This window comes from Arthrobacter sp. NPDC093128 (assembly GCF_040683875.1).
Taxonomy (GTDB): domain Bacteria; phylum Actinomycetota; class Actinomycetes; order Actinomycetales; family Micrococcaceae; genus Arthrobacter.
In genome coordinates this window covers 230,687-288,357 of the sequence record NZ_JBFBEY010000002.1, presented here as the reverse complement: position 1 = coordinate 288,357, position 57,671 = coordinate 230,687, and the positions used below count along the sequence as shown (strand labels likewise).

36 protein-coding genes (2 of these 36 running past the window's edge) are annotated in these 57,671 nt (G+C 66.9%); 19 read left to right on the top strand and 17 right to left on the bottom strand.

Annotated elements, in window-relative coordinates; all coding sequences use genetic code 11:
• From AB0N24_RS03170 to AB0N24_RS03120, 11 genes are all read right to left on the bottom strand, one after another.
• On the bottom strand, positions 1 to 808 hold the 5' portion of the coding sequence (locus AB0N24_RS03170; RefSeq protein WP_364120305.1) for a protein phosphatase 2C domain-containing protein. Its footprint begins 188 nt before the window's first position; only the first 808 of its 996 coding nucleotides appear in the window; its start codon is at positions 806 to 808; its stop codon lies beyond the left edge, outside the window.
• Entirely contained in the window at positions 805 to 2,547 is a 1,743-nt protein-coding gene (locus AB0N24_RS03165; RefSeq protein ID WP_364120302.1) for an RDD family protein, read from the bottom strand. The genes AB0N24_RS03170 and AB0N24_RS03165 overlap by 4 nt, the downstream gene beginning before the upstream one ends.
• Entirely contained in the window at positions 2,544 to 5,081 is a 2,538-nt protein-coding gene (locus tag AB0N24_RS03160) for a transglutaminaseTgpA domain-containing protein (protein WP_364120300.1), read from the bottom strand. Before AB0N24_RS03160 ends, AB0N24_RS03165 begins: the two co-directional genes overlap by 4 nt.
• The gene (locus tag AB0N24_RS03155) at positions 5,078 to 6,409 is read right to left on the bottom strand and encodes a DUF58 domain-containing protein (RefSeq protein ID WP_364120297.1); all 1,332 of its coding nucleotides are present in this window, start codon (positions 6,407 to 6,409) and stop codon (positions 5,078 to 5,080) included. Before AB0N24_RS03155 ends, AB0N24_RS03160 begins: the two co-directional genes overlap by 4 nt.
• A 53-nt stretch (positions 6,410 to 6,462) precedes the next feature.
• Complete coding sequence (locus AB0N24_RS03150) at positions 6,463 to 7,434, bottom strand: MoxR family ATPase (protein WP_364120294.1); 972 nt, start codon at positions 7,432 to 7,434, stop codon at positions 6,463 to 6,465.
• A 78-nt stretch (positions 7,435 to 7,512) separates the two neighbouring features.
• Entirely contained in the window at positions 7,513 to 13,605 is a 6,093-nt protein-coding gene (locus tag AB0N24_RS03145; RefSeq protein ID WP_364120291.1) for an Ig-like domain-containing protein, read from the bottom strand.
• Positions 13,606 to 13,768: 163 nt separating this feature from the next.
• Positions 13,769 to 19,927, bottom strand: a complete 6,159-nt coding sequence (locus AB0N24_RS03140) for an Ig-like domain-containing protein (protein ID WP_364120288.1) — start codon at positions 19,925 to 19,927, stop codon at positions 13,769 to 13,771.
• Positions 19,928 to 20,073: 146 nt separating this feature from the next.
• Positions 20,074 to 21,468 (bottom strand): adenylate/guanylate cyclase domain-containing protein, encoded by a 1,395-nt coding sequence (locus AB0N24_RS03135; protein WP_364120285.1) that lies wholly within the window; start codon positions 21,466 to 21,468, stop codon positions 20,074 to 20,076.
• Positions 21,458 to 22,084: a PH domain-containing protein gene (locus AB0N24_RS03130; RefSeq protein ID WP_364120282.1), complete on the bottom strand. Its 627-nt coding sequence runs from the start codon at positions 22,082 to 22,084 to the stop codon at positions 21,458 to 21,460. Before AB0N24_RS03130 ends, AB0N24_RS03135 begins: the two co-directional genes overlap by 11 nt.
• The gene (locus tag AB0N24_RS03125) at positions 22,077 to 23,066 is read right to left on the bottom strand and encodes a biotin--[acetyl-CoA-carboxylase] ligase (RefSeq protein WP_364120280.1); all 990 of its coding nucleotides are present in this window, start codon (positions 23,064 to 23,066) and stop codon (positions 22,077 to 22,079) included. Before AB0N24_RS03125 ends, AB0N24_RS03130 begins: the two co-directional genes overlap by 8 nt.
• A gap of 50 nt (positions 23,067 to 23,116) precedes the next feature.
• Positions 23,117 to 24,007, bottom strand: coding sequence for an NAD(P)-dependent oxidoreductase (locus AB0N24_RS03120; protein ID WP_364120277.1), 891 nt, complete (start codon positions 24,005 to 24,007; stop codon positions 23,117 to 23,119).
• A gap of 206 nt (positions 24,008 to 24,213) precedes the next feature.
• Here AB0N24_RS03120 and AB0N24_RS03115 point away from each other — a divergent pair, with 206 nt between their 5' ends.
• The 4 genes from AB0N24_RS03115 (at position 24,214) to AB0N24_RS03100 (ending at position 29,538) form a co-directional block, all read left to right on the top strand.
• On the top strand, positions 24,214 to 25,797 hold the full coding sequence (locus tag AB0N24_RS03115; protein WP_364120275.1) for an acyl-CoA carboxylase subunit beta: 1,584 nt from the start codon (positions 24,214 to 24,216) through the stop codon (positions 25,795 to 25,797).
• 74 nt (positions 25,798 to 25,871) lie between these two features.
• Positions 25,872 to 26,060: an acyl-CoA carboxylase subunit epsilon gene (locus AB0N24_RS03110; RefSeq protein ID WP_364120642.1), complete on the top strand. Its 189-nt coding sequence runs from the start codon at positions 25,872 to 25,874 to the stop codon at positions 26,058 to 26,060.
• Between the two features lie 106 nt (positions 26,061 to 26,166).
• A complete protein-coding gene (locus tag AB0N24_RS03105) occupies positions 26,167 to 27,852 on the top strand; it encodes a DUF885 domain-containing protein (protein ID WP_364120273.1) in 1,686 nt (561 codons plus the stop codon).
• Between the two features lie 243 nt (positions 27,853 to 28,095).
• Positions 28,096 to 29,538 (top strand): dicarboxylate/amino acid:cation symporter, encoded by a 1,443-nt coding sequence (locus AB0N24_RS03100; RefSeq protein ID WP_364120271.1) that lies wholly within the window; start codon positions 28,096 to 28,098, stop codon positions 29,536 to 29,538.
• A 115-nt stretch (positions 29,539 to 29,653) separates the two neighbouring features.
• Here AB0N24_RS03100 and AB0N24_RS03095 read toward each other — a convergent pair whose 3' ends face one another.
• A complete protein-coding gene (locus AB0N24_RS03095; RefSeq protein WP_364120268.1) occupies positions 29,654 to 30,205 on the bottom strand; it encodes a hypothetical protein in 552 nt (183 codons plus the stop codon).
• Between the two features lie 183 nt (positions 30,206 to 30,388).
• Here AB0N24_RS03095 and AB0N24_RS03090 point away from each other — a divergent pair, with 183 nt between their 5' ends.
• On the top strand, positions 30,389 to 31,069 hold the full coding sequence (locus AB0N24_RS03090) for a TetR/AcrR family transcriptional regulator (protein WP_364120265.1): 681 nt from the start codon (positions 30,389 to 30,391) through the stop codon (positions 31,067 to 31,069).
• A 1-nt stretch (position 31,070) separates the two neighbouring features.
• Positions 31,071 to 33,614, top strand: coding sequence for an MMPL family transporter (locus AB0N24_RS03085; protein WP_364120262.1), 2,544 nt, complete (start codon positions 31,071 to 31,073; stop codon positions 33,612 to 33,614).
• An 80-nt stretch (positions 33,615 to 33,694) separates the two neighbouring features.
• Here AB0N24_RS03085 and AB0N24_RS03080 read toward each other — a convergent pair whose 3' ends face one another.
• Positions 33,695 to 35,113 carry an HNH endonuclease signature motif containing protein gene (locus AB0N24_RS03080; RefSeq protein ID WP_364120259.1) on the bottom strand — a complete coding sequence of 473 codons (1,419 nt, stop codon included), beginning with the start codon at positions 35,111 to 35,113 and terminating at the stop codon, positions 33,695 to 33,697.
• 396 nt (positions 35,114 to 35,509) lie between these two features.
• Here AB0N24_RS03080 and AB0N24_RS03075 point away from each other — a divergent pair, with 396 nt between their 5' ends.
• The 3 genes from AB0N24_RS03075 to AB0N24_RS03065 all read left to right on the top strand — a co-directional run bounded on the left by AB0N24_RS03075 (position 35,510) and on the right by AB0N24_RS03065 (position 39,002).
• A complete protein-coding gene (locus AB0N24_RS03075) occupies positions 35,510 to 36,199 on the top strand; it encodes a nucleoside triphosphate pyrophosphatase (RefSeq protein ID WP_364120256.1) in 690 nt (229 codons plus the stop codon).
• A 193-nt stretch (positions 36,200 to 36,392) separates the two neighbouring features.
• On the top strand, positions 36,393 to 38,177 hold the full coding sequence (locus AB0N24_RS03070; protein ID WP_364120638.1) for a biotin carboxylase N-terminal domain-containing protein: 1,785 nt from the start codon (positions 36,393 to 36,395) through the stop codon (positions 38,175 to 38,177).
• Between the two features lie 93 nt (positions 38,178 to 38,270).
• Complete coding sequence (locus tag AB0N24_RS03065) at positions 38,271 to 39,002, top strand: glutamine amidotransferase (RefSeq protein ID WP_364120253.1); 732 nt, start codon at positions 38,271 to 38,273, stop codon at positions 39,000 to 39,002.
• Positions 39,003 to 39,074: 72 nt separating this feature from the next.
• On the opposite strand, the gene AB0N24_RS03060 is transcribed toward AB0N24_RS03065, so the two are convergent.
• Positions 39,075 to 40,487, bottom strand: coding sequence for an MFS transporter (locus AB0N24_RS03060; RefSeq protein ID WP_364120251.1), 1,413 nt, complete (start codon positions 40,485 to 40,487; stop codon positions 39,075 to 39,077).
• Between the two features lie 269 nt (positions 40,488 to 40,756).
• Here AB0N24_RS03060 and AB0N24_RS03055 point away from each other — a divergent pair, with 269 nt between their 5' ends.
• From AB0N24_RS03055 to AB0N24_RS03035, 5 genes are all read left to right on the top strand, one after another.
• A complete protein-coding gene (locus AB0N24_RS03055; protein ID WP_364120248.1) occupies positions 40,757 to 42,232 on the top strand; it encodes an MFS transporter in 1,476 nt (491 codons plus the stop codon).
• Position 42,233: 1 nt separating this feature from the next.
• Positions 42,234 to 44,474: a molybdopterin oxidoreductase family protein gene (locus tag AB0N24_RS03050; RefSeq protein WP_364120245.1), complete on the top strand. Its 2,241-nt coding sequence runs from the start codon at positions 42,234 to 42,236 to the stop codon at positions 44,472 to 44,474.
• A complete protein-coding gene (locus AB0N24_RS03045) occupies positions 44,471 to 46,072 on the top strand; it encodes an FAD-dependent oxidoreductase (RefSeq protein ID WP_364120243.1) in 1,602 nt (533 codons plus the stop codon). The genes AB0N24_RS03050 and AB0N24_RS03045 overlap by 4 nt, the downstream gene beginning before the upstream one ends.
• 276 nt (positions 46,073 to 46,348) lie before the next feature.
• On the top strand, positions 46,349 to 46,828 hold the full coding sequence (locus AB0N24_RS03040) for a hypothetical protein (RefSeq protein WP_364120241.1): 480 nt from the start codon (positions 46,349 to 46,351) through the stop codon (positions 46,826 to 46,828).
• Between the two features lie 146 nt (positions 46,829 to 46,974).
• A complete protein-coding gene (locus tag AB0N24_RS03035; protein ID WP_364120239.1) occupies positions 46,975 to 47,634 on the top strand; it encodes a hypothetical protein in 660 nt (219 codons plus the stop codon).
• Here AB0N24_RS03035 and AB0N24_RS03030 read toward each other — a convergent pair.
• Positions 47,581 to 48,996, bottom strand: coding sequence for an NAD(P)H-quinone dehydrogenase (locus tag AB0N24_RS03030; protein ID WP_364120236.1), 1,416 nt, complete (start codon positions 48,994 to 48,996; stop codon positions 47,581 to 47,583). The genes AB0N24_RS03035 and AB0N24_RS03030 overlap by 54 nt on opposite strands.
• A gap of 95 nt (positions 48,997 to 49,091) precedes the next feature.
• On the opposite strand from AB0N24_RS03030, the gene AB0N24_RS03025 reads away from it, so the two are divergent.
• The gene (locus AB0N24_RS03025; protein WP_364120233.1) at positions 49,092 to 49,910 is read left to right on the top strand and encodes a purine-nucleoside phosphorylase; all 819 of its coding nucleotides are present in this window, start codon (positions 49,092 to 49,094) and stop codon (positions 49,908 to 49,910) included.
• On the opposite strand, the gene AB0N24_RS03020 is transcribed toward AB0N24_RS03025, so the two are convergent.
• Positions 49,911 to 50,399, bottom strand: coding sequence for an Rrf2 family transcriptional regulator (locus tag AB0N24_RS03020; RefSeq protein WP_364120230.1), 489 nt, complete (start codon positions 50,397 to 50,399; stop codon positions 49,911 to 49,913). It abuts the gene before it with no gap.
• A gap of 97 nt (positions 50,400 to 50,496) precedes the next feature.
• On the opposite strand from AB0N24_RS03020, the gene AB0N24_RS03015 reads away from it, so the two are divergent.
• The gene (locus tag AB0N24_RS03015; protein WP_364120227.1) at positions 50,497 to 52,239 is read left to right on the top strand and encodes a phospho-sugar mutase; all 1,743 of its coding nucleotides are present in this window, start codon (positions 50,497 to 50,499) and stop codon (positions 52,237 to 52,239) included.
• A gap of 15 nt (positions 52,240 to 52,254) precedes the next feature.
• On the opposite strand, the gene nirD is transcribed toward AB0N24_RS03015, so the two are convergent.
• Entirely contained in the window at positions 52,255 to 52,620 is a 366-nt protein-coding gene (nirD, locus tag AB0N24_RS03010; RefSeq protein WP_364120224.1) for a nitrite reductase small subunit NirD, read from the bottom strand.
• Between the two features lie 281 nt (positions 52,621 to 52,901).
• Here nirD and nirB point away from each other — a divergent pair, with 281 nt between their 5' ends.
• The 3 genes in view from nirB to AB0N24_RS02995 are tightly spaced (at most 19 nt apart) and all read left to right on the top strand, a layout consistent with a single transcriptional unit that may run on beyond the window.
• Positions 52,902 to 55,532 carry a nitrite reductase large subunit NirB gene (gene nirB / locus AB0N24_RS03005; RefSeq protein ID WP_364120221.1) on the top strand — a complete coding sequence of 877 codons (2,631 nt, stop codon included), beginning with the start codon at positions 52,902 to 52,904 and terminating at the stop codon, positions 55,530 to 55,532.
• Positions 55,533 to 55,534: 2 nt separating this feature from the next.
• Complete coding sequence (cobA, locus tag AB0N24_RS03000; protein WP_214952613.1) at positions 55,535 to 56,569, top strand: uroporphyrinogen-III C-methyltransferase; 1,035 nt, start codon at positions 55,535 to 55,537, stop codon at positions 56,567 to 56,569.
• A gap of 19 nt (positions 56,570 to 56,588) precedes the next feature.
• Positions 56,589 to 57,671: the 5' portion of a uroporphyrinogen-III synthase gene (locus AB0N24_RS02995; RefSeq protein WP_364120635.1), read on the top strand. 63 nt of this gene lie beyond the right edge of the window; 1,083 of the gene's 1,146 nt are visible here — the first part of the coding sequence; it begins with the start codon at positions 56,589 to 56,591; the stop codon falls past the right edge of the window.

Sequence of the window (57,671 nt, the reverse complement as noted above, 5' to 3'; positions counted from 1 at the left end):
CCGCCGGACGGGGCGCGGTGTCCGTTCCGGCGTCGTTCATGACATTCCTGGCATCCACGACGATCACGGTGACGTTGTCACGGCCGCCGCTGCGGAGTGCCGCCTGGATGAGGGCGTCCACGGCGTCCTGGGGGTGGCCCACCGTGCTCAGGATGCGGAACATGTGGTCGTCGGTGAGCTCGGCGTTAAGGCCGTCCGAGCAGACCATGATGCGGTCGCCTTCCTCGACGGGCAGCAGCCAGTAGTCGGCTTCTGTCTCGTCGCCGGTCCCCAGGGCGCGGGTCACGACGTGCCTGCGGGGATGGACTGCCGCCTGCTCCTTGGTGATTTCGCCCGCGTCGACAAGTTCCTGCACTTCGGAATGGTCAACGCTGACCTGCGCGAATTCGCCCTGGCTCAGCCGGTAGGTCCGCGAGTCGCCGATGTTCATGACCAGCCAGTACGGGACACCCATTTGTTCCACGACCACAACACCGGAGAGGGTGGTGCCGGCACGCGAGCCCGTGGCGGTGCGGATGCGTTCATCGGCACTGACCAGGTATTGCTGCACGACCTCGGCCGTGGCCGTCCGCTCCCCCGTGGCCAGCTGCGGCATCCCGGCGAGTGTCCGGACGCAGATTCCGCTGGCGATCTCGCCCGCTTCGTGGCCCCCCATGCCGTCCGCGACGGCGAACACCGGATCCGAGGCGATGAACGAATCCTCATTGAGTTCCCGGCGCAGGCCACGATCCGTGCCGTAGCCGCAGCTCAATAGAAGTCCGGGCTCCCGGCCCGTGTCAGAGGTGGCGGCTGCCGGCTGGGAATTCATGCCTGTCCTAGGTGGAAGGTGCGGTCACCGAAGTGCACGGTGGACCCTGGGCGTACAAAGGCGGGTTCCCCGGCCTGCAAAGCAGTACGGATGCCGTCCGGAGTGGTGACGGCGCTGCCGTTGGTGGAGTTGCGGTCGGTAACCCAGACGCCGCCGTTGTCCTCGAGCAGGTGCAGGTGGGTCTTGGAGATGGAACGGCCGGGGTCGGCGACGGCGAGCAGTTGCGAGATCTGTTCGCCCGGATGGCCGTTCGGATTCCGTCCGATAAGGACGGTTCGGTCAAGCTGGAAGTCGCGGCCGTCGTCCAGCCTGATGCGCAGCACAGCTACCGGGGCCGGCACGGTTTGCCCGCGCATCTGGGTCCGGTCGTGGTCGTCGTCCGGGTGGAAAGCCCACGCCGGAACGGTCGGCGCCTGCATGGTCGGGTCCTGCGTTGTCGGTGCCCGCGCCGTCAGATCCTGGGCCGGCAGTGGCTGCGCAGCCGGGCCCTGGACCTCCGGGTCCGGCAGCGGCCTGGTCTGGACCGGGGCGGGCCCGGCAGGCGCCGCCGGTGGAACAGGCGCAGCGGCGGCAGGGCCGGCCCACGGCTGGGGCGCTGCCGGAGGCTGCCACTGGTTCGGGTTCAGGGGTGCCTGCGGAAATGCCGCAGGAGAGTTGTTGCCCTGCACCGGCGCGCCCTGGGGGTTGATGACCTGGGCACTGGCGGGTGCTTGCGCCGGTGCTTGCGCAGGCAATCCTTGGGCCGGCCTGCTCGCCGCGCCCGCAATCGGTGAGGAAACCTGTTGCACGGGAGGGAGGTCCAGCGGGGCGAAGCTGTACGGCCCCTGGATTCCCCCGGTTGTTATGGGGTTGCGGCCGGCGCTGACGTCGAACACGAGGGTCTTGGCCGCAGTGTCGTGCCAGCCTTGGAGCCTGCCGTTCCTGTCCCAGGAGTTGGAAGCCACGACCACGAATGCCCAGGCAATGCCGAGCAGACCCAGGGGCGCAAGGATCCACAGGGCGGCTTCGAACCACTTGAAGACCACCACGAGCACCGCTGCGGCCACGGTCAGGAGGAGGCCTGCCCCGGTGATGAGGCCCCGCAGGAACACGGCTCCGCCGCCCGGGGCGTAGCCGTCCGGGTCCGTGCTGCGGATGCCCATGAGCCGGTTGCCGATGGTGTTGCCGGAGCGGCCTTCGATTCCGAGCTGCACCAGCATGTAGACCACGGTGATGCCAACGGCGATGCCGCCAAGCAGCACCAGCATCGCCGTGTCGTAAACGATGAAGCCGCCGCTCTGGGTGCGGGTGACCGTGGTGAACCCGATGGTCAGCATCACCACCAGCAACGCGGCCGGCCCCACCCAGTCGAGCACGGCGGCGCCCAGGCGTTTGCCGGGCGCCGCGGGAACCAAGTCCAGATTGCCACCCATTCCGGTACCTCCCCCTTGTACGTAGGCGCCTTGTACGTCGGCGCCTGGTGCCTGGGCTCCGTGCACCTGCGTCCCTCGTCCGTGGGCTGCTTGCCCGAAGGCGCCCGGTCCGGCGGCGTCCGCCCCCGCCTGTGCTACCGGGATACTACCGGGAATCGGGCTGCCATGCGCGGCGGCCCGCTCCATCAGCTCCCGCTGCGAGTGGTCGATGTTCCGGACGTTACGGGCGGCCCTGTTGGTCAGAGGGGCACCACAGGCCGGGCAGAACGTCGCTCCGGGACGTATCAGTTGCTGGCAGCGCTGGCAGCGCTCGGCGTCGTGCATCATGGTTCGTTGCGGTTCTCTCTCAAATCGCGCCGCAGCACGGTCTGTTCGTCGTCCGTCCCGGACGCGGCCGGGCCCGACGGTGCCGGACCGCCATCCACCCTACCCGCGGGGTCCGTTTTCGCCGGCCGGACAGGCCGGAGTCCCCTCAGTTTGAGTGCGGTCCTGCCGTCCGACAGGAGGGAACGCGGTGAGAAACGGGCAGCTTGCCGGCCCCAGAATCCCACCGTGGCGGTCATTTCCTTGAGCGAGCCGTCCACGATTGTCCAGTACTCCTGAACGTCCGCTTCGCTGGGCTGTCCGGACCCGAAAATGGAGGCATCGGCACGGTGCGCCAGCAGCGTGGTGGTGCCGGCCGTTCCCGGGAATGCCTCGCCAAGGACGACGGCGGACTCCCGGCGTGTTGCCCGGGTGTCCACGGCGGCGCCCATGTCCGTTGCGAGGCTGACTACTTCGTTCCAGCCGCCACCAACCCGTTCGGCCGGGTGTCCGTCGGAGAACCGGGCCTTGCGGCGCCTGCTCTTGAGCAGCGCGATGAGGAGCAGCGGCAACGCCAGGATCCCGATGGGGATCAGGGCAATACCGATTGCGGTGAGGATGGGTCCCCAGAACAGCCACGGGTTGTTCTTCTTCTGGTCAGCGTCAAGCGCGTCCGGGGAAGAGTCCGGGGGCAGGTCGGCCGGCTCCTGCGGCGGGGGCGGCGGCTGCAGGACCTGGGGTTTGGGCTTGGACTTGTTCTCCGGGTCCGGCGGGATCGGGACGTTGTCCTTGGGCGGTGTGGGGTCGAAGGACACCCAGCCGACACGGTCGAAGGCGACCTCCACCCAGGCGTGGACGTCCTTGCCGGTGATTTTCACTTCTCCGGCACCGTTTTCCGGGCTCTTCGGATCCGGGTAGAAGCCCATCACCACCCGTGACGGGATACCCAGGTGCCTGAGCATCAGGGACATTGCCACGGCGTACTGCTCATCGTCGCCCAGCATCTGCTTGGCGGTCAGGAGGCTGCGGATGCGCGCTGAACCGTGCCCGGACACGCTTGGCAGCTGACCGTCGTCGATCAGTCCGTTGCTGAAGGCCCCCTTCTTCTGGAAATGGGCCTCGATCTGCCGGACCCGGTCGATCGCCGTGGGAGCATCGGCAGACAAATCGTTGGCCTGTGAACCGACCACGGGCGGCACTTCCGAAGCGTCCGGGAGCGCCACTTTGGCGAAGTCGTACTGCGTCAGCTGGCCATGCTCAAGCTTGGCGGGGTCGGATACCTGGACGCTGTACGCATCGCCCTTCGCGAGGCCCTTGGTGGTGACCGCAGTGTCCGTCCCGGAGTTGAAGTACAGCCCCGACGCAGCACTGGAAGAGTCGCCGGTGAAACTGATTCCGGTGGTACGGCGGCCACCGGGCAGGAAGTACCCCTGGTAATCCTCGATGGTGATGTCCAGCGTGTAGTCGTTGCTGGGGACTATGCCGTCGGAGTCAGCAAGCGTGTTGAGGGACTTGGCATCCCCCACCTTGCTGAAGTTTCCTGAGCTGTCCGGGTCCATGTTGTAGTTGGTGCCGTTGAACGCGTCCAGCGCAGCAAGCCTGACCCGTCCGTCCCGGGGAAGGCCCTTGACGACGAACAGGTTGTCGTCCTTCTTGTCCTTGACGAAGTTGCGGAAGCTCGCCAGCGGGGTGATGTAGTCCTTCGGGTCGAACGGGGGGATGATCGTGTTGCGAAGGACCGTCCTGTCGTCGCTGGCAGTGACCAGCGGCGAGGCCACGGCCGTAATGGCGACGCAGGCAGCGATGACCCCGGCAGCGGATCCCAGCCGGCGGACCTTGGCGCGGCGGGCGGTGGCCGCGTCCGACTCCGGCCGGTTGACGGACACTTTGCGGGTGTCGCGGCGTCGGTGCGCGTCCCGGCGGAAGGTGGCCCAGGCCACGGCCACGACCGTCAGGGAGATGCCGCGCTCCACGTTGAGGAAGCCGGCGTTGGTGCTGAACGCGATACCGGTGACGAAGAGCACCAGGACGGGCAGGAGCGGCCAGTACGGGCTCTTCAGCCGCCATGTCATCAGCCCTGCGGCCAGCGCCGTGATGAGTGCGCTCAGGAACGGGACAATGAGCATCCCGCCGGCGGTTCCCACCGGGACGCCGACAGTGAGCATGTCCTTCCAGGAGAAGACGACGCCCAGCAGGAGGGTCCGCAGGGACTCCAGCGTGGGCACAAAACCGGCGATGGCAGCATCCGGCACGGCAAGCAGGGTGCCCAGAACCAGGTACGAGCCGAGCGCGGCGGCCGCGGTGATCAGCGTCCCGAGCCTGAAGTGGGCGTTGGCCGCGGCAATGCCGAGGCCGAGCAGGATGCCGCCGAATCCGGCGATCAGATAGTACGGGTCGCCGCCGAAGCTGAGGCTGAACCCGAGGACACCGAGCCCCAGCAGGACAACCAGGGCACCGGCGTCGAGGGCAAAGTGCCAGGCCGGCTGGCCGTCGCTGAAGGCGGACGGCTGCGGCTGCGCGGGCTGCCTGCGTGGCCGGAAAGCGGGTGCGGAGCTCATGCAGCCGCCTTTCTGAGGATGATGGCGAGGTCGGACAGGTCCCCGAGCGTCAGGACTGTCAGGTCCGCGATGTTGGCGCGGGCCGGTGCTGCCCCCGCCTGAATGCGGACGGCGAGGCTGCGCACGCCCGGCGCTACCGAGGCGGCGGCCGAGCGGAGCTGGGCGGGGGTAACCCGGCTGCCCACAACGAAGAAGACCACCGAGGCATTCGGAATGGTGTCCGCCAGCGACCGGGCCAGGTCAACAGCGGTCTTCCGCAGCGGTGAACCCACGATCCGGGTCATATCGTCCAGCATGTTCCGGCCGGTCTCGCAGCGGAGGGGGCCCTTCTGGGTGAGGACGTCGAGTTCGCGCTGCTCGCGGATTGCCTGGCGGCCGATGGACGCGGCAGCGGATATGGCCAACTCGAATTCATGCTCGGTCTCGTACTCGTCCGTGTTGATGGAGAGCGAGATGGCTAGGTGGGCGCGGCGTGTCTCTTCGAACTGCCGCACCATGAGCTTGTTGGTCCGCGCTGTGGTTTTCCAGTGGATGTGGCGGCGGTCATCGCCGGGCACGTAGTCGCGGAGGGCGTGGAACGACACGTCCGCGCTGGACAGGTCCGTGGTGGGCATGCCTTCAAGGTCCCGGATGAAACCGGCGGCGGAACCGGCCAGGGCAACGGTCCGCGGATGTACGTAGAGGTCCTCCGGCTCAGTCCACAACACTTGGCGGCGCAGCAGGTGCAGGGGGTCGGCGCGGACCGACCGCACCGGACCCACCATAATTACCGCCCGCCGGGCGGTGGGAATCGTGAACAGGTCCTCGTGGACCTGCTGCGGTTTCATCCGCGGCAGGTGGAAGACGGCGGTCGCGGCTCCCACGGGGAGCTCAAGCGCTGCCGGCAGGAGCGGACGCGTGGAGGTGTTGGACACCGCGATGCTGCCGACGGCGCTGTCCCCCACTGCCACCCTGGTCCTGGCGAGGTCCAGCACCACGCCATATGAGGAGCGGCCCAGGATGAAGCCGACGGCGAGGACGAACAGGACGAAGGCTGCCACGGCGGCGGCCTTCGCCTCCTGCCAGCCATAGGCCTGGCCGACGCTCCAGAGCAGGATGGACGCGGCCAGGACGGACCAGCCCAGGACACTGACCACCGAGAGCACCGGCCAGGCGTACTGCAGCCAGACCCAGCGGACTTTGGACCAGGCGGGCGCCAATGCAAGGCCAGCCGTGCTGACGGCTTCGGACCACATGGCGGCCGGGCGCAGGCGGGACACCGCCCCTTCACCGGAAAACGGCCTCTTCAGGCGTTCAGCAAGCCGGGTCAACGGAGTGCTGCTGGACATATCTGTGCCTTTGTTCGCGCGTGGGTCTTGCCGGAATAGTGAGCGGGCACCGCTTAGACGCCGGCGCGCTGCTGCGGGGCAGCAACCTCGGTCAGGACACGGGCCAGCACGGCTTCGGCGGTGGCGCCGGAGAATTCTGCTTCCGGGTCCATCACAAAGCGGTGGGTCCAGACCACGCTGGCCAGGTCCTTCACGTCATCCGGAAGAACGAAGTTGCGGCCCTGGCTTGCTGCCCAGACTTTGGCGGCACGGACCATGGCCAGGGCACCGCGGACAGAGACACCGAGCCGGGTCTCGGGCGCGTTGCGGGTCTCCTCGCAAAGCCGCGAGATGTATTCCAGGACGGCGGTGTCCACGTGGGTGGTTGCGGCCAGGTCAGCCATGTCGCCGATCGCCTGGGTGGTGATGACGGCGGTGATGTCCTTGGACCGGTCCTTGAGGTTGGCGCCGCCGAGCAGCTTCACGGTGGATGCGTGGTCCGGGTAGCCGATGGAGGTCTTGATCAGGAAGCGGTCCAGCTGGGCTTCGGGCAGGCGGTAGGTGCCGGCCTGCTCGATCGGGTTCTGCGTGGCCATCACCATGAAGGGGCGGCCGGCTTCGTACGTGGTGCCGTCGACAGTGACCCGCGATTCCTCCATGACCTCAAGGAGGGCGGACTGCGTCTTGGGCGAGGCCCGGTTGATCTCGTCGGCCAGCACGATGTTGTTGAAGATGGGGCCCTTGTGGAACTCGAACTTCTGCGTCTTCTGGTCGTAGATTGTTACCCCCGTGACGTCGGAGGGCAGGAGGTCCGGAGTGAACTGGATGCGGTTGTTGGACCCCTGCACCGTAGCTGCCAGGGCGCGTGCCAGGGAGGTCTTGCCGGTCCCGGGCGCATCCTCGAAGAGGACGTGCCCTTCGGCCAGCATGGCCGTGAAGGTCAGGCTGATGACGTGGGCCTTGCCAAGCACGGCCTGCCCTACGTTGGCAACGAGCTTCTCGAATGTTCCTGCAAACCAGGCGGCCTGCTCAGTTGTCATGGTCATGGGTGAATCCTCTTCCGGGTTCGGGTGAAACTTCGGGCCACTGCCCGCTTCGTCCAGCGATTAGTCTATTTGTTTTGGTCAGCATCCGCCGGGCCGGGATCCGTAGAGATCCACCGTGGTGGACTTTACGAACCATCCGTCCTTTGCCGACTCGGTCAGCCTGTACCAGGCTGTTCCGTTGCCGTAGATGTCCTTGGTGCAGTCAATGGACAACTTGCCCCAGGACCGCTCCACCCAACCGACGCCGCAACTGGCGGGCGAGCCGGGGGTATAGCTGTCGCTCTGGCCCGGTTTCCCGGGACAGGTGCGCACGCTGCTGGCATCCACCTGGATCTGCGAGGCAGGAGGCGGCGGCGTGGGGTCAGCGCCGGAGGTTGCCCTGGCGGAACCTGCCGGGCCGGTCACCACGGTCACCGCACGTACCTCAAGGGTCCGGGTGTTGCTCCAGCCGCCGCCAGCGGCGTCGAAGCTGTTGGCCTTGCCCACGTTCTGCCAGCCGCCGCTGTCAACTCTGACCTGGTAGTGGTCCAGCGGCCGGCCGTTGGTGAGCGGGTTGTTCCAGGTCCAGTGCACCTGGCCATCGCCCTTCGCCGACGTCCCACCATTGACGTTCGGGGCGTTCGGCGGACCGTACGGGTTGGCTGTGCCGATGGCCTTGCCATCGCCGGCGGTGTTGTTCTTGATGGAGGTCGCGATGATGTTGATGGTCACGTTGGTTCCGTTGGGAAGCCCGTTGATGTTCCCGCCGCCGGGGTTGATGGCGCCCTTCTGGCCGCTGGAGGCGCTGTAGCTGTAACGGATCTCATCGGCCGTGGAACCGTTGCGCTGGGCTGCAGTCAGTTCGGTGAACGTCACCTTCAGTTGGCCGCTGACGCCGGTGTCCGCCACCGTTCCGCTGTTGACGGAACCTGGCTTTCCGGCGGCCCGGATGGGGGCCGACTGCGCGCTGGTGCCGCTGGTGCCGGCCTTGTTGGTGGCCGACACCGTGAACGTGTAGTTCGATTCCGAGTTGCTGACGGTCACGTTCTGCGACGTTCCGGCCGTCACCTGCTGTGTGGCCACGGCGGCGCCGCCAAGGTACGTGGTCAGCGTGTAGGCCGAGATGGCGTCGCCGTTGTTGTTCGGCGCGTTCCAGCTGACCTGCAGCTGGCTCTGGTTGCCGACGGAGCCGGCGCCGGAGACGCTTGGCGCAGCCGGGGTCACCGGTACTCCGGCCGGCGTTTCCGCCGCGGAGTAGGCGCTCCACTCGGACGGCTCCTTGGCATCGTTGCGCGCCAGGACCCGGACCTTGTAGGCCACGCCGTTCTGCAGGCCCTTCCAGACGTAGCTGAGGGACGTCAGGTTCTGGATCTGGGCGTTCTGCCCCGCGGGTGCCGGGGAGATCTCCAGGTCATAGGACTTGACCGGCGAGCCCTTGCTGGCCGGCGCGGACCAGGCCACGGTGAGTTGCTTGTCGCCGAACTTCAGCGCCGGGGCAACAGGAGTGTCGGGCTTGACGTCCGGGCGGACCTCGGCGGAGACCGGAGACCTGTCCGATTCGCCGAACTCGTTCGTGGCCGTGACCTGGAAGTGGTACTTGGTGTTGTTGACCAGGCTGTTCAGGGTGCAGGAGTTGGCCGGGCAATCCTGCTGGTAGCCGCCCTCGCCGTACACCGTGTACTTGGTAATGGGTGAACCGCGGTCCGCCGGTGCAGTCCAGTTCAGCAGGGCCGTCTGGTCACCGACGCTTTGGGCCTGCGGCGTGGCGGGTGCCAGCGGCTTGTCCTTCACCGTCAGGCGGATCCGGGCGGTGGCATTCCGGGACGCTTCCCCGGTCTTGTCCTCAACTGTGTAGGACACAACCAGGGTTCCAGTGAAGCCGGAAGCGGGGGTCACATTGATGTTGCCCCCGGCCACCTCAACGCTGCCGCTGCCGGTCTCCGTTGCAGCCGAGACGATCTTCAGCGGCGTTTCCGGGAACGGGTTGGAATCGTTGGCGAGGACATCCACGGACACCGTCTTGCCGGCGGCCGCGTTGGGCTCGATATCGTCGCTGGCCACCGGCTTGGGGCGGTTGGACGCGGTGACGGCGAGCTGGAATGTGGCGGTGGTTTCCAGTCCCCGTGGATCCTTCGCCTTGACCTGGACCGCTCCGGACGTGCCGGTGGCCGTTGAACCGTCGACCGACGTCTTCAGGGTCTTGCCGTCGATGCGGGCGTTGAAGCCGGCCGGGTTGTTACCCACCAGTTCGTACTTCATGTTCTCCACGTCGTCCCGGTCCGGGTCCGCGGTCAGCCGGCCCAGGTCGGTGTCCGCGGATTCACCCTTGGGAACGTCCACCGCGCTTCCCAGCAGGGTGGGCGGGTTGTTCCGGTTGGGGTCCGGCAGCACTTTGGTCCGGATGCTGAGGGTCGATTTCAGGCCGTCCGCGTCGTCCGGGCCGGAGCCGTCGGTGACTTCGAAGCTGATGGAGCCGGGGCCCACGTAGTCTTGGCCGGCCGTGTAGTTGATCGCCGTGCCGTTTCCGGCCACAGGGTCACCGCCGTCGGCGCCGATCAGCTTGATCCGGTCGGTCTGGGTGAGGCGCGGCGAACGGCCGTCGCGGACCTTCACCCATTCCTTCAGGTCCACAGCTACCGACTGTCCGGCAATAACTTCAAGGACCTCGTCCTTGGCCAGCGTGGGCACCTGCTGGCCGACGCCGGGCACCCAGATGATGGCGGTCGACTTCTGGCCGTCCACATCCTCGACGCTGTACGGGATCAGCTGGGGCTGCTCCGTTAGCTCCACGATCATGTTGCCGTCGGTACCCGGGCGGGCGGTGGTGGCGTCCGTGGCGATCTTGAGGTTCTCCCCCACCCCGTCAGGATCCTCGTCGTTTTTCAGCACGGGAACGTCGACTGCTGTCTTGCCCATCGTCTGGGCGGAGGTCACGCGGTCATCCCTGGCGATCGGCGCCTGCAGCGGCACGTCGTTCCGGACCTTCATCCGGATGGTCGCCTGAGCCGAGGCGCCGCGGTCGTCGGCAACTGTGTAGCGGACGTTGACGGTGCCCTCGCTGGCCGGAGCCTGCAGGATGATCCGTCCGCTCGCCTTGCTCACGGTCGCCTGGAGTTCCGCGGGCGCCTCGATGCCGTCGCCGGCAATGCCGATGGGGTCGCCGTCGGGGTCGGTGTCGTTTCCGGTGGCGTCCACCGCGATCTGGCGTCCCGGACGGACCTGTACGTCGTCGTCAACGGGTGTGGGTTTCTGGTTCGCGTCGCCGCGCGGCGCGATGCCCACGGTGACCGTGCCGGTATTGACGGCGCCCTGCCGGTCCACCACCTTGTAGCGGAAGGTGTCCGTGCCCGCGCCGTCGCCGGCCGCGGTGAAGTCGATGAAGTTGCTGCCGACGGTGGCGGTCCCCATGTTGGGGGTGCTGTCGATGCCGGTGAGCTGGACCGAGTCGCCGTCGGGATCGATGCCGTCCAGTTCCACCGGGATGCGGACCGAGCCGGCTGCCACCACCCTCGCCGTCAGGTTCTTCGGCTGCGGCCGGGAGTTCTCGGCACCTTCCAGCGGGAGGATGTGGATGGTGACGGCCGCGGCGCTCTTCTGGCCCTGCGGGTCAACGGCGTTGTAGATGGCCCGGACCGTCTTCGGCTGCGGTCCGGCGATGAACCGGAGGGTGTTTTCCGAGACGAAGCTCCTGCCGTCCGCTTCCGCCACTGCCTGCGGCAGCACCGGATCCACGGTCAGTTTTTCACCCTGCGGGTGGGTGTCATTGGCCAGCACCGGAATGGTGACGACGTCGTTGACGCGGACGTTCACTTCGTCCGGTTTGGGCTGGGGCGCCTCGACGACGGCGGGTGCCGGCACCGGCACCACGGAGACGCTGCCGGTGGCGGACTTCCGGCCGTTGGACATCGTGTACTGGAAGGTGAAGGGATCCTTCGTCCCGAGGACGTCGGTGATCCGCAGCACGCTGTGGTCGATCACGCTCACCGATGCGGTGGTGTTTTCCGGAAGCTGGACCGATTGCAGGACCAGCACTCCCCCGGAGGGATCGGAGTCGTTGACCAGCGGGTCGAGGAGGACGCTTCCGCCCGTCGGCATGAGCGCCACGTCGTGGACCGCCACGGGATCGCCGGTGTCCTTGCCGGATTCCACGTCAACGCGGATGAGGCCCTGGCTGCTTTGCGGACCGTTGCTGGCGATATAGGTCAGGTAGACGGGGCCGGCGGTCCCGCTGCGGAAGGTGAACGTTCCGCCGTCGGTGACGGGGCCGAGCTCAGCCGGTCCGGATGCTTCCACCTGGGCGAGCCGCAGGGCGCCGCCGTTGGGATCGACGTCATTCTTCAGCGGTGCGATCACAAGATCCTGGCCGACGACGGCGGTGACGTGGTCGGCGTTGACCACCGGCGCCAGCGCCCCGGGCGGCTGCACGTTGACCACTACTTTGCCGGTGGTGGTGTCGCGGCCGTCCCAAACCGAAACGGTGACGGTTTTCTTGCCGGGCGCGGCCCCGGAATCCTGGTAGGTGAGCAGCCCGTCGCGGCGGACCTTGACCTGGTCCTGTTCGTTGTCTGCCTTGGCCTCCAGGAGCACCAGGTCGTCGCCGTCGGGGTCGGTCCAGTCGGTGAGGATGTTCTGGCTGACGGTTTTCCCCTGCTCCACCAGCATGGTGGTGGGATCGCCGCGTTTGAAGACCGGCGGTTTGTTCTGGTCCGGACCAACCACGTTCAGGGCGACCTGTCCGCCGGCGGAGAGCCCGCGGCCGTCCGCCGCGTTGTAGCTGAAAGTTTCGGTGCCGGGTTTGGCGTCGGCGGGCACGGTGATCTGGAACGCCGTGCCCCCGTAAATGTTCTGGAGCGTGCCCGAGGTGGGCCCGGAACTGCCGACGGACGCCGTCAAAACGTCGCCGTCGGGGTCGGAGTCGTTGTCCAGGACGCTGAGGATGGTGGTGCGCCCCGGCCGTACGCCGACGGCGTCGGGCTTGGTTTCCGGCGGCCGGTTGGGCTTGGTGCGGTCCGGCAGGATGTTGATGGTGTTGTTGTCCGCCGACTCCTGGTCCTGGTCATTGGACTGGTTCTTGGGTGGGACAACGTCGTCCCAGTTGTTGACCAGCTGCATGTTCTGGTTCACCAGCCACACATTGCCCGAGTTCACGTCGTTCAGGACCACCAGGTCCCGGTTCACCCGGAAGACGTACGACGGCGACGCACTCGCCTTGGGCACGTCCACGTTCTTGTCATCGGCATCATTCACGCAATCGCGCACATACTTGTTCGCCCCGGACCACGCCGCATGAATGCAGCCGCCCAGCTGCACCGGCGCCGCCGGCACACCCTCACCGTCAAACGAGACAGTCTTCGCCGTGGACCCGTCCAGCGGCTGCTTCAACAGCGCCTTCGGCGTCGCCACAGCCACCGCGTCAGAGGCCGGACCCGACTGCTGCAGCTTCGCCTCCCGCGCGTCCGCCAGATCCAGCGCCCGCCCGCCCGGCAGAAACAGCTTCCCCCGGCCCGCATCCAGCACCACCGGCTTGTCCCCCACCACCGCAAGCTGCAGATCACCCGCACCCTTGAGCCCGTCCCAGGCGGTGGACTCGGTGGACGTAGTCTCACCGTTCGCGTCCACGGTCGTGACGGTCACGGCGCCCGACTTGGGATCAGCGCTGTAGATCCGGTTGTCGGAACCCACTGCGGACACCAGGCCTTCCGAGCCGACCACGGCGGGCTCGGTGGATTCCTCGTCGAAAGCGTTGACGGTGGACGGAGACAGGGCCCAGACCTTGCCCTTGGCTGCGTCGGTGACGGAAATGACCTCGGAACCGAAGCTCACGTCCGCCGAACCCGGGAGCTTCTTGTCGCCGCCGAGCTGCATGTTGGCCGGGGAAACCTGGTTCAGCGTGGAGCCGGTCTCGTCGTCGACGAAGACGTCGCCGGAGTTCTGCAGGATGTCGAAGGTAGTGCTGGCGGGGGTCACCGCACCGTCAAGCACGCGCGAGGGATAGTTCAGCCGGCCAACAGCATTCCTGGCCTTGCTGACCACCCACACGCCGCCGTCGTTCAATTCCACCTCAGTGGTCTTGAACCCGGGATAAATCACCGCGCCCGCCACCAGCGCGGCACCGGCCACCGCAAAAACGGTGCCCGAAACCAACTTCCTGCGGCGCTCCCTGAGACCCAGCTTGCCGAACAGAGTTGTCACAAGTTTTCAATTCCCTCAAAATCGCAGCCGCCCCCAGGGCAGCGTTTCCAAAGACCCGGTACCGGGCTCTCTGTTTCCCGCGACAGCCTACCCAACCAGCCGCCGGACCGCGATGGGGAGCTCTCCCCCACCGCCTGACCAGCGGTTCCTTCCGTCATAGGGATCAGCATTGCGGAATCCCATGGGAGTACGGATGACCGAGCTGCGAGTGTCCCGCGACCATGTAGTACCCGACGTTCCGGTTGGATCCGGGTTCAACCCGGTAGAACGGCTGATCCGGGGTGTTGGTCCACTGGTCGTTCATCATCACATAGCAGTGGACCACAATCCGCTCGCCGCTGTTGACGTAGAACCACGGCGGTGTATCGCCGTTGTTGATCCCCTGGCAGTCGAAGTAGGGTTTCGGCCGGTAGCTGGCCTTGCCGTATTCGAACGTGCAGGTGCGGACCAGATCCGTGCCCTTGACGACGGTCGTTATCCACTCTCCTTGCGCACCGGATTTGGCGGACGCCGAAACAACGCCGCTCTCTGTTCCCAGCGAGTTGACGGTTTTCACGTCGATTCGATGGGACTCGCCGAATCCGCCGGTGTTGATGACCCTGCTGCCGGCCGCGGCAACGTTTTCCCAGCCGCCGTTGTCGATCCTGATCCTGGTCAAAGCAACGTCGTTGGTTGTGGTCGACGGGGAGGACCAGTTCAGGGTGAGCGACTTCTGGTTCATCGCGCCGTCCTGCCCCGACGCCGACGGTGTGCCGGGCGAACCGTAGGGGGTGGCCGAAGCTCCGGCACTGGCGTTGGAGCTCGGCGCCACGGTGGAGTGTGCGATCACCGTGATGGTGGTCGCCGTGCCGTTGGCGAAGCCGCCGACCGTCTGCCCGGGCTTGACGGGACCGGTCTGGCCGGTGCTGGCGTTGTAGCTGTAGCTGACCTCGCCGTAGGCCGACCCGTTGCGTTCGGCGGCGGTCAGTTCCTTGAAGTTGATGGTCACCTGACGCCCTGCTCCCCCGGTGCCCGCGGCGGCTGCGCTGACCCCGGAGACCTGGCCAAGCTTGCCCGTGGCGCGCCTGGGCGCGGACGGCAGACTGACAGCACCCTTTCCGGCTTTGTTTTCAGCCTGGACCGTAAACGTGTACTCGGCCTCGGAATTGTTTGCCGTGAAGTTGGCGGTGCGTACAGTACCGGCGATGGCTTGGGTCTGCGGGGCTCCACCGCCTCCGCTCATCGTGACGTAGTAGTTCCTGATCGCGTCCCCGTTGGTGTCCGGTTCCGTCCAGTTCACCCGCAGCTGGTTCGTGGTTCCCACCGCGGAGGCCACGGCGGAGGTCGGGGCTGCCGGTGCGGCCGGCACTCCGGCCGGGTTGTCTTCGGAGGAGTAAATGCCCCATTCCGACGGGCCAAGCTCGTTGACGGCCTGGGCGCGCACTTTGTAGCGGACGCCGTTGGTCAGGCCCGGCCAGGTGTAAGTCAGGCCGGTCACACCGTTCTTCACGGCGACTCCGCTGGCCGGCGACGGCGAGATCTCGAGGTTGTAGCTCTTGACTGCCGAGCCCTCGGTCTTGGCCGGAGGCCAGTTAATCACCATGTTCTTATCGCCCGCCTTCACGGCGGGCGCTTCGGGCGGGGACGGCTTCTCGTCCGGCCGGATCTCATTCGAGGGCGGTGAGGTCTCGGACTCATTGACTTCATTGGTGGCGGTGACGGTGAAGACGTACTTAACGTTGTTCGTCAGGCCATTGAGCGTGCAGGTAGTGGTGGGGCAGTCCTGGCTAAACCCGTTGGAGCGCACCGTGTATTTGGAGATCGGTGCACCATTGTCCGCGGGCGGAGCCCACTTGAGCACGGCCGTCCGGCTGCGCACGTCCGTTGCGGCGGGTGCAGCGGGTGCGTCCGGCTTGTCCCGGACCGTGATGCGGACCCGGCCGTTCGCTTGGCGGGACGGGTCGTCCGTTTTGTCCGAGACCGTGTACCGGAGCACCATAACGCCCTTGGATCCGTCCGCCGGCGTAACCGTGATGGAATCCCCGCTGATTGCCGGCTGCCCGGCGGCGGAGCCCGTTTCCACGGCGACGGAGACGATCTTCAGCGGGGCATCACTGAAGGGGTTGAAGTCATTGGCGAGGACGTTGATGGTCTCGGTCCGGCCGGCGTTGGCCTTTTCGATGACGTCCTCGTTGGCGGTCGGGAGCGGCCGGTTGGAGGCGACGACGGCAGCCGTCACCGAGGCCTTGACCGGTCCGGAGCGGCCGTCGGTTACCTTCAGCGGGATGGTTCCCTTGCGGCCCGCAACCATGGCGGACTCGGAGCTGACCTTGAGAGTTTGCCCCTCAATCGTTGCCGTGAAGCCTTCCGGCAACGCTCCGTCGAATTCGAACTTGAGCTTCTCCTGGTCTCCGGAATCCACATCCTTGGCCAGGTTGCCCAGTTCCAGGCCCGCAGTTTCGCCCTTGGGCACCTCAAGGTCGGTTCCGCTGAAAGTGGGCTCGTGGTTGGCGTTCGGGTCCGGAACCACCCGGGTGATGACGGTCAGCGTGGATTTCAGGCCCTGCGGATCGTCCGGACCGGAGCCGTCCGTCACTTCGAAGGTGACGGAGCCGGGGCCAACGTAGTCCTTGAGCGCGGCATAACGCAGGGCGTTGCCGTTGCCGGCGATGACGTTTTGGGCGTCCGCTCCCTGCACCCGGACTTTGTCCGTCTGGGTGATCCGGGGTGTGCGGCCGTCCCTGACCCGGACGTACTCGTTCAGGTTCAGGGTGATTTCCTTGCCGGCCATCACCTCGACGACGTCGGCGCGGGCCAGGGTGGGGTGCTGTTCGCCCTGTCCGGGCACCCAGATGACTGCCGTGGCGCTTTTGCCGTCGATGTCGGTAACCGTGTATGGGACCAGCTGGTCCGCCGGTGCAAGGCTGACCACTACGTTGCCGTCGCCGCCGACGCGCGCGTTCGGGTTGCCGTCCGGCAGGCTGATCTTGAGTTCGGAGGCCACGCCGTCGGGGTCGGAATCGTTCTTCAGGACCGGGACGTCGACTGCGGATTTCCCGAGCGTCTCGGCGGGGGTGATGACATCGTCCTGGGCGGCCGGTGCCTTGAGGGCGGCATCGGGGCTGACCCGGACCCGGACCACCGCACTGCCTTGGGCTTTTTTGTCGTCCTGGATCTTGTAGCTGACGCTCTCGTTGCCGGCGGCACCCGGCGCGGTGAACAGCACTTTGCCTCCGTCGGCTGACTCGACGCGGAGTTCGGGACGGGCTTCGAAGGCGTTGGAGACCAGCCCGATCGGGTCCCCGTCAGGGTCCGAGTCGTTGCTGAGGGCGTCCACGGCGATCTTGCGCCCGGGGCGGACGTCCACGGCGTCGTCCACCGCGATGGGTTTCTGGTTGTTGGCTTCCGGCGGGGCGATGCCCACAATCACAGTGCCGGTATTTTCGGCGCCGATCCGGTCCCGGACCCGGTAGGTGAAGGTGTCGGTGCCGGCGGCAGTTCCGGTGGCGGTGAACTCAAGGTAGCCGTCCTTGACCACGGCCGTTCCCATGGCGGGGGCCTTGTCCACCCCGATCAGCTGCACGGAGTCACCGTCGGCGTCGATGCCGTCGAGCGGAACGGGGATCCTTACCACCATGCCGGAGACTACGCGGGCGGTCAGGTTCTTCGGTTCCGGACGGGTGTTCCGTTCGTCATCGCGGGCGCGGACGCGGATGGTGACCTGTTGCGAGTCCGACTGCCCTGATTCATTGGTGACCTTGTAGATCGCGTAGACCGTCTTAGGTACGTCCCCGGCAATAAAGCGCAGCGTGCCGCCGGAGCGGAAGATGCGCCCGTCGGCGTCGTCGGGCTTTTGCGCCAGTTCCGGCTCGAGGGTGAGTTTGCCGCCGTTGGGGTCGGTGTCGTTCCCCAGGACCGGTATGGTGACAACGTCGCCCGCGCGCACTGACACCTCGTCCGGCTTTGCCTGCGGCGCCTGAAGCTTGGCCGGCGCAGGCACCACCAGGACTGCGATGTCCCCGCTGGCCGAGGACTTGCCGTTCGAAATCGTGTACTTGACGTTGAGCTGGCCCTGCGCCCGGATGTCGGTGATCCGGACGACGGAGTGGTCCAGCACCGAGGCACTGATGGGTTGGCCGTCGGCCGCCGTGACGGACTGGACCACAAGGACGCCGCCGGAGGGGTCTGAGTCGTTGCCGAGCACGTCCACCAGGACGCTGCCGCCGCTGGGCAGCAGGGCCGTGTCCCGCACGGCGACGGGGGCGCCGTCGCCGTTGCCGGGAACCACGTCCACGCGGACCAGTTGCTGGGCGCTGGCCGGACCGTTGGTTACGAGGTACGACACATAGTGGGCACCCTGGGCGGCAGAGTTGAAGGTGAAGGTCTGCTGGTCCGCCCCCATGATGGCTGTGGAATTGCCGTCCGGCGAGACCTGGGCAAGGCGGAGCGCACCGCCCTGCGGGTCCGAGTCGTTCTTCAGCGGTGCGATGACCGTGTCCACACCGGCGACGGCGACGATGTGGTCCGCGTTGGCAATCGGCGGAAGCGCGCCGGGGGCGCGTACGTCCACCGTGACCTTGCCCTCGGCGGTGGATTGACCGTCGGACACCGTCAGGGTGACCACCTTGCGGCCTGGTTCCGAGCCGGCGTCCTGGAAGCTGAGCAGTCCGTCGGGCCGGGCCTTGACCTGGTCCCGGGGGTCGCTGCCGGTGGCACTGACCACGTAGAGGTCGTCGCCGTCGGGGTCGGTCCAGTCGGTGAGGATGTTCTGGCTGACGAGTTTGCCGGCCTGGACCACGAGGGTGGTGTTCCGGTTCGGCTTCTGCCGCGGGGCCGAGTTCTCCCCCGGCGGAATGATATTGAGGGTGACGTCGGAGGAGGCTGTGAGGCCGCGGCCGTCGTCCACTGAGTATTTGAAGGTTTCCGAACCGGTCTTGTCGGCAGGGACGCTGACCTGGAAGCCGGTGGAACCGTAGATCGGGGCGAGGAGCCCGGACTTGATCGGGTCGGGGGCGCGAACGGTGAGGATGTCGCCGTCGGGGTCGGTGTCGTTGTCCAGGACCGGGAGGATGGCGGTCTTTCCTGCGCGCACCCCAAACGTGTCCGGCTTGGCGACCGGTGCGCTGTTGGGCTTGGTCCGGTCCGGCAGGACGGTCTGCTGGACTTCGTCCGCGGAGTCCTTGTCCGCGTCGTCGGAGGTCTGTTGCGGCGGGATCACGTCGTCCCAGTTGTTGACCAGCTGCATGTTCTGGTTCACCAGCCACACATTGCCCGAGTTCACGTCGTTCAGGACCACCAGGTCCCGGTTCACCCGGAACACGTACGACGGCGACGCACTCGCCTTGGGCACGTCCACGTTCTTGTCATCGGCATCATTCACGCAATCGCGCACATACTTGTTCGCCCCCGACCACGCCGCATGAATACAGCCGCCCAGCTGCACCGGCGCCGCCGGAACACCCTCACCGTCAAACGAAACAGTCTTCGCCGTGGACCCGTCCAGCGGCTGCTTCAACAACGCCTTCGGCGTCGCCACAGCCACCGCGTCAGAGGCCGGACCCGACTGCTGCAGCTTCGCCTCCCGCGCGTCCGCCAGATCCAGCGCCCGCCCGCCCGGCAGGAACAGCTTCCCCCGGCCAGCATCCAGCACCACCGGCTTGTCCCCCACCACCGCAAGCTGCAGATCACCCGCACCCTTGAGCCCGTCCCAGGTGGTGGACTCGGTGGACGTAGTCTCACCGTTCGCGTCCACGGTCGTGACGGTCACCGCGCCCGACTTCGGATCAGCACTGTAAATCCGGTTGTCGGCTCCCACCGCGGAGACGGTGCCCTGCGAAGCGGACAGCACGGGTTCCGTGGATTCCTCGTCGAATCCGTTCACGGTGGACGGAGACAGGGCCCAGACCTTGCCCTTCGCTGCATCGGTGACGGAAATGACCTCGGAACCGAAGCTCACATCTGCCGAACCCGGGAGCTTCTTGTCCCCGCCCAGGCGCATGTTGGCCGGGGAAACCTGGTTCAGCGTGGACCCGGCGTTGTCGTCCACAAACACGTTCCCGGCGTCCTGCAGCACATCGAATGTCGCACTCGCCGGCGTCACCGCACCGTCCAGGACCCGCGACGGGTAGTTCAGCCGGCCCACGGCATTCCTGGCCTTGCTGACCACCCACACGCCGCCGTCGTTCAATTCCACCTCAGTGGTCTTGAACCCGGGATAAATCACCGCGCCGGCCACCAGCGCTGCGGCCACCACCGCGAAAACGCTGCCGCGGAGAATGCTGGCGCGCCGGCTGCCCGGCTTCGATCCTGAATCGGGCCGCACGGAACCACGTAGCCGTTTCATTACCAGTTTTCCCCCACAAAAAATGCATTCCGGGCACGTCAGGACCCGCTGTGCGAAATAGCCGGATTAGTCCGACTATGTCATAAGACCATCAATTTTAGAAACCCACACTGCGGTTCCGTACCGCAGTAACGCGGGCCTGAATGTCAATCCAGGATCAAGCCCCGGCCACTGCCGCGCTGCAGCAGGAAAGGGTGGATTTCCCCGAAGCCGCGGACCTCCTCGGCCTGCTGCGGGTCCAGCACAAACCTCTCATCGTTTTCCAGGGCTGCGGCGGTCATCGAATCGACCAGGACAGTACCGGGATCGGCCAGCGACGTCAGGCGGGCGGCCAGGTTAACGGTGGGGCCGTAGATGTCGCCGAGGCGCGAGAGTATGCGGCCCCACACCATGGCAACCCTCGCTTGCGGAAGGATCTCATCCTCGGTGAAGGCATGTGACAGGGCGAGCGAAATTTCGGCGCCGGCCGCGGGAGTCTCGGCAATGTAAAGGACTTCGTCTCCCACCGTTTTCACCAGCCTGCCGCCACCGACCGAAATGATCTCGGCGCATTTGTTCTCAAAGCGCTGCACCAGCTGCGCGAGCGTCTTCTCGTTCATGCGCCTGGAAAGGCTCGTATAGGAAACCAGGTCCGCAAAGCCCACGGCCCGCGCAAGGGGCAGCGGGGCGTCATCCTCGTCGCCTTCCCGGCCCTCTTCACTGGCCTGCAGTCCGGCCTCTGCCCGTACGGCAAGACGCTGGACACCGGCATTGAGCTGCCGTCGCCAGGAGTAAGTCAGCATTTCCTCAAGGGCATCCACCAGCGACGGCAGCTGGTTGACCAGCATCTTGCGGGCCACGGCGTCCGGCACACCCTGCTGGTGGACCAAATCCTCCACGAGGGCCTCGATCTGCCAAACCACCATGCGGTCAGTCATTTGCCCGATGGCACGGGTAACGGAAATGGCGGCCTCTTCGGTGAGCTTCCCCGTCCGGACCAGGTCCACCACCGTGGACAGTGCCGCCTGGTCACGCTCCGTGAAGGCGACGTCCTCATCGCCCAGGTTCGGAAACCCCAGGGCACGCCAAAGCTTGCGGGCGGACAGCAGGGACAGCCCGGCGCCGGCCGCCACCTCACGACGGCGCAGCTTGCGTTCCCCGCCAAGGAGCCTGGCTTCGAGCGCCTTGGCTGCGAGCCGTTCGGCGGAAAGGGTTCCGGTGGGAGTCGCCTCGACGGACTCGGCGGACCGGCTTGCGTGTGCAGGATCATACGGCGCGGGGTCGTGGGGTATCGGGTGGTGCACTGCCGGCCGGGCATCGGCAGGGCGACCGGGCAGGGCTGCGCCGAGCACCGGCGCCCCCACGGAAGCAGCATCGAGCGAAACCGGATCAACGGAGGCACGGTCCACCAGTCCCGGAGCCGGGTCCAACGAGACCTGTTTGAGGGTGGCCGTATCCAGGACAGCGGCTTCGAGCGTGACGGACTCCACCACGGCGTCCGGCGGTGAAGGCAGCACAGACGGCTCGGCCTCGTTCACAGCCCCGGCATTCTCAGCGCTCATCTCTTCCACCTTCTCTCGTATCCCACGGCTCCCCCATATCCCACGGCCGGTACTGCGGCCCGTCCCCGGCGTTTCCCTGCGCCCGGTCGGCCTCAAAAACCGCACCGTCCGGCAGCTCATCGATGGCGTCGAGGACGAAGTTTCGAAACTTCGCAGCCTCCGGAACGTCCGGGATCACGGCATCCGCACCGTGCCCGGTATCCAACGATATATTCCCGGAACGCAATATGCGTTGCCACAGCGACTGGCTGACCCCGACGTGACGCACCGATGCGAGCGAGATCTGCATGTCCCGCCTGCGCAACATGCCGTAACGGGCAACTATCCGCCTGCTGGTCAATACGTACTGGGTAGCGTGCCATCTCAGCAGGCGCGGCAGGCAATACCCCAACAGTATCCACGCAACTCCGGCGACGCACACTGCGACAAGCCAAAAGGTCCATTCCCTGGTAATCAGCGGCACCAGCCTGGCCGGTTCCCCTTTCACAATCCAGGCACTCGCGAAGGCCCCCAAAGCGGGCGCCACGATGAACAGCAACCCCGGGAAAGCCAGCTTCCGGGGCTGGGGCCGGGTGACAGTGATGACCTGTTCACCCGGCAGGAGGTCTTTACGCATATCCGCTTTCCGCGGTTCCGGTCCCCGCGCCCGGCGCGCCCGGCGGCGTCCATGGCCGGAGGTGAACCACGTCACCGGCGGTCACCACGTGCTCGTGCTTGCCCGCATCGACCACCAGGAGGGAGCCGTATTCGTCCAGGCGGGATGCGTGGCCGATGATTTCATGGTCCCCCGGCAGCTGCGCGCGGACCTGCTTGCCGAGGGTGGACATCACCGATTCAACCCGCTTGTGCAGCGACGGCCCGCCGGCCATCCCGGCGGCGGGGTCGCCGTCGGCATTGCAGAAGTTGCGGTACAGGGCGGCAAAGCGCGAAAGATAACTCTTGAGCAGTGTGGTCCGGTCGACGGTCCGGGCACTCTCCAGCAGCACGGACGTGGCCGTGGGAACAGGGAGCTCCGATGCGGTCAGTGTCACGTTGAGGCCTGTGCCAAGGATCACGGGCGGAACGGTTCCGTCCCCCATGGGGCCCAGCTGCGCCAGGATGCCCGCGATCTTCCGGCCACGCACCATGACATCGTTCGGCCACTTGATCTCGGCCGGGATCCCGGCCGTTTCCAGGAGTGCCTCGCGCAAGGCAAGGGCCGCCAGCAGCGAGAACCAGGAGTAGCTGTGGGTGGGCAGCGGCCGTCCTTCCGAGTTGACCGGCCGGAGGACCACTGAGACAGACACGGAGCTCAGCGGCGGCGCCTCCCAGTGGCGGTCGAGCCGGCCGCGCGCTGCCGTCTGATGCTCGGCCGTCAGCACGGAGAGGTCCGGCCAGGCGTGCGGGTCCACGGTCACCCCCTGCAGGAGGTCCGCGTTGGTGGACCCTGTCGAGTCCACCACAATGAGCTGCGCTATCCCGTTGGCCGCCAGGAAATCCTCGCCACTCAACTCATTCCTGTTGAGTCCGACCCGGGCCGCGGAAGGCAACTCCGGGTTGCTCTCGGGAGAAGGCACGTTGCTCGGGTCCTGGCCGTCGGCAGGCTGTGGGGCGTCCATAGTTGAATCCTACCGAGTTGCCGCTGCTGCGGCGGCGGCCCGCGGGGTTCTCAGAGGAAAATGTCAGGGACCAGCCGACCCTCCGGCGCCCCGAGGCTGTACGGGGAGAAATCGGTCACGCCGGCCGCGGCGAGCACCTGTTCGTCCGTGTAGAAATTGCCGCTCCGCGAGCCTCCGTCGCCTACTGCATTGCTGCGCGTCAGCACCGCATGGGCCGCATCCGCCACGATCTCCGGACCTCGTGCGGCCTTGACCATGTTCTCGCCTCCGGGCATGTTGCGGATGGCGGCGGTGTCGATCAGGGTGCAGGGCCACAGCGAGTTGACATCGATGCCGTCTTCCCTGAGTTCCTCGGCCAGTCCGAGCGTGGTGAGGCTCATTCCGTATTTGGCCATGGTGTAGGCAAGGTGCATTCCGGCCCATTTGGGGTCCAGGTTCAGGGGCGGCGAAAGGGTCAGGATATTGGCGGACGATGAGCGGCGAAGGGCGGGCAGTGCGAGCTTGGACAGCAGGAAGGTGCCGCGGACATTGATGTCCTGCATCAGGTCATAGCGTTTCATGTCCACGGCGTCGGTCTTGGAAAGGTCAATAGCCGAGGCGTTGTTGATCACGGTGTCGATGCCGCCGAATTGCTCGACGGCGGCGGCAACCGCACCGGCGACGTCGTCGTCATTGCGCACGTCTCCGACGATCGGCAGCGCCTGGCCGCCGGCCGCCTCCAACTGTTCGGCGGCGCTGTAAACCGTTCCTTCGAGTTTCGCGTGCGGCTGGCCGGTCTTGGCCATCAGCACGATGTTGGCGCCGTCGCGGGCGGCGCGGAGGGCAACGGCCAGACCGATACCGCGGCTGCCGCCGGACATCAGGATGGTGCGGCCCTGAAGGGAACCGGCGGCCTGGTACGGCCCTGCGGCGGTGCCCGAAGCATCGTTGCTTGAAGTCATGAGGACACTCTAGCCGAACTATGTTACTGATGGGTAACATAGCGGTCAGCGTCACTCAAAGGCAGAAAATTGTAGGGTTTCTACAGCGGTCCGGGCGAATAGCGTCACTAGACTAGCCATCAGGGTCCTGTTTTTGTGCGGAAGCTACTTAAGCGCCGATGCACAACGGGACCAGCGACTATCAGCTACAGAGCCGGAGACACTTGATGAGCCACGATCTGACAACGACAGCGGGCAAGATTGCAGACTTCCGCGACCGCCAGGCTCGTGCCGAGCAGCCTTCCGGCCCGGAAGCAATCGAAAAGCAGCATGCACGCGGCAAAAACACCGCGCGTGAACGCATCGACCTTCTTTTGGACGAAGGTTCCTTCGTCGAGTTCGACGCCCTTGCGGTGCACCGTTCCACGGCCTTCGGCATGGAGAAGAAGAAGCCGCTCGGCGACGGACTTGTCTCCGGCTACGGCACGGTGGACGGCCGCCCGGTGGCGGTCTACAGCCAGGACTTCTCCGTCTACGGCGGCTCTCTGAGCCAGGTCAACGGCGAGAAGATCGTCAAGGTCCAGGAGTTCGCGCTGCGCAACGGCTGCCCGGTGGTGGGCATCCTCGACGGCGGCGGTGCCCGCATCCAGGAGGGCGTCGCCTCCCTGGCAATGTTCGCGGACATCTTCCGCAACAACGTCCACGCTTCCGGCGTCGTCCCGCAGATTTCGCTCATCATGGGCCCCTCCGCCGGCGGCGCGGCCTACTCCCCCGCCCTGACCGACTACGTGGTCATGGTGGACAAGACCTCTCACATGTTCATCACCGGCCCTGACGTGATCAAGACCGTCACCGGCGAGGACGTTGACATGGAGACGCTCGGCGGTGCGCGCCAGCACAACGCCACCACCGGAACCTCCACCTACCTGGCCTCGGACGAGGCGGACGCCGTCGAATTCGTCCGCGAGCTCCTGGACTTCCTGCCCTCCAACAACCTGGCCGAGGCCCCGGTCCTGGAGCACCAGCAGGAGCTGGAAGTCGACGACGACGACCTCACCCTGGACGCGCTGATCCCGGATTCCGCCAACCAGCCCTACGACATGCGCAAGGTCGTTGAGCAGATCGTGGACGACGGCCACTTCCTGGAGATGCAGGCCCTCTACGCGCCGAACGTGATGATGGGCTACGGCCGCATCGAAGGCCACACCGTGGGCATCGTGGCCAACCAGCCCATGCAGTTCGCGGGCACCCTCGACATCTCGGCGTCGGAAAAGGCCGCCCGCTTCGTGCGGCACTGCGATGCCTTCAACATCCCCATCATCACGCTCGTGGATGTCCCCGGCTTCCTGCCCGGCAAGGACCAGGAATTCCAGGGCATCATCCGCCGCGGCGCCAAGCTCCTATACGCCTACGCCGAGGCCTCCGTTCCGAAGCTCACCGTGATCACCCGCAAGGCCTACGGCGGGGCGTACATCGTGATGGGCTCCAAGAAGCTCGGCGCCGACCTGAACCTGGCCTGGCCCACGGCGCAGATCGGCGTGATGGGCGCACAGGGCGCCGTCAACATTCTGTACCGCCGCGAGCTCGCCGCCGTCGCTGAGGCCGGCGGGGACGTCGAGGCGAAGCGGGCTGAGGTCATCCGGCAGTACGAGGAAGAGCTCCTGAACCCGTACCAGGCGGCCCAGCTTGGCTATGTGGACGCCGTCATCGCCCCGTCCGAAACCCGGGTGCAGATCATCAAGGGCCTGCGTGCCCTCCGGGACAAGCGCGCCAGCCTTCCCGCCAAGAAGCACGGAAACATCCCGCTGTGACGCCGGAAGTGGAGCCGGCCGCAAACCCGGCGGGGAACGAAACTGCACCCGGCGAAACCACCGCCCAGGAGCCGGTGTTCTCCGTGGTCAAGGGCGAACCGACGGACGTGGAACTGGCGGCCCTGGCCGCCGTCGTGCTGTCCCTTGGCACGTCCGTGGCAGAGGGAAAGTCGAAGCCCAGCGTCCGCCAGTGGGTCCGCCGGCAGCAGCTGCGGCTGGCCCCCACCCCGGGGCCGGGCGCCTGGAAGCGCAGCGGGGGCTAAGCCGGCGCCAGCGGGCACCGCATGACTGCCGCGGAGGCCGGCCACTGACACTCCGAAAAGTTCAGTGAGTCTTTCATAACTGGGATTGCCCCGTTAGTCTCGTGGGGTGACTACCGAACCCGCAGCCTCCGCGCGCCCCCAAACAGCCATCGACGCCGTCGCCGACGCCTATACGGAAACCCTCATCAGGCTCGACCCGAGCCTCGCCACGACGCTCGGCGTGCCGGGCAGCGAAACTGAATTCCAGGACTTCTCGCCGGCCGGCATAGCGGAGTTCGACGCCGCAGCGCGCGAAACCCTGGCGGCGCTGGACGGGCTGGAACCGGAAGACGACGTGGACGCCGTCACGCTGGACGCCATGCGCGAACGGCTGGGACTGCAGCTGGAAATCCACGCGTCCGGCTGGGATGCCGCCGAACTGAACAACATCGAGTCGCCGGCGCAGAATATCCGCGCCATCTTTGACCTGATGCCCACCGATTCCGCGGAGCACTGGGAGCACATCGCGGGCCGCGCCCACAGCGTCCCCGGAGCGATCGACGGCTACATCGAGTCGCTGCGGTCCGCCAGGGAGCAGGGGAAGGTCTCCGCTGGGCGGCAGGTGTCAATCGTCATCGAACAATGCACCAAGTACGCTGCCGAGGACGGCTTCTTCGCGAAAATGGCGGCCGGCGCAAAGACCAAGGAAGGTCCGCTTTCCGCGGCCCTTCAGGCAAAGCTCGACGACGGCACTGCCGCGGCCCGCGCGGCCTATGCGAACCTGGCGGATTTCCTGTCCACTGAGCTGCTGCCCGTGGCCCCGGCCAAGGATGCCGTGGGCCGGGACCGGTATGCGCTGGCATCCCGGGAATTCCTCGGCGCGACCGTGGACCTCGACGAAACCTACGCCTGGGGCGTCCAGGAACTTGAACGGCTCATTGCCGAACAGGAACGCGTGGCCGCCGAAATCCGCCCGGGCGCTTCGGTGGAGGAAGCCAAGGAGATCCTGAACAGCGATCCCGCACGTCAGCTGCAGGGCACCGACGCGCTCAAGGCCTGGATGCAGGGCCTCTCGGACAGGGCCGTGGCGGATCTCGCCGGCGTGCACTTCGAGATTCCGGACATCATGAAGACCCTTGAATGCCTGATCGCCCCCACCGACGAGGGCGGCATCTACTACACCGGACCCACCGACGACTTCAGCCGGCCGGGCCGGATGTGGTGGTCAGTCCCCGCCGGTGAGGACACCTTCACCACGTGGGCCGAGACCACCACGGTGTTCCATGAAGGAGTCCCCGGACACCACCTCCAGATCGCCACGGCCATCTACCGCCGCGAGCTGCTGAACAAGTGGCGCCGCAACGTCTGCTGGACGTCAGGGCACGGCGAAGGCTGGGCACTCTACGCCGAGAAACTGATGCAGGAGCTGGGCTACCTGCAGGACCCGGGCGACCACATGGGCATGCTGGACATGCAGCGCATGCGTGCCGCGCGTGTGGTGTTCGACATCGGCGTCCACCTGGAGCTGGAGGTTCCGGAACGCTGGGGCAACGGAACCTGGACGCCGGACAAGGGCTACGGCTTCCTGAAGGAGAACCTGGCCATCAGCGAGGGCCAGTTGAACTTCGAGTTCGCCCGCTACCTGGGCTGGCCGGGCCAGGCACCGTCCTACAAGGTGGGCCAGCGCCTGTGGGAGAAGATCCGCGCCGAGCTCGAAGCCCGCCCCGGCTTCGACCTTAAGGAATTCCACACCAAGGCCCTGAACATAGGCTCGGTTGGCCTCGACACCCTCAAGCGCGCACTGCTGGGGTAAGTGCCTTCCGCCTGACGAGTTTTTGTCCAGATAACGCGAGCTAACCGCCCCGGAAGTCGGGTTATCTGGACAAAAACTCGTTGTGGGGGCGAGACGTTTGCCACACCGGCTCCGGGAATAACTTCATAAAAGGGCCCAGCTGCAGCGATTTCCAGGGGATGCGGCGCTGGCACGGGAAATTCCCGGCGTAACATTTCTCAATGTCGGGTGGAAGCTGTATTTTGCACGGCCTAGCGTGTTCGGGTGAGCACTCAAACCAGCACCCCCTCCCCCGCAGGAAACACCGGCTTCCGGCTGCCCAAATGGGCCGGTTCGTTCGGCTTCCAGATCATCGCGGCCCTGATCGTGGGCCTTGGCCTTGGTCTTTTGGCAAAGTACACGGGCAGCACCAAGACGAGCCCGAATGCCCTCGGCGCCACCCTGCAGACCATCGGTTCGAGCTACGTCTCGCTGCTGCAGACCGCCGTGGTCCCGCTCATCTTCACCGCTGTCGTCAGTTCCATCTCGAACCTCCGGCAGGTATCCAACGCCGCGAAGCTGGCGTGGAACACACTGCTCTGGTTCGCCATCACGTCGCTGATCGCCGTGCTGATCGGCATCAGCCTGGGTGTGCTGCTGCAGCCCGGTGCCAGCACCGGCATCACCCAGGAAGCCAAGTACTCGGGCAAATCCGGTGACTGGTGGGCCTTCCTCATCGGCCTCTTCCCCAAGAACTTCCTGGGCCTGGGCGCCAGCACCACCGTCACCGAAGGCGTGGCCACCACCGCCGTCAGCTTCAACGTCCTGCAGATCCTGGTGATCGCGATCGCCGTCGGTGTGGCCGCCCTGAAGGTGGGCAAGGCCGCCGAGCCGTTCCTGAACCTCAACGCCTCAGCCCTCGCTGTCATCCAGAAGGTCCTTTGGTGGATCATCCGGATCGCGCCGCTGGGCACGGTGGGCCTCATCGGCAACGCCGTAGCCGTGTACGGCTGGGACACCATCGGTTCGCTGGGCAAGTTCACGTTCGCCATCTACGTAGGCCTGGCCCTGGTCCTGTTCGTGGTGTACCCGGTCCTGGTCCGCACCCACGGGCTCTCCGTCAAGCAGTATTTCTCCGGCGTCTGGCCCGCCGTGCAGCTGGCCTTCGTCTCCCGCTCCTCCGTGGGCACGCTGCCGCTGACCCAGCGCGTGACCGAACGCAGCCTGGGCGTCCCCCGCGCCTACGCTTCCTTCGCCGTGCCGCTGGGCGCCACCACCAAGATGGACGGCTGCGCCGCGATCTACCCCGCCATCTCCGCGATCTTCGTGGCACAGTTCTTCGGCATCCAGCTCGACTTCAGCCAGTACCTGCTGATCGCCCTCGTCTCGGTACTGGGCTCCGCCGCGACCGCAGGAACCACCGGCGCCGTCGTGATGCTGACCCTGACCCTCTCCACGCTGGGACTGCCGCTGGCCGGCGTCGGACTCCTGCTGGCGATCGACCCGATCCTCGACATGGGCCGCACCGCGGTCAACGTCGCCGGACAGGCGCTCGTCCCCACAATCGTCGCCAAGCGCCAGGGCATCCTGGACGAGGCGCTGTACAACGCCCCGCGCAACGGTGATCCCTTCGCGGACGATGACGCATACGCAGCAGCGGCTTCGGCTGCCGATCCGACGGCGGCCCCTTCCGCCGAGGACCGCGTGCCGGCAGGCGCAAAAGCCTAGTATCCGGCGTCGTCCGCACGCAGAAGTCCCCCGGGAATCTCCCGGGGGACTTCTGCGTATTGGCGTCTTCGCCGGTCTCTGCAGGAGCCCGGCGGCACTGCGGGGACGGACGGGCCTAGCGGCCTCCGCCGCCGATCACGCCCTGCTCAACGGCCTTGGTGACAGCGTCCGCTTCGGCTTGCGTGAGCTTGCCGTCCGCCACCGCCTGATCCAGACGGGTCTTCAGGGCGGCTGCGCGTTCTGACTGGGCCTCGTTGCGCAACTCCTCCAGGGCGGCAGTGACCTTCGCCTCGTCTATGCCCAGGGACTCCGCGAGGGATTTAGCCAGCGCGGCTTCCATGGCAGCCCGGTCCGGCTTCGTGCCCTCGGCAGGACGCCCGGATGGCTTGTTTGCTTCACGGAACGCCTTCAGTCCGTCAGTGACCTTTGCTTCATCGACACCGAGCTTGGCGGCGAGCTCCGATGCCCGCACACCTCCTTCGTGCCCGTGCCGGCCACCCTTGTGGCCGCGGTTGTGACCGTCCGTGCCGGCGTCAGCCGATGCACTGGCTGACGGTGCGGGCGTCGGCGTAGTGGCCGCCGACGCAATTCCACTGACACCAATCCCGGCCCCCACAACCAGGGCCGCAGCGCCCAGGCCGAGGCCCAACTTCTTTCTGCTAGACATGGCACGTCTCCTCGATCTGCCGCAGGAACACGGCTGCTTTCCGGTGGTAGTTACAGTTCACCTACCTTCCCTAAGGGTGCGGCATCCGCATAAGGATGAGCTGTCACCAAGCTGTTAGAAAGCTGTGAATCCGGCTTCTGCAGAAACTTGCACAGAGTGTAAATATGCACGTAGTGTAAGCGCATGCCCACCGCCCACACCGGCAGTACCATCCCTGACCCGCCCGCGCCCTCGCGTCGGGAACTCAACAAGGCTGCGACCCGCCAGGCCATCACCGACGCCTCCCTGCGGCTCCTGCGCAGCAAGGGACCGGGGAACTTCACCGTGGAGGACATTGCCGACGCCGCAGCAATCTCCCGCCGCACCTTCTTCAACTATTTCGGCAGCACGGAGGCGGCGCTGGCCTCCATCACCCACGGATTCCTGGACAACGCCCTGGCGCAGTTCCGGCTGAGGCCCGCCGACGAGCCCATCCTCGAATCGGCGCGCGCGGCACTGGTGCAGCTGGCCGACCCCATGACGGTGGCCCCCATGGCCGAGCTGTACAGCCTCTCGCAGTCGAATCCGCAGCTGAACCGCTCCGAACTCGAAGCCTGGGACCACTGCACCGGGCAGATCATCGAAGCAGCCCGGGAACGCTTCGCCGGGACCCCCGGCGCGGAACTCGACGAGCTCTACCTCCGCGCACTGGCCGGTTCCGTGATCTCCTGCGGCAAGGCCGCCATGGACGTCTGGTTCGCCCGGTGCGGCGCTGACCTTTCGGCCAAGTCGCTGGCAATACTCCGGCAACTCCTGATCGACGCCATGGGCCTCCTCGGCTCGGGCTTCATGCCCACCGCCATCCCCTCCACAGATCGGCACTGACATGGCCCTCTTCCTCTACCGGCTCGGCAAGTTCTCATACCGCCGCCGCTGGCTGGTCATTTCCCTCTGGCTTGCCGTGCTTGTGGGCGTGGGCGGATCTGCCGCTGCCTTCCACGGCACTATGTCCAACAACTTCCAGATCCCCGGTACCGAAACCCAGCAGATGGCGGACAAGCTCAAGAAAGAGCTCCCCAACGCCTCCGGCGGCTCGGCGACCATTGTCTTCGAGGCCCGGGATGGCCAGTTCAGCCAGGCCGGCAAGGATGCGGTATCCGCCGCACTGACCAAGCTCAAGACCCTTCCCGATGTCCAGGGCACAGTGGATCCGTTCGCGACGCAGGCGCAGCTCGACAAGGCAGCAGCCGACCTCGCGGACGGCGAGCAGCAGGCCGCAGCGGGCAAGGCCCGGCTGGACCAGGCCGCCGCCGAGCTGGCTGCGGGAAAGGCGCAGCTTGAGGCCGCAGAACAGCAGATGACCGCCGCCGGCATGCCCGCCGCAGCGATCGAGGCGCAGCTCGGGCAGCAAAAGGCAGCCCTCACGGAAGGCCAGGCAAAGCTCGACGCCGGCACCAAAGAACTGGAGGCGGGCGCCGCGAAGCTTGCGGCCGGCAAACGCCAGCTGGAGGCATCGCAGGGAATGCGCTTCGTGTCGGAGGACGGCAAGGCCGCCATCGCCCAGGTGCAGTTCAAGACCTCCATCAACGGGCTGACCCCGGAGGCACGGCAGCAGGTTCAGGACATCGCCCGGGAAACCTCCTCCGCCGGCGTCACAGCCCTGGCCAGCAAGGACATCACCGAAGACATCTCCGAGCTCTTCGGCATTTCGGAGATCCTCGGCATCGCCATCGCCGCCCTGGTGCTCATCGTAATGCTGGGTACCCTGATCGCCGCAGGGCTTCCGCTGCTGATGGCCGTGGTGGGCGTGGCTGTTGGGGTGGGCGCCACGTTCGCCCTCAGCGGCGCCGTGGACATGAGTTCCATCTCCCCCATGCTGGCGCTCATGCTCGGCCTCGCGGTGGGCATCGACTACTCACTGTTCATCGTCAACCGGCACCGCAACCAGCTGCTGACCGGCATGAACCCTGAGGAGTCCGTGGCCCTGGCCACGGGGACCTCGGGCAACGCCGTGATGTTCGCAGGGCTGACCGTCATCATCGCACTGGCCGCCCTGGTGGTTCCGGGGCTGCCGTTCCTGGCCGTCATGGGCCTGTCCGCGGCCGCAACGGTGGCGGTCGCCGTCGTTGTGGCCCTGACCCTCACTCCGGCGGTGCTCTCTCTGGTTGGCCGGAAACTGATCTCCAAGCGGGCCTGGGCGAAGGCCGAGCGGCACAACGCCGCCCCCGGCCACGAGACCGAGGACCGGGCACGGGAAGAACACCGCAGCAGCCACGGCTGGGGCGGCCTGGTCACCCGGCACCCGGTGATGGCACTGCTGGCAGGTGTGGCACTTCTGGGCGTCCTGGCGCTGCCCGCCAGCCAGCTCCGCCTGGCGCTTCCCGACGGCGGTTCGGAACCGGTGGAGTCCCAGGCGTTCAAGGCCTACGACGTCACCGGCCGCAGCTTCGGCGCAGGCATGACCGGCCCCATCGTGGTGGTGGGCGACTTCCCGGCCGGACTCACCGAAGAGGAAGCCCGGGCCAAACAGTTCGACGTGGCGGACATTCTCCGCGGCGTGGACAACGTCACCGCCGCCGTGCCGGTTGCCCTCAGCGAGGATCGCCGCACTGCAGTGTTTCAGGTGATTCCGAAGGAGGGCCCGGCAAGCGCCAGCACCGTTCAGGTGGTCTCGGAACTGCGGGCCAGGAACGCCGAAATCCGGGACACCACGGGCGTTGGCATCGGCCTCACCGGCCAGACGGCCGGCAACGTGGACGTTTCCACCAAACTCGGCGATGCCCTGCCGCCGTACCTGGCCATCGTGGTCGGACTGTCACTGATCCTGCTGCTGCTGGTTTTCCGCTCGATTGTGGTGCCGCTGCTCGCGACCGGAGGCTTCCTGCTGTCCCTCGCCGCGGCCTTTGGCGCCGTGGTGGCCGTCTACCAATGGGGCTGGCTGGGCGCGGTGTTCGGCGTCGAGAATCCCGGCGCAGTACTGAGCTTCCTGCCCATCATCCTGATCGGCGTGCTGTTCGGACTGGCCATGGACTACCAGGTGTTCATCACCTCCGGCATGCGCGAATCGTTCATGCACGGGGAATCAGCCAAGCACGCCGTCCGGAGCGGGTTCAGCCATGCCTCCGCCGTGGTGACCGCGGCCGCCATCATCATGGTCAGTGTGTTCGCCGGCTTCATCTTCTCGCACCTGAACATGGTCAGGCCGCTCGGCTTCGCCATGGCCTTCGGTGTGCTGGTAGACGCCTTTGTGGTGCGCATGACGATCGTCCCGGCCGTGATGTACCTGCTCGGCGGCAAGGCCTGGTGGCTGCCGCGCTGGCTGGACCGCATCCTGCCCGACGTGGACGTGGAAGGCGCGAAGCTCCGCAAGGATGCGCCGGCCGCGGTCGCCCCCGCCGTGGCAGATCCGGAAGAGGTCGGCGCACGCTGACAGAACTCCTCGACTTCACTGTGGGCCGCCCGCCGATCACTCGATCGGCGGGCGTTCCGCTTCCTGCGGTCCCTGCCTGGCTACGCAGCGAACGGAGCGTCACGCCGCGACCGGACGGTCCGCTTGTGAAGCTTGGCGTGGTGGCGGAGCTCTTTCCGGTGCCGGCTCTCTTTCGGGTGGCGGATCTCTTTCGGGTGAACTGACTCTGTGGCCGGGCTGCCGCGTTGAGTCCCGGGCAGCGGGGGCGCAGTGGATTGGTAGCTGTGGCCGGTTGGGGTTGTGAGTCGGATGGCATGTCTGGTTCCACCAGGGGCACCCGGTCCGGCAGACGGGTGTGACTGCCAGCCCGACGTTTCCTTGGTGTGGTTGCATGCTTCGCAGAGCCCGGCGCCGTTGGCCTGTGTCGTAGCGCCGCCGACGTGCCAGGGAACGATGTGGTCCAGGTGGCGGATGGGTGCGTCGCAGTAGGGGGTGCGGCAGGTGCTGTCGCGTGCCTCGATGAAGCGGCGGAGTCCCGCGGGGAAAAGCCGGGCGCGGGAATCCATCGCCACCAACTCGCCCGTGGCGGGGGCGGTGTAGAGACGGCGGATCCACGTGTTGAAAGCCTTATCGCCGGCTGCGCCGGATGGGAAGGCGCCGGGTGCGGAAGCACCAGGGCCGGAAGTTGAGGGCGCCGATCCACCCCGGCCAATGATCTCGCGTGCCCAACCGCCGGGAACCACGCCATAAACGGGGAGGCGTGCCGGTTCGCCGTCGCCTTGGAAGAGGGTCCTGTCGGTCATGACGAGCTGGATTTCGATACCGGCGATCCCGCCCGGCGTCCCGGTGACGCGTTCAACCAGGTCATCGGCCATGATCTGGCCCCGGGACCGGGGATCCCCGCCGGCGCGGAGAGAGTCCGCGTTCCGGACAAGAGCGGCGTGGACGGCGACACCGGCCGCGACGGGCAACAGGGCGGTTAGGTAGCACATGGTGTCCGGAGCGGGACGGAGGCTGACGTTCCTCGCCGTGGCGGCCTGGGCGGCGCGTTGGGTAACGGAGCGCGGGTCGCGGCGATAGGCAGCAGTTCGGGCGGCGGCCACCAGTGCCCGGTCACCTACACCGGCCAGCGTCCCCGCATCCGGCGCGAGTTCCTCATCGACGCCACACCGGTCCGCCGAGGACAGGCACGCCGTTTCGCGCACCAACAAGGTAGCCCGCCACTCATTCAGCTGACCAGTCTCCAAGGCGGCGAGCGTGTGCGGCATCTCCGTCACCAAAGCCTTGGCCAGGCCCAACAACCGGCTTCCCTTGGCCGGGGATTCGCGACGGGCGAGGGCGATCTGTGCTCCGACGCCGACTCCGAGCTGGTCAGTGGGGATCCCGGCGTCGGACTGCTGCCGGCGCTGCAGCTGATCAAATGCGACGGACAGCCGGGCCTGACGGGCAGCCAAGGCAGACTTTTTGTCTTCCAGTGTCCGGATCTCGTCAATCAGGCGGGCGCCGTCCTGCTCAGACATGTCTCCGCACAGGGCTCCTCCGCGCGACACTAAGGCCGCATTCTCCGTTGCCGGCCCCTGGCCGCAACTGCAAGCGCAACCGCACTCCGCTGCGGCCGGAGCTGCTTCGGACCCCCAATTACCGTCCATGGCTCAAGTGTCCCTCTGGGCTCTGACAGTAATGATGGAATTGGCTGCCAGGAGACAAATCACGGCCTGCCGAAGCCGGACAGCCGCTTGAGATGCCATCGGGGAGGTTCCCCCCGGACGTGGTTATGGGTGCATGGCTCAGGACCGCTGCCACTTCGAGACGCGTCCTGACAGTGCTCACTGCAGAGCTCAGCTCGTCCAACCGCCGGTTGTCCCGGGCGACCAGACCCAGCGACAATGAGACTCAGGGGGAACTAGGCTGGAGCGGTGACCCGCCTCATCCTTGCCTCCCAGTCCCCCGCCCGCACCAAACTGCTGAGCCATGCCGGCATCCGGCACGAGATCCTGGTCTCCGACGTGGACGAAGACGCCGTCCAGGCCCGCTACGGCGTGACGGATCCGCATGACACCGCCCTGCTGCTGGCGCGCGCCAAGGCTGAGGCCGTCGCATCGCTGCAGGATGCGGACGGCGCCCTGGTGCTCGGCTGCGATTCCGTCTTCGAGTTCGACGGCGAGGCGCACGGCAAGCCGTACACGGCCGAGGTCGCAAGGGAACGGATGCTGCGGATGAGCGGCAGCATGGGCGTACTGCACACCGGCCACTGGCTGGTGGACTGCCGCGACACCGACCCCGACTCGTCGGAGAACAGCGGCGGCGAACGCGCCGGTTCCGGCGCGACGCTGGGCGCCGTGACCTCCGCCGAGGTCCATTTCATGGAGATGAGCGGCGAGGAGATCGAGGCCTACATCGCCACGGGTGAACCGCTCCAGTGCGCCGGCTCCTTTACGATCGACGGCTACGGCGGGGCCTTCATCCGGAAGGTCGACGGCGACCCCCACACCGTCGTCGGGCTCTCCATATCCACTCTCCGCGGCCTGCTGGGCCAGGCGCACGTGGGCATCACGGAGCTGTGGACCGGCGGGGCCGTTGACCCCGCTGAAGTCCGAGCTGAGTGAGCCAATTCGCAGCTCTTTGTAGCTTCCCTACAAAGGTTGGGAGCTTTACGCGCGGAATCCGCAAGTAATATCGGCGGAACCCTCAAAATCGCGCTAGGCTCCCTGAAGGAAAGAAGGAGACGCCTTGTCAGCAAATTCGGAGCAGTCCGCAAGTCCAGAGCAGTCCGCCGCCCCAAGCCACGCAGGTGCCGCCCTGACGAGCTCCAAGCGGCTGAGCAAAGTCCTGATCGCCAACCGCGGTGAAATCGCTGTGCGCATCATCCGCGCCGCCCGCGACGAGGGCATCACCTCGGTGGCGGTCTACGCCGACCCGGACCGCGATGCCCTGCACGTGCGCTTGGCGGACGAGGCCTACGCACTGGGCGGGAACACCGCCGCCGAGTCGTACCTGGTCATGGAAAAGCTGATCGAGGTGGCCCACCAGTGCGGCGCCGACGCCATCCACCCCGGCTACGGCTTCCTGGCCGAGAACGCCCAGTTCGCAGCCATGGTCATCGGGGCCGGCATCACCTGGATCGGGCCCTCCCCGGAGGCCATCTCCGCCCTCGGCGACAAGGTCCAGGCCCGCCACATCGCGGAGAAGGTGGGCGCACCGCAGGTCCCCGGCACCGCCGATCCGGTGGAATCCGCCGAAGAGATCCTCGAGTTCGTGGACAAGTTCGGCCTCCCCGTCGCCATCAAGGCTGCCTTCGGCGGCGGCGGCCGCGGCATCAAGGTGGCCCGCACGCGTGAGGAAATCCCGGAACTCTTCGAATCCGCCGTCCGCGAGGCTGTCGCTGCCTTTGGGCGCGGCGAATGCTTCATCGAGCGCTTCCTGGACGCGCCCCGGCACGTCGAAACCCAGTGCCTGGCAGACGCCTACGGGAACGTCGTTGTGGTTTCCACCCGCGACTGCTCCCTGCAGCGGCGCAACCAGAAGCTCGTGGAGGAGGCGCCGGCACCGTTCCTCACCGAGGAGCAGAACCGCCGCCTCTACGAGTCCTCCAAGGCCATCCTCAAGGAGGCCGGCTACCTCGGCGCCGGAACGTGCGAATTCCTGGTGGGCCAGGACGGCACCATCTCCTTCCTCGAGGTCAACACCCGCCTCCAGGTGGAGCATTGCGTCTCTGAAGAAGTCACCGGAATCGACCTCGTCCGCGAACAGTTCCGGCTGGCCCGCGGCGAGAAGCTGGGCTACGACGACCCCGAGGTGCGCGGACACTCGATCGAGTTCCGCATCACCGGCGAGGACCCGGGCCGCAACTTCATGCCCGCTCCCGGCACCATCACCACGCTGAAGAACCCCACCGGCCCCGGCATCAGGATCGATTCCGGCGTGGAGCAGGGCGACGTCATCAGCGGCAACTTCGACTCAATGCTCTCCAAGCTGATCGTCACCGGCGCCACCCGCGCCCAGGCACTGCAGCGCTCCCGCCGGGCCCTGGAGGAAATGGTGGTGGAGGGCATCCCCACCGTCATCCCCTTCGACCTCGCCGTTGTTACCAACCCCGACTTTGCCCCGGCAGAGGGACCGTTCAAAGTCCACACCCGCTGGATCGAGACGGCGTTCGTCAACGAGATTCCCGCCTGGACCCCGACCGGCACCGACGCTGAAGCGTCCGACGCCGGCGATCGCCAGCGCGTCGTCGTCGAGGTCGGCGGCAAACGCCTTGAGGTCGTGCTGCCCGCGTCACTCGGCTCGTTCAGCACCGGCGGCGGTTCTGCCAAGCCGGCCAAGGCCAAAAAGCGCTCGCGGTCCGGGGGCGCGGCTGCAGCTGCCGGCGGCAACGCGCTCACGTCCCCCATGCAGGGCACCATCGTGAAGGTGGCCGTCGCCGAAGGCGACGTGGTTGCCGAAGGTGATCTCGTCGTCGTGCTTGAAGCGATGAAGATGGAGCAGCCGCTCACGGCGCACCGGGCGGGCACCATCACGGGCCTGGCCGCCGTCGCCGGCGAGACGGTGTCCGCCGGGGCCGTGATCGCAACGATCGAGGACTGAACCCGGAGCGGTTTCGTCCACCGCTACACAGCAATGCCCGCCGCTCCCGGCGCGCCCGTGGCGCACGGGGGCGGCTCCATGCAGACTTAGCGTGTGAAGCCATTTCTACTGCTTGCATCGCGCGCCGAAGACAAGGCTGCCGAGGAAGAATATGAGGCCTACCTGCGCTACGGCGGACTCGAGCCCGGGCAGCTGCGGCGCATCCGGATGGAAGCCGGGCCCCTGCCCGAGCTGGACCTCTCCGAATACTCTGGGGTGATCGTGGGTGGCAGCCCTTTCACCTCCAGCGACCCTGCGGATCACAAAAGCGCGGCCCAGCACCGGGTGGAGCGTGAATTGTCCCTGCTGCTGGACCGCATCGTGCCGGCGGATTTCCCGTTCCTCGGAGCCTGTTACGGGGTCGGCACGCTGGGCCTGCACCAGGGCGCGGTGATCGACCGGACCTATGGCGAGGGCCTGGGCGGCGCCACCATCAAGCTGACCGCCGAAGGGCTGCAGGATCCCCTCCTGCGCGGGCTGCCGGAGACCTTCACGGCTTTCACCGGCCACAAGGAAGCCTGCACCGTCCTCCCCTCGCACGCCGTGATCCTGGCCAGCTCCGCAGCCTGCCCGGTCCACATGTTCCGGATCAGGACCAACCTGTACGCCACCCAGTTCCACCCGGAGCTCGATGCCGACGGGCTGGTCACCAGGATCGACATCTACCGCCATGCAGGCTACTTCCCGCCGGAATCGGCCGAAATCCTGATGGAGAACGCCCGGCAGTTCACCGCGACGGAACCCATGAAGATCCTGGGCAACTTCGTGGAGCGCTACGCACGGTAGCGGCGGGATACAACAAATGCCCGGCACCCCGCGAAGGGGTGCCGGGCATTGTTGTGAAGGGCGAAGGCCGGGTCAGGCCACGTTGTTCTCGTAGTCCAGGTCCCGGGTTTCCTTGCTCAGGAAGAGCGCCACCAGGGTGAGGACCGCCATGGCGGTCAGGTAGATACCGACCAGGACGGGGCTGCCGTCAGCCTGTTCCCAGAGCGCGACGGCGATGAAGGGCGCCACAGCCGCGCCCAGGATGCTGGACACGTTGTAGCTGACAGCAGAGCCGGTGTACCGGACGTTGGTCGGGAACAGTTCCGGCAGCAGCGCACCCATCGGCCCGAACGTGAGCCCCATCAGGGAGAACCCGATGATGAGAAGCGCCATGGTGCCGATGAACCCGCCGCCGAACAGCGGCACGAACAGCAGCCCGAACACGAAGATTCCGCCGGTCACCACCAGCAGCATCTTGCGGCGGCCGTACTTCTCGGCCAGCGGACCGGAGACCAGCGTGAAGATGCCGAAGAACACGACGCCGGCAATCAGCATCCAGAGGAAGTCGTTGCGGGTGAAGCCCAGTCCGGGAACGAACGCCGCGGCGGCTGCCTCGGTCATCGGCTTGCCGGCCTTCTCCGCAGCGGCCTTGGCGGCATCCAGCGACGCGGGCCGGGTGCCGTAAGTCAGCGTGAACGTGGTCATCAGGTAGAAGAGCACATAGGTGGCCAGCATGATGAACGTGCCCAGGATGAGCGGGCGCCAGCTCGACTTGAAGACCCGGGCAAGCGGCAGTTTGGCCACCTCGTTGGATTCGAGCACCTTGGTGAAGGCCGGCGTTTCAATGAGCTTGAGGCGGACGTAAAGGCCGATGATCACCATAACGGCGCTCAGCAGGAACGGAACGCGCCAGCCCCAGGCCTCGAAGGCTGCCGGGGTAAGGACGTAGCTGGCCACCAGGAAGATCACGTTGGCGATGATGAAGCCGATGGGCGCACCGAGCTGCGGGAACGTCCCGTAGATCGCCCGCTTGTTGGCGGGTGCGTTCTCCGTGGCCAGGAGGGCAGCGCCGCTCCACTCGCCGCCGAGCGCGAGGCCCTGGGCGAAGCGCATGACCACCAGGAGGGCCGGAGCCCAGAAGCCCCAGCCCGGGACCAGCGCGGTGGGAAGGCAGCCGATCAGGAACGTGGCAATGCCCATGGTCAGCAGCGAGGCTACCAGGGTTCCCTTGCGGCCGAACTTGTCCCCGAAGTGGCCGAAAACGATGGACCCCAGCGGACGGGCGATAAACGCGACGCCAAACACCGCGAAGGAGCTCAGCAGCTGGGTGGTTTCATTCTGTCCCGGGAAGAACAACCGGGGGAACACCAGTACGGCCGCCGTGGCGTAGACGTAGAAGTCGTAGAACTCCACGGTGGTGCCGATCAGGCTGGCGACGATCACGCGCCCGCGCGAGTTAACCTGCTTGGCTGACCCCGGCTGCGGCGAAGTGGCAGTGGATGACATGTAGTAACACTTTCGTGAGAACCGGGCGTTCATCCCCAAAAAGGCTGCCCGGCTAAGGGATACATAGGTCTCAATAATAGTTCCGGTAGTCCATCGACTGGACAAAGGGTCCATCATGCGGACTTCTGAAATTGTCTCACTAACGGCGCCTCACGCCGTCACAAAGGCCACGATAGGCAAACTTCACAGCACGTTAACAAACGGCGACGCTTCACGAAACGCGCCGTCTCTACCTTGGAAGGACAACAAACCCCCAAAGGAGGTACACCGTGACTGTTGACCGCAACGCAGATGCCGGAGCCGGCAATTCCCCTGAGACTGGCTCCGAGCCGTGGCACGGAAGTGTTGCCACTTCATCCAGCGCGCAGCCCGGCACTACCCGCACCGCTGACGCCCCCGCCCTTGAAGTCCGCCCCGGCCGCTGGATCGCCAACTGGGATGCCGAGAACAAGGAGCAGTGGGAATCCCAGGGCCGTTCCATCGCCCGCCGCAACCTGAACTGGTCCATCTTCGCCGAATTCCTCGGCTTTGTCGTCTGGCAGCTGTGGTCCATCGTGGTGGTCCAGCTCCCCGGAGCAGGATTCGCGTTCTCCACCTCTGAAATCTTCTGGCTGATCTCCATGCCCAGCCTGGTGGGTGCCACACTCCGCATCCCCTACACGTTCATGGTCCCGAAGTTCGGCGGCCGCAACTGGACCATCGTTTCGGCCCTGCTGCTCCTGATTCCGTCCATCGGACTCGCACTGTGTGTCTCCAATCCTGAGACCCCGTTCGGCGTCATGCTGCTGGTGGCAGCACTTGCCGGCTTCGGCGGCGGAAACTTCGCCAGCTCCATGGCCAACATCACGTTCTTCTACCCGGCCCGCGAAAAGGGCTGGGCCCTGGGCCTGAACGCCGCCGGCGGCAACATGGGTGCCGCCGTCGCCCAGCTCGCCGTCCCGATCGCCATCACGCTCCTGGCCGCCGGAACCGTCAACCTTCCGGTCGCAGGCCTGATGTGGGTTCCGCTCATCCTGCTCGCAGCGTTCGGCGCCTACAAGTACATGGACAACCTCACCAGCGCCAAGGGTGACGTGGCAGGCTCGATCGCTGCGCTGAAGGAACCGCACCTGTGGATCATGGCCCTGCTGTACATCGGCACGTTCGGTTCCTTCATCGGCTTCGCCGGTGTGTTCCCGAAGCTCATCAAGGACTACTTCCCCGCCTTCTCCTCCATCGGAGTGGGTACTGTGGCTCTTTCGCTGGCCTTCCTCGGCCCGCTGGTCGGCTCGCTGGCCCGCCCCTACGGCGGACGCATGGCGGACCGGATGGGCGGCGCCCGTATGACAGTTGCCGCTTTCGCCTCCATGGCGGTCATCACCCTCACCATGATCTGGACCCTGCCGCTCAAGAACTTCTGGCTCTTCCTGGTCCTCTTCCTGATGCTCTTCACCGCCAGCGGCTTCGGCAACGGTGCCACCTACCGGATGATCCCCATCATCTTCGCCACCAACAGCCGGGCAGCACGCAACGGCGCCAGCACGGTGGCCACCCAGCGCCTGGCTTCCTCGGCCCTCGGCCTGATCTCCGCAATCGGCGCCTACGGCGGGTTCGTTATCCCGCAGGTGCTGAACGCCTCCAACACGGCCAGCGGTTCCTACACCCCCGCTTTCTACGGCTTCGTCGGGGCATACGTCCTGATGCTGGTGGTCTGCTGGGCCTGCTACATCCGCAACGCCAACCGAAATGCGATGGGACACGTCTAACATGACCAAAAGCGCCGATACGCACTGCCCCTACTGCGCCTTGCAGTGCGCCATGACGCTGAAGTCCCCAGCGGCTCTGACCCCGGCTGTCCAGCCGGGGTCAGACCCCGTGCCGGCTCCACCCGCTCCGAACGCACCCGCTGCAGCCGTTGATGCCGGCGGCGCGGCGGCTGCGCCCGTCCTGGAAGTTTCCGGACGCGACTTCCCCACCAACCGCGGCGGCCTGTGCCGCAAGGGCTGGACCTCCGCCTCGCTACTGAGCCACCCCGGACGCGTCACCGAGCCCATGCTGAAGGGCTCCGACGGCGTCCACCGCCCCGTCAGCTGGGATGATGCCCTGAAGCTCATCACGGCTGCGGTCAAGGACACCCGCGCCCGCTACGGCGCGGACGCCGTCGGTGTATTCGGCGGCGGCGGCCTGACCAACGAGAAGGCCTACCAGCTGGGCAAGTTCGCCCGCCTGGCCCTGGGCACGTCCCGGATCGACTACAACGGCCGGTTCTGCATGTCCTCCGCAGCCGCCGCAGGGATGCGGGCCTTCGGGGTTGACCGCGGCCTCCCGTTCCCGCTGGAAGACCTCGACGGCGCCGGCACCATCCTGATGCTCGGCTCCAACGTGGCCGAGACCATGCCGCCCTTCGTGCAGCACCTCCAGGGAGCGCGCGACGCCGGCGGGCTGATTGTGGTGGACCCCCGCCGTTCCGCCACGGCTGCTTTCACGTCCGACGGCGGCGGCCTGCACCTCCAGCCCCTGCCGGGCACCGACCTCACCCTCCTCCTGGGCCTGTCCCACGTGGTCATCCACGAAGGCCTGGCGGACACCGAATTCATCCAGGCGCGCACCAGCGGCTTCGAAGCCCTTGCGCGCAGCGTCAACGCGTTCTGGCCGGAACGCGTCCAGTCCCTCACCGGCGTGCCCGCGGACCTGATCCGCGAGACGGCCCGCCGGCTTGCCCACGGCGCCACCAAGGGCGGGAGCTACATCCTGACCGGCCGGGGCGTGGAGCAGCACGTGGACGGAACGGACACCGCCACCGCCGCCATCAACCTGAGCCTGCTGCTCGGGCTGCCCGGTTCCGCCCGCAGCGGCTATGGCACGCTGACCGGCCAGGGCAACGGCCAGGGCGGCCGTGAGCACGGCCAGAAGGCCGACCAGCTCCCCGGCTACCGCAAGATCACCGACCCCGCCGCCCGCGCGCACATGGCGAAGGTGTGGGGCGTGCCGGAATCCCTGATTCCCGGCCCCGGCCTCCCCGCCGTCCAGCTGCTGAAGTCCCTCGGACAGCCCGACGGCGTCCGCTGCCTCTTCGTGCACGCCTCGAACATCGCGGTGGCCTCCCCCGATGCCAATGCCGTCATTGGCGGGCTCCGCAGCCTGGACTTCCTGGTGGTCTGCGACTTCTTCGTCTCCGAGACAGCGGCCGAAGCCGACCTCATCCTGCCGGTTCTCCAGTGGGCCGAGGAGGAAGGCACGCTGACCAACCTCGAGGGACGTGTCCTCCGCCGCCGCCGCGCACTGCAGCCGCCGGCCGGCGCCCGCAGCGAACTCTGGATCATGGCGCGGCTCGCCGAGGCGCTCGAGGCTCCGTCCACCTACAGCGAGGATCCCGAGACAGTCTTCGAGGAACTCCGCCTGGCTTCCGCCGGCGGCCTCGCGGACTACTCCGGCATCAGCTACGCCATGCTGGACCGCGGCGAAGCGGCGTACTGGCCGTATCCCGTGGGCAGCAGCGGCACGCCGCGGCTCTTCCTCGACGGCTTCGCCCACGCCGACGGCAAGGCTGTCATGACCCCGGTGGCGCCGCGCCGCCGTCGTGCTCCCGCAGAGAATCCGGACCCGGGCGCCAAGACCATGACGCTCATCACCGGCCGCCTGCTGGAGCACTACCAGTCCGGGGCGCAGACCCGCCGCGTGTCCGAGCTGCTGGCTTCCCAGCCGGAGGCGAAGATGCAGATCCACCCTGCGGCCGCGGCGTCCATGGGCATCACCGACGGTTCGTTCGTTTCAGTGGCCAATGAGCGCGGCGAGGTGGTGTGCCGGGCCGAACTCAGCACGGCGATCCGGCCCGAGACGGTCTTCCTGCCGTTCCATTTCCCGGAGCTCGAGAGCGCCAACCGGCTGACGGAGGCCGCCACCGACCCCATTTCCGGGATGCCCGAGTTCAAATTCAACAAGGTGTGGGTCCGCGTGGCTGCCAACGGACTCCAGCACAGCGTTCTTCAGACATCGGAGGCCTCATGAGTGAGCAGATTGTAATTGTGGGCTTTGGTCCGGTCGCCGCGCGGCTGATCGATGAGCTGCTGCCGGCAGTGCGCAGCGGGCTCGCCCACCTGACAGTCATCGGTGAGGAGCCCGACGCGGCGTACAACCGCGTGCTGGTGGCCGACCTCGGCGTGGGGCGGACGACGGCCTCAGCGCTGGCCCTGTCCGACGCCGCCGCGCTGATCGCCGACGGCGTGGACGTCCGGCTCGGCGTCCGTGTCCGACGGGTGGACCGCGCCCGCCAGCAGGTAGTCCTCACCGACGGCACGAAGCCGCACTACGACCGGCTGGTTTTCGCCACCGGTTCCCGCCCCGTGATCCCCAACCTGACCGGCCTCAACCCGGACCCGGCCCACCCCGTGCTGCCCGCCGGCGTGACCGCGTTGCGCGACCTGCGCGACGCCGAGGTCCTCCGCCAGGCCGTCTCCGGCGGCAAGCGCGTGGTGGTGCTGGGCGGCGGCGTCCTAGGACTCGAGACGGCCCTGGCGGCCGCCGAGGAAGGCGCCACGGTGACCGTGGTCCACAACGGCCCGCATCCCCTGGGCCGGAATATCGACCGCGGCGGCGGCGCGGTGCTGGCCGCCAGCATGCGCAACTGCGGCGTCCGGATGGCCGGCAACGCCCGCTCCACGGGGGTGGAACACAACGCTCCCGACGGCGGCTTCTCCGCCTTGCTGCTGGATGACGGTTCGGCGATCGACGGCGACCTGCTGGTGCTGTCCTGCGGCGTCCGTCCGCGCGTGGAGCTCGCCGAAGGCTGCGGGCTGTCCACCGCCACCGGCATCCTGGTGGACCACAAGCTGCGTGCCCACCACGAGCCGCACATCTTCGCGATCGGCGACTGCGCCGAAGTCCGCTGCCCCGACCCTTCCTGCAGCGGCTGCCGGGCAGCGCGCGGTCCGTCCGGCCTGGTGGGTCCGGGCTGGCGCCAGGCGGAGTGGCTGGCGGAGTACCTGACGCTCCTCGCCGAGGGATCCGTTGACGGGTCCGGCGACGGTTCGCCCACCGGCGATTCGGTGGACGCGGCCGAGTCACTGCCTGAGCTGCCCACGGAGAAGCCGGGCGTCGTTGTCCTTAAGGCCCGCGGCATGAACATGGCAGTGGCCGGAGACAACGCCGCGGAACCCTGGGATGAGGAAGTCCTGACCGCCGGTGCCGTGAACGGGCGCCCGCGGCTGCAGATTGCCCAGTGGGCCGATCCGGAACACGGCCGCTACGTCAAGATGACCACGCGCGGCGGCGTGCTGGAAGGCCTCGTGGCCGTAGGCATGCCGCGCACGGCTGCGGAGCTGGTTTCCCTGTTCGAGCGCGGCGACGAGCTCCCCGCCGACAGGTCGCTGCTGCTGCGCCTGGACGGACCGGACCAGCTGGCTGCCGCCGGCAACAGCGACCCGGAGCGCACCGTATGCCGGTGTGCCGGCGTCACCGGCACCAAGATCCAGGACGCCGTTGTTGACGGTTGCTCCACGGTGGCCGAGGTTTCCGGTGCCACCAGGGCAGGAACCGGCTGCGGCGGCTGCCACTCCGACATCAAGGACATCATCGAAAAACACTTCCAGGCGGCGGCAGCCGCCTGACGTGATGTGAGGCCGGGGGGAGGTCCGGCCTGCTTCAAATCCAGTCCACCTACCGCGTTGGCCACCGCGTCCCAGCGGGGCCGCTTTGGCGCGCCCAGGCGGGGCTGGTGGGCTTTTGGGAGTCGGCTGTTAGATAGCAAAGTTGGTTTATAAACAGGTAGTCACTACTCGCGTTTTGATGATGCGCACCGGGATAGCATGCGTAAGCGTCGCCGTAGTCAGGGACTTGTCCCGTATCCCTTGGGGGGATTCGCAAAGCTACAAAGGAGCATCTTTATGAAACGCTGGCTCGCACCCATCGCCGTCATCGCAGCACTCGCAGCAGGCACAGGCCCGGCAGTGGCCGCTTCCGCGAAACCCGGACCCGTCGGCACCGATCCGTTCTACGTCAACTGTGCCGACTTCCAGCTCAAGGCCCAGTTGTCCGGGAAAGCAGGGACCATTGTCTTGCCCGGGGGCCGCTTTACGTTCACAGGGCCAAACCTGCGGATTACATTCACGAACGAGAAGACCGGGGAGACGGCGAGCTACGTCATCACCGGCGCGACCCATGTCACGGTCCTTGACGACGGTACCCAGCTGGTGACGGCGACCGGGCTCAACACCATCCTCGTGCCCGAGGCCAACGGACATCCTGCGGGGGTCTACTTCACAAGGGGCACCATGAATTGGGTCCTTGACAAGAACAACCAAGAAGTTGGCGACAAGTTCACCGGCAGCGGCAAGGTGACCGACGTGTGCGCTTTACTGGCGTAATTCCACAAGGCGGCAGGCAGCTGCGCCCCTGGCCAACGCCAGGGGCGCTCTGGTGTCCGGCGCTGTGGGGCCCTTGGCACCTTGCCCTCCCTCTGGACGTGGCGTCTTATGGATGCAACAGTCAGTGAGCAGCAGGGAGGAAGGCCATGTTCAGCGTCACGATCTTCCTGGCCGCGGCCGCACTCATCCTGGCTGCCGGGGCCATGGGCCTCGTCTGCCTGCGGCAGCCCGACCGTTCCGTGCGGGCGCGCGCCCTCGTCTGGACGGCAGCCGCGATCATGGCAGCCTTCACGGTCCTTGCCGGCCTGTTCATCAGCGGCTACGCCCTGGCTGATCCCGGCGGCCTGGAGGGGGTCATCCTGATCGTGTCCTGGGCCGTTCCGATGGCCGCACTCGCTGTGCTTGCGTGGCTTCGTCCCGTGTGGGCTGCACCTGCGCTGACCGTGCTGACCGCACTGCTCATCGCGGCGGGAATCTGGTTCGCCGTCGACTCGGCATCGTGGCGTGCGTTTGAGAACGCGAACGGGCCCTTCCGGGCCGTGGCCGTCCTGGTCCTGGCGTTTCCGGCAGCCGTCCTGGGCCTCAAACGGACACCCGATGCGGGCTGGCTGCTGGTGGCCCTCGGACTGGGACCCGTCGCGTTCTCGGCGCTGGGGAGCCTCGCCGGAGTGGTCGCCCTGTCCGCCATCAGCGTGGTTCCGCTGATCACCGGGCTGCTGTATCTCGTGGCCGCCCGGGTGAGCCGCGGCCTGCTACATGTGGACGTGCAGGCGCCGGGCCGCTTCGGAGATGGAGCCGCTGAGTGACGGGTACACCGTAAAGGTGCTGGCGACGTCGTCGACGTGAAGCTTCTGGGTGACGGCGATGGAAATCGCGAAAATCAGTTCGGAGGCGTTCGGGCCCACCACAACGCCGCCGATCACAGTGCCGGAACCCTTCCGGGCGAAGATCTTGACGAACCCGTCACGGTGGTTGCGCATCTTGGCGCGGGCGTTGCTGCGCAGCGACAGCTTCACCACGTCGCCCTGGTATTTGCCGGAATCGATCTCCGCCTCGGACACGCCCACGGAGGCAATCTCCGGCGACGTGAAGATGTTGGAGGCCACCTGGTGCAGCTTGATCGGCATGACCGCGTCGCCCAGGAAGTGGGCCACGGCGATGCGGCCCTGCATGGCCGCGACCGATGCGAGGGCAAGGACCCCGGTGCAGTCACCGGCGGCGTAGATGTTGGGGGCGGTGGTGCGCGAGACGCCGTCCACCTTGATGTGGCCGCTCTCGGTGACCGCCACGCCGGCTTCCTCCAGGCCGATGCCTGCCGTGTTGGGGATGGAACCGACACAGACCAGGCAGTGACTGCCGGTCACCTTGGAGCCGTCACCCAGGGTGACGACGACGCCGTCGTCCGTCCGTTCCACCGTTTCGGCGCGGGAGCGGGAAAGCACCTTCACGCCGCGGCGTTCGAAGACACCCTCCAGGACCTCGGCGGCGTCGGTGTCCGAGCCCGGCAGCACGCGGTCGCGGCTGGAAATCAGGGTGACCTTGGAGCCCAGGCCGTTGTAGGCGGAGGCAAATTCCGCGCCGGTGACGCCGGAACCCACCACGATGAGTTCCTCGGGGAGCTCGTCCATGTTGTAGATCTGCGCCCAGTTCAGGATCCGGTCGCCGTCGGGCCGGGCGGTGGGAAGTTCACGGGGATGGGCGCCGACCGCGAGCAGGATGGTGTCCGCTTTCACGGTCTCCGTGCCGTTAACGGTGAGGACCTCGATGGTGTGGTTGTCCAGCAGCCGGCCGGAGCCGATCAGGATGCGCACGCCCTGATGCTCGAGTCCGCTCCTGATGTCCTCGGACTGCTTCCGTGCCAGGCCGAGCAGGCGGTCGTTGATGTGCTTCAGGTCCGCGCGCATCACCGGCGCGAAATCGCCGCCGTCGACGTCGAACTTCACGCCCAGCTCCCCCGCCTCACCGACGCGGGTCATCAGGTCCGCCGTCGCGATCAGGGTCTTCGAAGGGACGACGTCGGTGAGCACCGCGGAACCGCCGAGGCCGGCGCGTTCGATGATGGTGACTTGCGCCCCCAGGGACGCGGCCACCATGGCGGCTTCATAGCCACCGGGCCCTCCGCCAAGAATTGCGATGCGGGGCGAGCTGAAATCCGGATGCGTAGTCACAAAGATCCATTCTCTACCCATCCGCCGCCGCACACCAATAAAAGGGACCTGCGCCACTGCTGGGCAGCGAACCGAAGGCACGATAGCTTGTACCAGTGAGTAATACAGAATTCCTGAACACGGACCCTTTTGACGCCGCCCGCGCGGCCGCCGATTACATCGCCGAGGAGACGGGCGTGGACCGCCACGACGTCGCTCTGGTGCTCGGGTCAGGCTGGGGCGACGCCGCCGACCTGATCGGTGAGACCACCGCCACGCTGTCCGCTGACGAGGTCCCAGGCTTCTCCGCGCCGGCAGTCGAGGGCCACGTCGGCACCATCCGCTCCGTCCTGACCAAGGAGGGCAAACGCGCGCTGGTGCTCGGTGCCCGGACGCACTATTACGAAGGCAAGGGCGTCCGCGCAGTAGTGCACGGAGTCCGCACGGCCGCAGCGGCAGGCTGCAAGACCCTGGTGGTCACGAACGGCTGCGGCGGCCTCAATGAAAGCTGGACCCCCGGCACCCCCGTGCTCATCAAAGATCACATAAACCTCACCGCCACGTCCCCGCTCGAAGGCGCAACCTTCGTTGACCTGACAGATCTGTACTCCGCCCGGATCCGGGGGCTGGCCCGCGAAGTGGACCCGTCCCTGGACGAGGGCGTCTATGCGCAGTTCACCGGCCCGCACTACGAAACGCCGGCGGAGGTACAGTACGCCAAGCGGATCGGAGCCGATCTGGTGGGCATGTCCACAGCGCTCGAGGCAATCGCCGCACGCCATGCAGGTATGGAAGTCTTCGGCATCTCGCTGGTGACCAACCTCGCCGCGGGCATCAGCCCGGTGCCGCTGAGCCACCAGGAAGTACTGGAAGCCGGCCAGGCCGCCGGACCGCGCATCTCCAGACTGCTCGCGGAAATCATCGCCAAGCTCTGATTACTGAATCCTGGCGGGCATCAGCCGGCGAAGCGTGTCTTTGCGGGATCCGGGAGACTTCCGCTCGACGGAGGCGGCGATGCCCGCGACAGTCTGCCGGGACAGCGTCTGCCGCCAGGCAAGCTCGGCCTGGCGCATGGTCTGGGACACCAGGCAACTGCGGAGGTAGTCTTCGGCTGGATCCGAGCCCGGCGCGTTCGCGAGGATGGACTCGCAGCGGAAGGCCGGTTCCTGACCCTCGATTGCCAGGACGACGTCCAGCACGGTGATCTTTTCCGCGGGTTTCGCCAACTGGAAGCCGCCGCGGGGTCCGGACACGGAGGAGAGGATGCCGGCCCGGACCAGTGCCTGCAGCTGCTTGTTCAGGTAGGCGGCGGGCAGTTGGTACAGTTCCGCGAGCCGGGCGCTGTTCACAGCCTCCCCGGCGGGTGCCCAGGACATGTTCACGCAGCAGTGCAGCGCCCACTCGACCCCCTGGCCCATCTTCATTTTTCAGACATTACGTGTCCAGAAAATTTACTGTCAAGGACTCCCCGCGGTGCTTGTCGGGCAGCGGAGTCCGGCGGATAGGCGATAGCTTGTTCCTATGACGTCTTCCGATGCCGAATTTCCGCAGCTACTGAGCGACGCCCGGGACTGGGCCGCCCAGGACCCGGATCCCGCCACTGCCGGCGCTTTGACAGAACTCATCCAGCTCTCCGAGGACGGGGTTCCCTCTGCGCGCCAGGACCTGGAGGACAGCTTCAGCGGGACGCTGCAGTTCGGCACCGCCGGCCTGCGCGCGGAGCTTGGCCCCGGACCCAACCGGATGAACCGCGTGGTGGTGCGGCGCGCAGCCGCAGGCTTCGCCGCGTTCCTGACCGCCGCCGTCGCGGACGCCTCGCCGGGCACCCAGCCCCGCGCCGTCGTCGGGTTTGACGCCCGCTACAACTCAGATATCTTCGCCGAGGAGACGGCCGCGATCTTCACGGCCGCGGGTATCGAGACCTTCCTGATGCCGCAGGCGCTCCCGACGCCGCTGCTCGCCTATGCGGTGCGATCGCTGGATTGTGACGGCGGTGTGATGGTGACTGCCAGCCATAACCCGCCGCAGGACAACGGCTACAAGGTGTACCTGGGCCGGCACACGGTGGAGGAAAGCGGGCGCGGGGCGCAGATCGTGGCACCGTACGACGCCCGGATCGCCGCCGAAATCGGCCGGGTGGGTGCGCTGGACTCCATCGCCCTTGCCCCCACGGGCTGGAGCGTTCTGGAGCCGTCCATCACCGCCGGATACCAGGCCGCGGTGGCTGGCCTGGCACTGCCCGCGCAGTTCCCCGCCCGCGACCTGAAGATTGTCCTGACCCCCATGCACGGCGTGGGCGGCGACACCGCGGTTGCCGTGCTGAACGCCGCGGGCTTCACCGACGTAACCCTGGTGGCCGAACAGGCGAGGCCGGACCCGGACTTCCCCACGGTGAACTTCCCCAATCCGGAGGAGCCAGGCGCACTGGACCTGGCGCTGGAAACGGCGGCCCGCGTGCATGCTGACATTGTGCTGGCCAACGACCCCGACGCCGACCGCGCTGCCGTTGCGGCCAAGGACCCGGACACGGGTGCCTGGCGCATGCTGCGCGGGGACGAAGTGGGCGCCTTGCTGGGTGCCCACATTGTGGCAAGGCTCGCTGCAGGCGGGGGCAGCACCACCCAGGGCGTTTTCGCGAATTCAATTGTTTCCTCGCGCCTGCTGGCGCGGATCGCGGCTGCGGCGGGGTATTCCCATGAGGAGACCCTGACCGGGTTCAAGTGGATTTCCCGCGTTCCCGGCCTGCTTTACGGCTACGAGGAAGCGCTGGGATACTGTGTGGCCCCTGAACTGGTCCGGGACAAGGACGGCATTTCGGCCGCCGTGCTCATCGCGGAACTCGCCGCGGCGGCCAAGGCGGACGGCAAGACTATTTTCGATACCCTCGACGAGCTGTACCTGGTGCACGGGCTGCATGCCAGCGACCAGCTCAGCATCCGCGTGGCGGACCTCGGCCTGCTGGACGCCATGATGAACCGGCTCCGGGTCAGCCCGCCGGAATCCTTCGGCGGCTCGGCCGTCGAAACCTTCAAGGACCTGGCCGAGGGCAGTGAGAACCTTCCACCGACGGATGGCCTGCTCTACCTCACGAGGGACCTGAGCAGGGTGATCATCCGCCCCAGCGGCACCGAACCGAAGCTCAAGTGCTACCTCGAAGTCATCCGGAGCGTGGGCTCAGCCGCGGAGCTGCCCGAGGCGCGGCAGGCGGCCCGGGCAGCGCTCGACGGCGTGCTGGGAGATGTACGGGAGGCGCTGGGGCTTTAGCCCGGGGTGGTGAGCCTAGAGCTCAACCTCGACGTAGCCGTCAACAACGCGGGTGCGGAACGTGGGGAGGCGGAGTTCAGCGGTGCCAAAGCACTCACCGGTTTCCAGGTCGTAGACCTCCTTGTGGAGCGGGGACGCAATGGTCTGCCGCGTTCCGCGCGATCCGACAATGCCGCGGGCCATCACATGGGCTCCGGTGGCGGGATCTTCCTGGGCCACAGCGAACACCTCTGCGGCCGCGGTACGGAACAATGCAACCTGGCGGCCCGCGATCAGGGCAGCCTCACCCCAGGCCAGCTCCAGTTCCTCCACGGCGCAGACGCGGTTCCATCCCGTCGCAAATCCGGTGGTCTGGTCATCAAGTTCAAGTATTGCGGTCATTTCCGGCCCCTCTCGCATTGCCTGCGGCCCGGCGCTCTTTAGAACGGCTGCCGGGCCCGGACCGCCGACGCGGCCACATATCCAAGCTAGGGCGGCGGTGTTTCAGCGGCATGCAGTGAATGTGTCCGGGACGTAAAAGGCAACTCACCTGTCCGGAAATCCATTCGTGATGCAGAAGTTAAGTTCACGAAACATAAGGGAAACTGAAGCGAAACTGCGGGTACCTAGTCTGGATGGACAAGCTGCAGAGCACCGTCTGCGGCCCATGCGAAAGGCCCACAGTGACCGAACAGACTTCAAGCACAGAGACTCCGCGCCGCATCGTCGTCGCCGGCGGCGGCCCGGCGGCCCACCGTTTTGCGGACGCAATGCATGCCCGCGGCCTCGAAGGCTGGCATGTCACGGTCCTCACTGAGGAAGCCCACCTCCCCTACGACCGCGTGGCCCTAAGCAAGGCCTTGACCGTCATGGACTACGACCTCACCCTGGGCGAGGCGAACATGTGGGACCACGAGGCCCTGTCCCTGAAGACCGGCGAGCGCGTCGTCAAAATCAACCACGAAGCCAAGTCCGTGGAGACGGCAGCCGGCAGCATCTTCGAATACGACGACCTCGTGGTCGCGACGGGTTCCAATGCCGCCCGCCTGCCGATCCCCGGTGCCGAGCACACACACGTCTACCGCACGCTCGAAGACGTCTGGGCCATCAACAAGGCCATTGCCGAACTCACCGAAAAGCTTGGCCGCCAGGTCAACGCCGTCACCATCGGTGGAGGCCTCCTCGGCCTCGAATCAGCCGCCGGCACGGAGCAGCTCGGCGCCAACCCGATCGTCATCGACGGTTCGCAGTGGCTGATGGCCACGCAGCTGGATGAAGGCGCGGGCCAGGCAATGGGCCGGCTCATCAAGGCCAAGGGCTTCGAAGTCCACGGTGGTGTGTTCCCCTCCGAGGTGCTGTCCGACGACGATGGCCAGGTCACCGGCGTCCTCATGGCTGACGGCCGCACCATCGACGCCGACCTTGTGATCGTCGCGATTGGTGTCCGGCCGCGCGACGAACTCTTCCGCGCGGCAGAGGGCGAGGAGCAGATCTTCTCGCTGGGCCAGCGCGGCGGCGTGGTCATCAACGACTACTGCGCCACCGAGGTCGACGGAATTTGGGCCATCGGTGAAGTGGCCAACTTCGGCGGCATGTGCCTGGGCCTGGTCGCCCCCGCCAACACCATGGCGGAGATCGTCGCTGACCGCCTCCACGGCGGAGAGGCCACCTTCCCGGGCTTCGACACCGCCACCAAGCTCAAGCTGTCCGGTGTGGACGTTGCCAGCTTCGGTGACGCGTTCGCCAAGACCGAGCACGCCCTCGAAATCGTCTACGCCGACCCCGCCCGCGGCGTGTACCAGAAGATTGTCACCACGGACGATGCCAAGACACTCCTGGGCGGCATCTTCGTGGGCGACGCCACCCCCTACACCAGCCTGCGCCCGCTCCTGGGCCGTGAGCTCAGCGCCGAGCCCGGCGCGTACCTCACGGCGGCCGGCGGCGGCGACGCCCCGGACACCGAGCTCCCGGACGACGCCATCCTGTGTTCCTGCAACAACGTGTCGGCCGGAACCATCCGCGACACCGTCAACGGCTGCGGGGCCTGCGACGGCAACGCTCCTGTCCAGGAACTCGGCGAACTCAAGGGCTGCACCCGGGCCGGAACCAGCTGTGGTTCCTGTGTCCCGATGCTCAAGAAGCTGCTCGAAACCGAACTGACCAAGTCCGGCGTCGAAGTTTCCAAGGCACTCTGCGAGCACATCGAGCTGTCCCGCCAGGAACTCTTCGAGACCATCCGTGTCCTGGAACTCACCTCCTTCGAAGAGGTCATGGCCAAGTACGGTACCGGTGCTGGCTGCGACATCTGCAAGCCGACCATCGCCAACATCCTGGCCAGCCAGAACAGCGCCTACGTCCTGGACGCCGGCCGCGGCACCCTGCAGGACACCAACGACCGCGCCCTCGCCAACATGCAGAAGGACGGCACCTACTCGGTGGTCCCCCGCATCGCCGGCGGCGAAATCACCCCGAAGAAGCTCGGCGTCATCGCAGCGGTGGCCGAGAAGTACAACCTGTACACCAAGATCACCGGCGGCCAGCGCATCGACATGTTCGGTGCCCGGCTCGAGGAACTCCCGGAAATCTGGAAGGAACTGGTGGACGCCGGCTTCGAATCCGGCCAGGCGTACGGCAAGAGCCTGCGCACGGTGAAGTCCTGCGTCGGTTCCACCTGGTGCCGCTTCGGTGTCCAGGACTCGGTGGCCATGGCCATCCAGCTCGAACTCCGCTACCGCGGCCTCCGCAGCCCGCACAAGCTCAAGATGGGCGTCTCCGGCTGTGCCCGCGAATGCGCCGAAGCCCGCGGCAAGGATGTTGGCGTGATCGCCACCGCCGACGGCTGGAACCTCTACGTCGGCGGCAACGGCGGTGCCACCCCGGCCCACGCCCAGCTCCTGGCCAAGGACCTCGACGACGAGACGCTGATCAAGTACATCGACCGCTACTTCATGTATTACATCCGCACCGCAGACCGCCTGCAGCGCACCGCGCGCTGGCAGGAAGAGCTCGACGGCGGCATCAAGCACGTTGAGGACGTTGTGGTCAAGGACACCCTGGGCATCGCCGAGGACCTCGAGGCCGCCATGGCCAAGCACGTTGACACCTACGTCGACGAATGGGCCGACACCCTGAAGGATCCCGAGCGGCTGCGCCGGTTCCGCTCCTTCGTCAACGCTCCCGACCAGAAGGACGACTCCATCACGTTCGTCTCCGACGAGCGCGGCCAGATGCGTCCGGCCACGGCAGAAGAAAAAGGCAAGGTCCTGATTGGGTCTTCCATCCCGATGCGGCCCCGCGACGAGAACGAGGTATAGGCATGCAGCTCAGCATTGATCTCACCGGCCGTGAAGTCCTGGTCACCGGCGGGGACCACGCCGCCCGGCAGGCGGTCCGCCGCTACCAGGCCGCCGGCGCCGTCGTCTCCCGCCTCAGCACCCCGCAGGGCGCGAGCCATGACGGACCGCTGCCCGAGCGCCCGTTCCTCGTGGCTGCCGTCGACGACGGCCAGCCCGGCTGGGACGCGCTGCTGGACCGCTGCCGCGAAACCGGCATCCCCGTTTCGATGGAACCGGCTGCCGGACCAGTGGGTCACGTGACCCTGGTGGGCGGCGGCCCCGGCGTCAGCGAACTGCTGACCGTGGCGGCCGTGAAGGCCCTGCGCGATGCCGACGTCGTCTTCTACGACCGGTTGGCCCCCTACCAGGAGCTGCCGTCCCTGACCTCGGCCGAGCTGGTGGATGTGGGCAAGCAGCCCGGCCACCACAAGGTCAGCCAGGGCGACATCGAGAAGCTGATGGTGCAGAGCGCACTGGCCGGCAACAACGTGGTGCGCCTCAAGGGCGGCGACCCCTACGTGTTCGGCCGCGGCGGCGAAGAGGTTGCAGCCTGCGTGGCTGCGGGTGTGCCCGTCAAGGTCATTTCCGGCGTCACCAGCGCCATCTCCGTCCCGGCAGCTGCAGGGATCCCCGTCACACACCGCGAAGTCAGCCACATGTTCACCGTGGTCTCCGGCCACGCCCCGCTGACGGAAAAGGAACTCACCCACCTCGCCGGACTGGGCGGCACCATCGTGGTCCTGATGGGCATCGGAACCCTGCACCACCTGGCCGCCGGCCTGCGCCGCGCCGGGATGCGGGCAGACATGCCGATGGCCGTCGTCGAACGCGGCTACCGCCCCGGCCAGCGCACCACCATCGCCCAGCTGGGTACGATTGTCACAGCGGCCGCCGATTGCACTAACCCGGCAGTGCTGGTCATCGGCGAGGTGGTGCGGGTGGCTGAAGCCAACCGCGGGCACGCTGAGGCGGCGGCCGATCTCAACCGCCTCGCAGCGTCACTGATGGGATCGTGAAAGTAACACCATGAGCGCCATGAACACTATTGCCACCCCCGGCCCGCAGGACTCCCCTGCTGCCGACGCCCCCGATTCGCCCCTGGAGGGGTTCCGGATCGGCGTGACGTCGCACCGGCGTTCACAGGACCTGATCGAGGCCCTGGAACGGCGCGGTGCCGAGGTGCTGCACGCGCCCGCACTCAAGATCGCGCCGGTGCAGGAGGACATGCGGCTCATCGACGACACCAAAGCCATCATCGCCGCCAAGCCCGATCTCTGCATCGCCACCACCGCCTACGGCATGCGCCGCTGGTGCGAGGCGGCCGATGCGTCCGGCATCGGCGATGAACTGCTGGAGACCCTCGGTGCATGCCGGATGTTTGTCCGCGGGCCCAAGGCCCGCGGTGCCGTCCGCGCCGCTGGACTCGCCGACGTCGGGATCAGCAGCGACGAAACCACCGCCACCCTGGTGGACATGCTGCTGAAGGAAGGCGTCCGCGGCAAGACGGTGGCCGTCCAGCTGCACGGCTACACGGATGTCCGCCAGCTTGAGCGCCTCAAGATGTCCGGCGCCACCGTCCTCACCGTTACGCCCTACCGCTGGGTCAAGCCCGACGGCGAGGACAAGCTGCCGCGGCTGATCGAGGCCGTCTGCAGCGGCAACCTGGACGTCCTGACCTTCACCAGTGCCCCGGCCGTCGACGCCATGTGGAGCACCGCCCACGAGATGGGCCTCTACAAGCAGCTGGTCGAAGCCCTCAAAACCACGGTCACCACTGCCGTCGTCGGCCCCATCACGGCGCAGCCGCTGATCGACGCCGGGCTGTCACCGCTCGTTCCGGAACGCTTCCGGATGGGTGCCCTCATCCGGCTGGTCTGCGAACACCTTGCCCTGAACCACGTTCGCCGCCTGGACACCCGGTCCGGCAACGTTGAACTCCGCGGACGGTCCCTGCGGATCGACGGGGAACCTGTTGAAATGGCCCCGGCGCCGCTCCTGCTGCTGCGCGCACTCCTGGGTGCCGAAGGGGCCGTCCTGTCCCGGGAATCACTCTCCGACCTGCTGGAACTGCGCGGCTCGGTGCACGCGCTGGATATGACGGTCAGCCGGCTGCGCTCC

Coding starts and splice junctions, on each gene's coding strand:
- AB0N24_RS03165 (WP_364120302.1), bottom strand. CDS start 2,547: ATGATGCACGACGCCGAGCGCTGCCAGCGCTGCCAGCAACTGATACGT.
- AB0N24_RS03160 (WP_364120300.1), bottom strand. CDS start 5,081: ATGAGCTCCGCACCCGCTTTCCGGCCACGCAGGCAGCCCGCGCAGCCG.
- AB0N24_RS03155 (WP_364120297.1), bottom strand. CDS start 6,409: ATGTCCAGCAGCACTCCGTTGACCCGGCTTGCTGAACGCCTGAAGAGG.
- AB0N24_RS03150 (WP_364120294.1), bottom strand. CDS start 7,434: ATGACCATGACAACTGAGCAGGCCGCCTGGTTTGCAGGAACATTCGAG.
- AB0N24_RS03140 (WP_364120288.1), bottom strand. CDS start 19,927: ATGAAACGGCTACGTGGTTCCGTGCGGCCCGATTCAGGATCGAAGCCG.
- AB0N24_RS03135 (WP_364120285.1), bottom strand. CDS start 21,468: ATGAGCGCTGAGAATGCCGGGGCTGTGAACGAGGCCGAGCCGTCTGTG.
- AB0N24_RS03130 (WP_364120282.1), bottom strand. CDS start 22,084: ATGCGTAAAGACCTCCTGCCGGGTGAACAGGTCATCACTGTCACCCGG.
- AB0N24_RS03125 (WP_364120280.1), bottom strand. CDS start 23,066: ATGGACGCCCCACAGCCTGCCGACGGCCAGGACCCGAGCAACGTGCCT.
- AB0N24_RS03120 (WP_364120277.1), bottom strand. CDS start 24,007: ATGACTTCAAGCAACGATGCTTCGGGCACCGCCGCAGGGCCGTACCAG.
- AB0N24_RS03115 (WP_364120275.1), top strand. CDS start 24,214: ATGAGCCACGATCTGACAACGACAGCGGGCAAGATTGCAGACTTCCGC.
- AB0N24_RS03095 (WP_364120268.1), bottom strand. CDS start 30,205: ATGTCTAGCAGAAAGAAGTTGGGCCTCGGCCTGGGCGCTGCGGCCCTG.
- AB0N24_RS03090 (WP_364120265.1), top strand. CDS start 30,389: ATGCCCACCGCCCACACCGGCAGTACCATCCCTGACCCGCCCGCGCCC.
- AB0N24_RS03085 (WP_364120262.1), top strand. CDS start 31,071: ATGGCCCTCTTCCTCTACCGGCTCGGCAAGTTCTCATACCGCCGCCGC.
- AB0N24_RS03080 (WP_364120259.1), bottom strand. CDS start 35,113: ATGTCTGAGCAGGACGGCGCCCGCCTGATTGACGAGATCCGGACACTG.
- AB0N24_RS03060 (WP_364120251.1), bottom strand. CDS start 40,487: ATGTCATCCACTGCCACTTCGCCGCAGCCGGGGTCAGCCAAGCAGGTT.
- AB0N24_RS03050 (WP_364120245.1), top strand. CDS start 42,234: ATGACCAAAAGCGCCGATACGCACTGCCCCTACTGCGCCTTGCAGTGC.
- AB0N24_RS03045 (WP_364120243.1), top strand. CDS start 44,471: ATGAGTGAGCAGATTGTAATTGTGGGCTTTGGTCCGGTCGCCGCGCGG.
- AB0N24_RS03040 (WP_364120241.1), top strand. CDS start 46,349: ATGAAACGCTGGCTCGCACCCATCGCCGTCATCGCAGCACTCGCAGCA.
- AB0N24_RS03035 (WP_364120239.1), top strand. CDS start 46,975: ATGTTCAGCGTCACGATCTTCCTGGCCGCGGCCGCACTCATCCTGGCT.
- AB0N24_RS03020 (WP_364120230.1), bottom strand. CDS start 50,399: ATGAAGATGGGCCAGGGGGTCGAGTGGGCGCTGCACTGCTGCGTGAAC.
- AB0N24_RS03015 (WP_364120227.1), top strand. CDS start 50,497: ATGACGTCTTCCGATGCCGAATTTCCGCAGCTACTGAGCGACGCCCGG.
- nirD (WP_364120224.1), bottom strand. CDS start 52,620: ATGACCGCAATACTTGAACTTGATGACCAGACCACCGGATTTGCGACG.
- cobA (WP_214952613.1), top strand. CDS start 55,535: ATGCAGCTCAGCATTGATCTCACCGGCCGTGAAGTCCTGGTCACCGGC.